Source organism: Microbacterium sp. JC 701, from assembly GCF_021026215.1.
In the GTDB taxonomy this organism is placed as follows: Bacteria; Actinomycetota; Actinomycetes; order Actinomycetales; family Microbacteriaceae; genus Microbacterium; species Microbacterium algihabitans.
In genome coordinates, this window is the sequence record NZ_JAJNCV010000001.1 from 282,686 (window position 1) to 339,023 (window position 56,338).

55 protein-coding genes and 3 tRNA genes (2 of these 58 cut by a window edge) are annotated in these 56,338 nt (G+C 68.6%); 26 read left to right on the forward strand and 32 right to left on the reverse strand.

What is annotated here, in order from left to right:
• From murJ to trxA, 3 genes are all read left to right on the forward strand, one after another.
• Window positions 1-595, forward strand: the 3' portion of a protein-coding gene (murJ, locus tag LPW41_RS01360) for a murein biosynthesis integral membrane protein MurJ (protein WP_230703932.1). 1,028 nt of this gene lie to the left of the window's left edge; only the last 595 of its 1,623 coding nucleotides appear in the window; its start codon lies off the left edge, out of view; its stop codon occupies window positions 593-595.
• Between the two features lie 86 nt (window positions 596-681).
• Window positions 682-1,668 (forward strand): thioredoxin-disulfide reductase, encoded by a 987-nt coding sequence (gene trxB, locus LPW41_RS01365; protein WP_144830993.1) that lies wholly within the window; start codon window positions 682-684, stop codon window positions 1,666-1,668.
• Between the two features lie 61 nt (window positions 1,669-1,729).
• A complete protein-coding gene (gene trxA, locus LPW41_RS01370) occupies window positions 1,730-2,053 on the forward strand; it encodes a thioredoxin (RefSeq protein ID WP_144830990.1) in 324 nt (107 codons plus the stop codon).
• A 122-nt stretch (window positions 2,054-2,175) separates the two neighbouring features.
• Here trxA and LPW41_RS01375 read toward each other — a convergent pair whose 3' ends face one another.
• From LPW41_RS01375 to LPW41_RS01385, 3 genes are all read right to left on the reverse strand, one after another.
• Window positions 2,176-2,523, reverse strand: a complete 348-nt coding sequence (locus LPW41_RS01375; RefSeq protein WP_144830986.1) for a tryptophan synthase subunit alpha — start codon at window positions 2,521-2,523, stop codon at window positions 2,176-2,178.
• 82 nt (window positions 2,524-2,605) lie between these two features.
• The gene (locus tag LPW41_RS01380) at window positions 2,606-3,577 is read right to left on the reverse strand and encodes a ParB/RepB/Spo0J family partition protein (RefSeq protein WP_144830983.1); all 972 of its coding nucleotides are present in this window, start codon (window positions 3,575-3,577) and stop codon (window positions 2,606-2,608) included.
• On the reverse strand, window positions 3,577-4,500 hold the full coding sequence (locus tag LPW41_RS01385; protein WP_144830980.1) for a ParA family protein: 924 nt from the start codon (window positions 4,498-4,500) through the stop codon (window positions 3,577-3,579). The genes LPW41_RS01380 and LPW41_RS01385 overlap by 1 nt, the downstream gene beginning before the upstream one ends.
• A 3,863-nt stretch (window positions 4,501-8,363) precedes the next feature.
• On the opposite strand from LPW41_RS01385, the gene LPW41_RS01390 reads away from it, so the two are divergent.
• Window positions 8,364-8,963 (forward strand): TetR/AcrR family transcriptional regulator, encoded by a 600-nt coding sequence (locus LPW41_RS01390; RefSeq protein WP_230703933.1) that lies wholly within the window; start codon window positions 8,364-8,366, stop codon window positions 8,961-8,963.
• Here LPW41_RS01390 and rsmG read toward each other — a convergent pair.
• The 6 genes from rsmG to rpmH are packed head-to-tail and all read right to left on the reverse strand — an operon-like array spanning window position 8,955 to window position 12,011.
• On the reverse strand, window positions 8,955-9,584 hold the full coding sequence (gene rsmG, locus LPW41_RS01395; RefSeq protein WP_144830975.1) for a 16S rRNA (guanine(527)-N(7))-methyltransferase RsmG: 630 nt from the start codon (window positions 9,582-9,584) through the stop codon (window positions 8,955-8,957). The genes LPW41_RS01390 and rsmG overlap by 9 nt on opposite strands.
• A gap of 6 nt (window positions 9,585-9,590) precedes the next feature.
• Window positions 9,591-10,094: a R3H domain-containing nucleic acid-binding protein gene (locus tag LPW41_RS01400; RefSeq protein ID WP_230703934.1), complete on the reverse strand. Its 504-nt coding sequence runs from the start codon at window positions 10,092-10,094 to the stop codon at window positions 9,591-9,593.
• A 15-nt stretch (window positions 10,095-10,109) separates the two neighbouring features.
• A complete protein-coding gene (gene yidC / locus LPW41_RS01405) occupies window positions 10,110-11,171 on the reverse strand; it encodes a membrane protein insertase YidC (RefSeq protein WP_144830970.1) in 1,062 nt (353 codons plus the stop codon).
• Window positions 11,172-11,173: 2 nt separating this feature from the next.
• Window positions 11,174-11,530 carry a membrane protein insertion efficiency factor YidD gene (gene yidD / locus LPW41_RS01410; RefSeq protein WP_144830967.1) on the reverse strand — a complete coding sequence of 119 codons (357 nt, stop codon included), beginning with the start codon at window positions 11,528-11,530 and terminating at the stop codon, window positions 11,174-11,176.
• On the reverse strand, window positions 11,527-11,865 hold the full coding sequence (gene rnpA / locus LPW41_RS01415; RefSeq protein ID WP_144830964.1) for a ribonuclease P protein component: 339 nt from the start codon (window positions 11,863-11,865) through the stop codon (window positions 11,527-11,529). The genes yidD and rnpA overlap by 4 nt, the downstream gene beginning before the upstream one ends.
• 8 nt (window positions 11,866-11,873) lie before the next feature.
• On the reverse strand, window positions 11,874-12,011 hold the full coding sequence (rpmH, locus tag LPW41_RS01420) for a 50S ribosomal protein L34 (RefSeq protein WP_013584598.1): 138 nt from the start codon (window positions 12,009-12,011) through the stop codon (window positions 11,874-11,876).
• 294 nt (window positions 12,012-12,305) lie between these two features.
• On the opposite strand from rpmH, the gene dnaA reads away from it, so the two are divergent.
• From dnaA to LPW41_RS01470, 10 genes are all read left to right on the forward strand, one after another.
• Window positions 12,306-13,742: a chromosomal replication initiator protein DnaA gene (dnaA, locus tag LPW41_RS01425; protein ID WP_144830933.1), complete on the forward strand. Its 1,437-nt coding sequence runs from the start codon at window positions 12,306-12,308 to the stop codon at window positions 13,740-13,742.
• A 449-nt stretch (window positions 13,743-14,191) separates the two neighbouring features.
• Window positions 14,192-15,343, forward strand: a complete 1,152-nt coding sequence (gene dnaN, locus LPW41_RS01430; RefSeq protein WP_144830931.1) for a DNA polymerase III subunit beta — start codon at window positions 14,192-14,194, stop codon at window positions 15,341-15,343.
• 53 nt (window positions 15,344-15,396) lie between these two features.
• Window positions 15,397-16,551: a DNA replication/repair protein RecF gene (gene recF, locus LPW41_RS01435; protein ID WP_144830928.1), complete on the forward strand. Its 1,155-nt coding sequence runs from the start codon at window positions 15,397-15,399 to the stop codon at window positions 16,549-16,551.
• Window positions 16,544-17,032, forward strand: a complete 489-nt coding sequence (locus LPW41_RS01440) for a DUF721 domain-containing protein (protein ID WP_144830925.1) — start codon at window positions 16,544-16,546, stop codon at window positions 17,030-17,032. The genes recF and LPW41_RS01440 overlap by 8 nt, the downstream gene beginning before the upstream one ends.
• A 119-nt stretch (window positions 17,033-17,151) precedes the next feature.
• Window positions 17,152-19,185: a DNA topoisomerase (ATP-hydrolyzing) subunit B gene (gyrB, locus tag LPW41_RS01445; protein ID WP_144830923.1), complete on the forward strand. Its 2,034-nt coding sequence runs from the start codon at window positions 17,152-17,154 to the stop codon at window positions 19,183-19,185.
• Window positions 19,186-19,232: 47 nt separating this feature from the next.
• Entirely contained in the window at window positions 19,233-21,863 is a 2,631-nt protein-coding gene (gene gyrA, locus LPW41_RS01450) for a DNA gyrase subunit A (protein ID WP_144830920.1), read from the forward strand.
• Window positions 21,860-22,261, forward strand: coding sequence for a DUF3566 domain-containing protein (locus LPW41_RS01455; protein WP_144830917.1), 402 nt, complete (start codon window positions 21,860-21,862; stop codon window positions 22,259-22,261). The genes gyrA and LPW41_RS01455 overlap by 4 nt, the downstream gene beginning before the upstream one ends.
• Window positions 22,262-22,326: 65 nt before the next feature.
• A tRNA-Ile gene (locus LPW41_RS01460) sits at window positions 22,327-22,400 on the forward strand.
• Between the two features lie 13 nt (window positions 22,401-22,413).
• A tRNA-Ala gene (locus tag LPW41_RS01465) sits at window positions 22,414-22,486 on the forward strand.
• Between the two features lie 86 nt (window positions 22,487-22,572).
• Window positions 22,573-23,004 (forward strand): NUDIX hydrolase, encoded by a 432-nt coding sequence (locus LPW41_RS01470; RefSeq protein ID WP_144830914.1) that lies wholly within the window; start codon window positions 22,573-22,575, stop codon window positions 23,002-23,004.
• A 3-nt stretch (window positions 23,005-23,007) separates the two neighbouring features.
• Here LPW41_RS01470 and LPW41_RS01475 read toward each other — a convergent pair whose 3' ends face one another.
• Both LPW41_RS01475 and LPW41_RS01480 read right to left on the reverse strand, forming a co-directional pair.
• The gene (locus tag LPW41_RS01475) at window positions 23,008-23,481 is read right to left on the reverse strand and encodes an aminoacyl-tRNA deacylase (RefSeq protein WP_144830911.1); all 474 of its coding nucleotides are present in this window, start codon (window positions 23,479-23,481) and stop codon (window positions 23,008-23,010) included.
• Window positions 23,478-24,050, reverse strand: a complete 573-nt coding sequence (locus tag LPW41_RS01480; protein ID WP_144830908.1) for a DNA helicase — start codon at window positions 24,048-24,050, stop codon at window positions 23,478-23,480. Before LPW41_RS01480 ends, LPW41_RS01475 begins: the two co-directional genes overlap by 4 nt.
• A 100-nt stretch (window positions 24,051-24,150) precedes the next feature.
• Between LPW41_RS01480 and LPW41_RS01485 the strand changes: the two genes are divergently transcribed.
• Both LPW41_RS01485 and LPW41_RS01490 read left to right on the forward strand, forming a co-directional pair.
• Window positions 24,151-24,708 carry a peptidylprolyl isomerase gene (locus LPW41_RS01485; RefSeq protein WP_144830905.1) on the forward strand — a complete coding sequence of 186 codons (558 nt, stop codon included), beginning with the start codon at window positions 24,151-24,153 and terminating at the stop codon, window positions 24,706-24,708.
• A gap of 17 nt (window positions 24,709-24,725) precedes the next feature.
• On the forward strand, window positions 24,726-25,652 hold the full coding sequence (locus LPW41_RS01490; RefSeq protein WP_230703935.1) for a rhomboid family intramembrane serine protease: 927 nt from the start codon (window positions 24,726-24,728) through the stop codon (window positions 25,650-25,652).
• A 51-nt stretch (window positions 25,653-25,703) separates the two neighbouring features.
• Here the strand turns inward: LPW41_RS01490 and LPW41_RS01495 are convergent, their stop codons facing one another.
• The gene (locus LPW41_RS01495) at window positions 25,704-25,943 is read right to left on the reverse strand and encodes a cell division protein CrgA (protein WP_144830902.1); all 240 of its coding nucleotides are present in this window, start codon (window positions 25,941-25,943) and stop codon (window positions 25,704-25,706) included.
• Window positions 25,944-25,997: 54 nt separating this feature from the next.
• On the opposite strand from LPW41_RS01495, the gene LPW41_RS01500 reads away from it, so the two are divergent.
• Genes LPW41_RS01500 through LPW41_RS01510 form a run of 3 tightly spaced genes read left to right on the forward strand, consistent with a single transcriptional unit; the run spans window position 25,998 to window position 27,597 of the window.
• Window positions 25,998-26,792, forward strand: coding sequence for a class E sortase (locus tag LPW41_RS01500; protein ID WP_144830899.1), 795 nt, complete (start codon window positions 25,998-26,000; stop codon window positions 26,790-26,792).
• Window positions 26,792-26,947 (forward strand): hypothetical protein, encoded by a 156-nt coding sequence (locus LPW41_RS01505; protein WP_186325439.1) that lies wholly within the window; start codon window positions 26,792-26,794, stop codon window positions 26,945-26,947. The genes LPW41_RS01500 and LPW41_RS01505 overlap by 1 nt, the downstream gene beginning before the upstream one ends.
• The gene (locus tag LPW41_RS01510; RefSeq protein ID WP_144830896.1) at window positions 26,944-27,597 is read left to right on the forward strand and encodes an aminodeoxychorismate/anthranilate synthase component II; all 654 of its coding nucleotides are present in this window, start codon (window positions 26,944-26,946) and stop codon (window positions 27,595-27,597) included. The genes LPW41_RS01505 and LPW41_RS01510 overlap by 4 nt, the downstream gene beginning before the upstream one ends.
• Here LPW41_RS01510 and pknB read toward each other — a convergent pair.
• Genes pknB through LPW41_RS16965 form a run of 7 tightly spaced genes read right to left on the reverse strand, consistent with a single transcriptional unit; the run spans window position 27,569 to window position 36,514 of the window.
• Window positions 27,569-29,269 carry a Stk1 family PASTA domain-containing Ser/Thr kinase gene (gene pknB / locus LPW41_RS01515; RefSeq protein WP_230703936.1) on the reverse strand — a complete coding sequence of 567 codons (1,701 nt, stop codon included), beginning with the start codon at window positions 29,267-29,269 and terminating at the stop codon, window positions 27,569-27,571. The two genes, LPW41_RS01510 and pknB, sit on opposite strands and share 29 nt — an antisense overlap.
• Window positions 29,270-29,304: 35 nt before the next feature.
• Entirely contained in the window at window positions 29,305-31,095 is a 1,791-nt protein-coding gene (locus tag LPW41_RS01520; protein WP_144830891.1) for a serine/threonine-protein kinase, read from the reverse strand.
• On the reverse strand, window positions 31,092-32,546 hold the full coding sequence (locus LPW41_RS01525; RefSeq protein WP_154097003.1) for a penicillin-binding protein 2: 1,455 nt from the start codon (window positions 32,544-32,546) through the stop codon (window positions 31,092-31,094). The genes LPW41_RS01520 and LPW41_RS01525 overlap by 4 nt, the downstream gene beginning before the upstream one ends.
• Before the next feature lie 49 nt (window positions 32,547-32,595).
• Window positions 32,596-33,999 carry an FtsW/RodA/SpoVE family cell cycle protein gene (locus LPW41_RS01530; RefSeq protein WP_144830886.1) on the reverse strand — a complete coding sequence of 468 codons (1,404 nt, stop codon included), beginning with the start codon at window positions 33,997-33,999 and terminating at the stop codon, window positions 32,596-32,598.
• Window positions 33,996-35,234 (reverse strand): PP2C family serine/threonine-protein phosphatase, encoded by a 1,239-nt coding sequence (locus LPW41_RS01535; RefSeq protein ID WP_144830883.1) that lies wholly within the window; start codon window positions 35,232-35,234, stop codon window positions 33,996-33,998. The genes LPW41_RS01530 and LPW41_RS01535 overlap by 4 nt, the downstream gene beginning before the upstream one ends.
• A gap of 9 nt (window positions 35,235-35,243) precedes the next feature.
• The gene (locus tag LPW41_RS01540) at window positions 35,244-35,780 is read right to left on the reverse strand and encodes an FHA domain-containing protein (RefSeq protein WP_144830879.1); all 537 of its coding nucleotides are present in this window, start codon (window positions 35,778-35,780) and stop codon (window positions 35,244-35,246) included.
• Window positions 35,777-36,514, reverse strand: coding sequence for a DUF3662 and FHA domain-containing protein (locus tag LPW41_RS16965; protein WP_144830875.1), 738 nt, complete (start codon window positions 36,512-36,514; stop codon window positions 35,777-35,779). Before LPW41_RS16965 ends, LPW41_RS01540 begins: the two co-directional genes overlap by 4 nt.
• 152 nt (window positions 36,515-36,666) lie before the next feature.
• On the opposite strand from LPW41_RS16965, the gene LPW41_RS01550 reads away from it, so the two are divergent.
• Window positions 36,667-36,750 (forward strand) — tRNA-Leu (locus LPW41_RS01550).
• A gap of 250 nt (window positions 36,751-37,000) precedes the next feature.
• Here LPW41_RS01550 and LPW41_RS01555 read toward each other — a convergent pair.
• From LPW41_RS01555 to LPW41_RS01565, 3 genes are all read right to left on the reverse strand, one after another.
• Window positions 37,001-37,534 carry a hypothetical protein gene (locus LPW41_RS01555; protein WP_154097001.1) on the reverse strand — a complete coding sequence of 178 codons (534 nt, stop codon included), beginning with the start codon at window positions 37,532-37,534 and terminating at the stop codon, window positions 37,001-37,003.
• Between the two features lie 127 nt (window positions 37,535-37,661).
• Entirely contained in the window at window positions 37,662-39,125 is a 1,464-nt protein-coding gene (locus tag LPW41_RS01560; RefSeq protein ID WP_144830869.1) for a glycoside hydrolase family 43 protein, read from the reverse strand.
• Between the two features lie 42 nt (window positions 39,126-39,167).
• Complete coding sequence (locus LPW41_RS01565) at window positions 39,168-39,677, reverse strand: DUF6611 family protein (RefSeq protein ID WP_230703937.1); 510 nt, start codon at window positions 39,675-39,677, stop codon at window positions 39,168-39,170.
• Between the two features lie 182 nt (window positions 39,678-39,859).
• On the opposite strand from LPW41_RS01565, the gene LPW41_RS01570 reads away from it, so the two are divergent.
• Entirely contained in the window at window positions 39,860-40,369 is a 510-nt protein-coding gene (locus tag LPW41_RS01570; RefSeq protein ID WP_230703938.1) for a hypothetical protein, read from the forward strand.
• A gap of 31 nt (window positions 40,370-40,400) precedes the next feature.
• On the opposite strand, the gene LPW41_RS01575 is transcribed toward LPW41_RS01570, so the two are convergent.
• A complete protein-coding gene (locus LPW41_RS01575) occupies window positions 40,401-41,279 on the reverse strand; it encodes an SMP-30/gluconolactonase/LRE family protein (protein WP_230703939.1) in 879 nt (292 codons plus the stop codon).
• Window positions 41,280-41,571: 292 nt separating this feature from the next.
• On the opposite strand from LPW41_RS01575, the gene LPW41_RS01580 reads away from it, so the two are divergent.
• Window positions 41,572-41,838: a GlsB/YeaQ/YmgE family stress response membrane protein gene (locus LPW41_RS01580; protein WP_136586355.1), complete on the forward strand. Its 267-nt coding sequence runs from the start codon at window positions 41,572-41,574 to the stop codon at window positions 41,836-41,838.
• A 244-nt stretch (window positions 41,839-42,082) separates the two neighbouring features.
• Here LPW41_RS01580 and LPW41_RS01585 read toward each other — a convergent pair whose 3' ends face one another.
• From LPW41_RS01585 to LPW41_RS01600, 4 genes are read right to left on the reverse strand one after another with little or no spacing between them, the layout of a single operon-like run.
• Window positions 42,083-42,754, reverse strand: a complete 672-nt coding sequence (locus LPW41_RS01585) for a response regulator transcription factor (protein WP_230703940.1) — start codon at window positions 42,752-42,754, stop codon at window positions 42,083-42,085.
• Complete coding sequence (locus LPW41_RS16970; RefSeq protein WP_230703941.1) at window positions 42,751-44,067, reverse strand: sensor histidine kinase; 1,317 nt, start codon at window positions 44,065-44,067, stop codon at window positions 42,751-42,753. The genes LPW41_RS01585 and LPW41_RS16970 overlap by 4 nt, the downstream gene beginning before the upstream one ends.
• 4 nt (window positions 44,068-44,071) lie before the next feature.
• Complete coding sequence (locus tag LPW41_RS01595; protein ID WP_144830850.1) at window positions 44,072-44,500, reverse strand: hypothetical protein; 429 nt, start codon at window positions 44,498-44,500, stop codon at window positions 44,072-44,074.
• A 50-nt stretch (window positions 44,501-44,550) separates the two neighbouring features.
• Window positions 44,551-45,156, reverse strand: coding sequence for a GntR family transcriptional regulator (locus LPW41_RS01600; RefSeq protein WP_144830847.1), 606 nt, complete (start codon window positions 45,154-45,156; stop codon window positions 44,551-44,553).
• A 331-nt stretch (window positions 45,157-45,487) separates the two neighbouring features.
• On the opposite strand from LPW41_RS01600, the gene LPW41_RS01605 reads away from it, so the two are divergent.
• Window positions 45,488-45,694: a cold-shock protein gene (locus LPW41_RS01605; RefSeq protein WP_144830844.1), complete on the forward strand. Its 207-nt coding sequence runs from the start codon at window positions 45,488-45,490 to the stop codon at window positions 45,692-45,694.
• A 95-nt stretch (window positions 45,695-45,789) separates the two neighbouring features.
• Here the strand turns inward: LPW41_RS01605 and LPW41_RS01610 are convergent, their stop codons facing one another.
• From LPW41_RS01610 to LPW41_RS01630, 5 genes are read right to left on the reverse strand one after another with little or no spacing between them, the layout of a single operon-like run.
• Window positions 45,790-47,853 carry a bifunctional lysylphosphatidylglycerol flippase/synthetase MprF gene (locus LPW41_RS01610; RefSeq protein WP_230703942.1) on the reverse strand — a complete coding sequence of 688 codons (2,064 nt, stop codon included), beginning with the start codon at window positions 47,851-47,853 and terminating at the stop codon, window positions 45,790-45,792.
• Between the two features lie 39 nt (window positions 47,854-47,892).
• The gene (locus tag LPW41_RS01615) at window positions 47,893-49,080 is read right to left on the reverse strand and encodes a hypothetical protein (protein ID WP_230703943.1); all 1,188 of its coding nucleotides are present in this window, start codon (window positions 49,078-49,080) and stop codon (window positions 47,893-47,895) included.
• Window positions 49,073-49,759: an HAD hydrolase-like protein gene (locus LPW41_RS01620; protein WP_144830835.1), complete on the reverse strand. Its 687-nt coding sequence runs from the start codon at window positions 49,757-49,759 to the stop codon at window positions 49,073-49,075. Before LPW41_RS01620 ends, LPW41_RS01615 begins: the two co-directional genes overlap by 8 nt.
• 47 nt (window positions 49,760-49,806) lie before the next feature.
• Complete coding sequence (gene nucS, locus LPW41_RS01625; protein WP_144783567.1) at window positions 49,807-50,505, reverse strand: endonuclease NucS; 699 nt, start codon at window positions 50,503-50,505, stop codon at window positions 49,807-49,809.
• 9 nt (window positions 50,506-50,514) lie between these two features.
• Complete coding sequence (locus tag LPW41_RS01630) at window positions 50,515-51,756, reverse strand: sugar MFS transporter (protein WP_144830832.1); 1,242 nt, start codon at window positions 51,754-51,756, stop codon at window positions 50,515-50,517.
• Between the two features lie 58 nt (window positions 51,757-51,814).
• On the opposite strand from LPW41_RS01630, the gene LPW41_RS01635 reads away from it, so the two are divergent.
• The 3 genes from LPW41_RS01635 to LPW41_RS01645 all read left to right on the forward strand — a co-directional run.
• Window positions 51,815-52,864 carry a LacI family DNA-binding transcriptional regulator gene (locus LPW41_RS01635; RefSeq protein ID WP_144830829.1) on the forward strand — a complete coding sequence of 350 codons (1,050 nt, stop codon included), beginning with the start codon at window positions 51,815-51,817 and terminating at the stop codon, window positions 52,862-52,864.
• Between the two features lie 96 nt (window positions 52,865-52,960).
• Window positions 52,961-55,888 (forward strand): Na+/H+ antiporter subunit A, encoded by a 2,928-nt coding sequence (locus LPW41_RS01640; RefSeq protein WP_230703944.1) that lies wholly within the window; start codon window positions 52,961-52,963, stop codon window positions 55,886-55,888.
• On the forward strand, window positions 55,885-56,338 hold the 5' portion of the coding sequence (locus LPW41_RS01645; protein WP_144830823.1) for a sodium:proton antiporter. The gene runs 176 nt beyond the window's last position; the window shows 454 of its 630 coding nt (coding positions 1-454); it begins with the start codon at window positions 55,885-55,887; its stop codon lies off the right edge, out of view. The genes LPW41_RS01640 and LPW41_RS01645 overlap by 4 nt, the downstream gene beginning before the upstream one ends.

The window sequence follows — 56,338 nt, forward strand, 5'->3', positions numbered from 1 at the left end:
CGTCCCCGCCACGCGGATCTTCACCAACAGTTCGGCCGAAGCCCTCGCCGCCGCTCCCGTGCTGCTGTGCTTCTTGGTCTGTCTGCTGCCGCTGGCGGTGCTGTTCGTCGTCCAGCGCACGTTCTACGCCTACAACGACACGCGGACGCCGTTCTTCTTCACGCTCGTGCAGGGGGGCCTGGTCGCCCTCAGCGCCCTCGCCGCGGGCGGGGCCGTGTCGGCGGGCCTCGTGCCCCTGTCGCAGCTCGCGGCCACCGTCGCGCTCGGTCAGGCGCTGTCGAGCCTCGTCCAGGTGGTCATCGCGACGATCATCCTGCACCGTCGTCTCGGAGGGATCAGGATCGGCGAATGGATGCCACCCCTCCTGCGCTTCATCGGTGCGGCGATCCCCGCCGCGGGCGCCGGCTGGGGAGTGCTGCTGCTGTGCGGCGGTCCCACCGGCTGGGTGTCGGACTCGATCTACACGGGCGCGCTGGGAGCGGCGCTCGTAGGCTCGGTCGTGCTGGCCGTGTACATCGGCATCCTGGCGATCTTCCGCACCCCCGAACTCGCACCGGCGCTCGCTCTCGGTCGGCGCTTCCTGCCCAAGCGCTGAGCCTTCCGCGCCACCCCGAGGACGCGGAATACCACGGGGCTAGCATGGGTTTCATCGGGCGGAATCAACGAAGGGAACGCGCTACCGTGCGTCACGTCATCATCATCGGATCCGGCCCCGCCGGCTACACGGCCGCCATCTACGCGGCCCGAGCCAACCTCGAGCCCCTCGTGGTCGCGAGCTCCGTCGAGGCCGGCGGCGACCTCATGAACACCACCGAGGTCGAGAACTTCCCCGGCTTCCCCGACGGCATCCAGGGCCCTGACCTCATGGCCAAGATGCAGGCCCAGGCCGAACGCTTCGGTGCCCAGGTGCTCTACGACGACGTCGTCTCGCTCGAGCTCGACGGCCCCGTCAAGAAGATCACGCTCGGCAGCGGAAAGGTGGAAGAGGCCGTCTCGGTCATCTACGCGACCGGCTCCGCCTACCGCAAGCTCGGTCTCGAGGGTGAAGAGCGCCTCTCGGGCCGCGGTGTGTCGTGGTGCGCCACCTGCGACGGATTCTTCTTCCGCGACCGCACGATCGCCGTGGTCGGCGGCGGCGACTCCGCGATGGAAGAGGCCAACTTCCTCACGAAGTTCGCGTCGAAGGTCTACATCATCCACCGCAAGGATTCGCTGCGCGCCTCGAAGATCATGCAGGAGCGTGCCTTCGCGAACCCCAAAATCGAGTTCATCTGGAACAGCGCCGTCGACGAGATCCTCGGCGACGAGGCCGTCAACGGCGTGCGCCTGCGTTCGACCGTCGACGACACCACGCGCGAGCTGCCCCTCGACGGGCTGTTCGTCGCGATCGGCAACGACCCGCGCACGCACCTCGTGCACGACAAGCTGCAGCTGACCGACCAGGGCACGATCTGGGTCGACGGCCGCTCGTCGCGCACGTCGGTCGAGGGTGTCTTCGCCGCCGGTGACGTGATCGACCCCACCTACCGCCAGGCCATCACGGCCGCCGGCAGCGGCACGGTCGCGGCTCTCGATGTGGAGCACTTCCTCGCCGCGCGCGGTGAGGCCGGTGAGCCCGCCGTCGCCGAGAGCCCGATCGAGGGCCTCCCCGACGCCGCCGTGGTCTGAGGAACAAAAACGCGTTCACCTGCGTTTTCACACACTGACATCTCATTTAAGGAGAAATCACATGACCGCCAAGGCGACGACCTCCGCGACCTTCGAGCAGGACGTCCTGCAGGCCGACGGACCCGTTCTCGTGGACTTCTGGGCTGAGTGGTGCGGACCGTGTCGCATGGTCGCACCCGTGCTCGACGAAATCCAGAGCGAGAACTCGGGCAAGATCACCGTCCTCAAGCTCAACGTCGACGAGAACCCCGATCTCGCCATGAAGTACCAGATCACCTCCATCCCCGCGATGAAGGTCTTCCAGGGCGGTGAGGTCAAGACGACCATCATCGGCGCCAAGCCGAAGTACGCCCTCGAGCAGGACCTCGCAGCCTTCCTCGGCTGACCTGCTTTCCTCGAATCCCCCGGTGCCTTTCGGTGCCGGGGGATTCGTCGTTTCAGCCGCCTGCGGGAGAGGTTCCGGATGCCGGGAACCCCGCGCATCGCGCGGCGCGGCGCTGTGGGCCTCTACGACGCGTCGAGGCGCACGCTGGCGTCCCAACGCCGGTGCGGCTCTTCGTCGCCCAGAATGCGCCACACAGCGCGTGTGAGGGGTGGATAGTCGAGGGAGATCTGCCGGAGCACACGATAGTTGCGCGAGCGATTGGGGCGGACCCCGCCGTTCTCGGCGATGTTCTCGGCGCGGAGGGTCAGAACGACGAGTTCGTCGACGCTCGGCAGGTCTTCCATGAAATCCCACGGATCTTCGCCGCCGCGAAGACGCTCGTGGATCAGTACGGCCAGCTCGTCCGACGCTTCCGCGCGCAGAAGTTCGAGGCTGGCGCGACGGCGCAGGTTGTCATCGTTCGCTGTCACTCATCCAGCGTACGTCGACCCACCGACATCGCGGGCCGGGGTGCGTTCACCCGCCGCGTGACGCCGGGCTGCGATGAGGCCCTCAGCCCGTGTATCCCTCTTCGCCGAGCACGCCGAGGATGCGGTTCAGATCCTGGATGCTCGCGAAATCGATGCTGATCTGGCCTTTTTTGGCGTTCAGTGACACTCGGACTTTGGTGTCGAACCGGTCGCCGAGTCGCTCGGCGACCTGATCGAGGCCGGCGCGACGCGTTCCTGCCTGCGGCTTCTGACGAACGGGGGCGACACCCGGCATCTTCGCCGCCGCCTCCGCGGCCCGCACCGACAGATCTTCGTTGACGATCTTGTCGGCGAGCTTCTGCATCTCTTTGGCGTCGTCGAGCGAGAGGATGGCACGCGCGTGCCCGGCGCTCAGGACGCCGGCGGCCACACGCTGCTGCACGGGGACGGGCAGCTTCAGCAAGCGGATCGTGTTGCTGATCTGAGGGCGCGATCGGCCGATGCGCGTCGCGAGCTCCTCCTGGGTGATCCCGAAGTCTTCGAGCAGCTGCTGGTACGCCGACGCCTCTTCGAGAGGGTTCAGCTGCGACCGGTGGAGGTTCTCGAGCAGCGCGTCACGGAGGAGGTACTCGTCGTCGGTGTCTCGGACGACCGCGGGGATCGTCTCGAGACCCGCCTCCCTCGACGCTCGCGTACGACGCTCACCCATGATGAGCTCGTAGGTCCCGTCCTTCTTGTCGCGCACGACGACGGGCTGGAGCACACCGAATTCGCGAACGGAGTGCACCAGTTCCGCGAGATCATCGGCATCGAAGTGGGTGCGCGGCTGTCGTGGGTTGGGGACGATCGTCTTGGGATCGATGTGCACCAGACGCGCACCGGGAACCGTGACGAGATCGTCGGCCGGGGAGTCACCTGCGGGGGAGGCCTCTGACGATTCCTTCGTCGTCGTGCTCGCTCCGGGGAAGAACACGTCGACGGGTCGGGACTCCGACGGTTCCGCCGTGGGGATGAGAGCGCCGATACCGCGGCCCAGTCCGGTCCTCTTCGCCATCAGGAATCCTTCTTTTCAGTGTCGCGGGCGACGATCTCGACCGCCGCTTCGCGGTAGGCAATGGCGCCCGCTGACTGGCCATCGTACGCGATGACCGTCTGCCCGAAGCTCGGCGCCTCAGAGACGCGTACAGAACGGGGGATGACGGTGTTGAGAACCTCGTGGCTGAAGTGCGATCGCACCTCTTCTGCCACCTGCTGCGCGAGTCGGGTGCGTCCGTCGTACATCGTGAGCAGGATCGTCGACACGTGCAGACCCGGGTTCAGGTGCTTCTGGATCATCTGGACACTACCGAGCAGCTGGCTCAAGCCCTCGAGCGCGTAGTACTCGCACTGGATCGGGATCATAACCTCATCAGCAGCGGTGAAGGCGTTGATCGTCAGAAGACCCAGGGACGGCGGGCAGTCGATGATGACGAAGTCGAGGTGATTGTCTTCGATCGCCAGGTAGTCGCGGAGCGCGCCGCGCAGACGATGCTCGCGCGCGACCTGCGACACCAGCTCGATCTCGGCCCCGGCGAGGTGGATCGTGCTGGGGGCGCACAGCAGGTTCGGCGACTCGGGGCTCACCTGCACGATGTCAGCGAGCGGGAACTCGTCGATCAACACGTCGTAGACGCTCGGCGTCTCGGCGTTGTGGGCGACCCCAAGGGCAGTGGACGCGTTTCCCTGCGGGTCGAGGTCGATCACCAGAACGCGAGCGCCGACCGAGACGAGAGCCGCCGCGATGTTAACAGCGGTGGTCGTCTTGCCGACGCCACCCTTCTGATTCGACACCGTGAACACACGGGTCCGACCCGACAGCTCGACCTTGGACGTTGCCTCTTCGAGTGCCCGACGTCGCGCAGAGAGATTCGCAATCTCGCGGGCGATAGGGGAGTCCTCGAAAGATGACGGCGTGGCTGCCTCATCGGACTGTTTCACGTGAAACACACCTTCCCATCGCCAACTTGGTCAGTCTACCCGCGGGCGCCGACATTGCCGTGGTTGCGGTGGCATTGACGGCCGAACCTCGGGCTTCGGGCGGTTTGCGGCGCCGGGGTGGTGCGTCCACGAGGACCCTCAATCGGAGAACGTCGTTGATGTTTCACGTGAAACGTAGCTCCGATCTGCTTCGTCCTCAGCATCAGAGCTACCTGAGTATCCCCACCTGACTCCAAGTCAGTTCATCAGGGGTGGTGGGTACCAGCCTTTCGGATTCCGGTGTAGCGCAGCCCACTGTCGACGCGTTGTCTCAGAAGTACGTTGCCCGCGGAGATGGCAGGGCACATCAAGAGAGGACGCAATCCGCACCTCCGGCCGGCGGGTGCTCCGTCGTGTACGACCGACATTAGGTGCAAGGAGCGCTCACGGGCCTGGGCGATCTCGGGCGATCTATCGGGCTCGGGCGCCATGCCCCCAGCGTCGCTTGCGCATAGCTCGGAAGCTGGCCGTCCATGCTACCGCGGCTACGGCTCGTTGCCCTTACGCTGACACCGGCTGTACGTGTCGACCGGTCGGTTGCGAGCCGCTGCCAGAGCCACCGTGGGGGAGAGACTGATTTGAGTTTGCCCGGTGCAATTCCTTCGAACTGTCAGACGAGCCCGACTGACCCGTCCACACCAAGGGGATCGGAAGCAACGACGCCACCTTGCAGGGATCGTCGCGTACCGATCATCCGAGCACCGATGGGCGCCTGGTGTTTCACGTGAAACATCCGCACTCGGGGATGTCGCGAACCTGCGCTGACACAGCGCACGAGGCAATGTGCCCCACACGTCCGGACGCCACGTCCGCACGCACTGACGGCGATCCGCGATCTCGGGTTTGTCTGGTCAGTACGCGCGTGTGACGAGCTTCTTCGCAAAGCACCGAATGCGGAGTGCCGCTCGGAGAGAACCATGTCCCCGACGCTCGGCTTCGTGGACCGTGGGGGAGAGACCATTAGACATCACACTCAGTGCGCGTGAGTGTCGTCGCGCGGGATGTTCGTAGGCGGACGTGTCCGATCTTCATCTCTCGGGTTGACCGGGCCTACGCGTGCTCGTCACGCACCCGACACGAGTGCGGAATGCCTGGCGCACCCAATGCGCCACCCTTCCCGGTGCCGGATGCCCATCACCCGCCAGACACTCCCGGCCCGTGCGAGCTGCGCATTCTGACGCCCGCCGCTGTACGAGCCTGCGTCACAGCCATCCAAAGCGGACTCTACGGCCAGGCGAGGTGAGTACGCGCCTCGTGGAGCACCCCACCGAAGTCCCACACCAATTGTCCGACCGCTGACTGGACGGACCGAGGTCGAGGTTCCTAGTTGAGGCGTGATGCGACACACCGGTCCTGGATGTTTCACGTGGAACGCCCTCATCCGGTCTGCACTAGGATCGCGGTCGATTGATGGCAACGTGCTGCCGTCGCGACGCGCGAAACTGGCACCGACGCTCCCCAGCGAGCGGGGCCTCACCCCGCGGAACCGCTGACGAGGGGAGTGGTTTCCGGTACCAGCAGCAGGCTGCTGACTCCCTTCGTCTGTTCAGTTCCCTGCGCTGACGTTTCACGTGAAACACGTCTCCGATGTCTCCCGCGGCACGGCGCACGTGAGGCGGAAGTCGACTGATCACGAATCCCTGCCACGAGTCTTCGAACCCGCTCCAGCGGGACGCGGATTCCGGCGCAGCGGTGGGGGTGGCTTTAGCGCGATGCCGCTCACAACATCGCCGCGCGCGACCGCTCCGGTGCTGGACGACTGCTGACTGTCGCAGACGGATGTTTCACGTGAAACAGGCTGATCGAGGCGCCGGCTTCGATACCCCCCACGCGACGGCAAACTGTGTGCCTCGTGGCGGGATATCGTCCGCGCGACCGGCTGGCGTTCTAACGACCTCACCGGACTGGGGCACGCCGTGCGGAAGGCCACGGGGTGCATCCTTCGAAAGGGGCGTGTGAACTGTTTCACGCGTTGTCATTCAGGCGGGTATGCGGTCCGACCAATTCGAGTGCCCCTCGTTCGGACGCGTTTCTCCTCGGCGATCAGGACAGGGGAACTGCCCCAACTGACGGATCCACGGACTGGCGCGCGCCCGGCTTGGCGTGTATCGATCTAAGACCATGCCGGATCGGCGACCCGCGGCTCGAGACCGTTCGAGTGCCTCCCAGCCCGCTCGAAACGGCCCATCCACGAGGCGAGCTTGTCAGGTCGCGCCATGCAACCCTGCTGTGATGAGACCTCACCCAAGACTCGATCTGCGAGGTGTGGCCGACACCGTGCCTCAAGCCAACGGCCTCCAGACCTCAGGTCCGCGCTGTCCCACGTCACCAGGGAATGGCGTTCACGTGATCGCCGAATCAGCACCCGCGCGTCAATCCTGCCGCTGCCACCGCCGCGGGGCGCGGTAACGAGTGTTTCACGTGAAACAGATGGACTCACCAGGTCGACGCATTAGGCAGCGTTCTAAACAGCGCAGCACCCGTCGACGCTCCCACCCATCTGCGAAACGCACGCACCTCATCCATGCCATGCTCATCCCGGCTCGGGCAGGGATGCTGCTGAGCAGAGCGGGGGAGGACCTCGCAGCCCTGCTCACTATGGGCGACCAGGGCGGCGACCTCGAGCGAGGCGACGATGAGGTGTCTCGACAAGCCCCCCCCCGTCGCCGGAGGCCCCCGGTAGTGGCACATCGAGTGGCCACGACCATGGGCTGCGACCGGCCATCAGAAGCGGCACCCGGCAGGTGCCTGAATAGCGACGCAGACCATCCACGTTGGGGGAGGAGCGGCGCCGACGTCGGATGAGCGCGGATCGCACGCACGCATCACGGACAGACTCTGCAAACCTGGCGTAGGGACGGACGCACTCCGTCGGCATCCCCAGCGCGCACAGGTCAATCAGTCGGATTCACGGGCAAGACTGCCTCGGCGTAGGTGGTCTCGATCGGGAGGTCTCAAACCTCTTACGCGCTTCGTGGGGCACGAGGTTTCACGTGAAACGGAGCTGCTCCGGCGCAGCCCGAGACACGGGGCCTTTGGAAAGCGCCTCACGCTCGTCACGTCCTCCTTGCGGCTCGCCGCGGGCCTGTTTCGACGTGGCCTCCCCATCGAGCGATTGTCGCGTCGGAACGCGGCGCGTCCCGCCGGTACCGCCCCGAGGGGTGAGCGGATCGGTCAGACCTCTCCGCAGGACCTGGCTACATACCTGGATGCGTTCCGGCCCCGCCACAGACGAATGCCGGGGAGCCCACGCCGCACCATCCCGCGCGCGTCGCCCCGTCGTTGGAAGGCAGCGGACTGCGAGGAGAATCGACTCGACGCACCCGCCAGCACCTCGAGTAACACGTCGTGCCCCGTGTACTCCATAAGCGACTGATCTTCGCACCTGTCGAGTGCCCTTGCCTCACCTGCCACCGTGCCCCTGGCAGAGTCCGTCGCGCGACGCTCGCCGATCCCCATTCGCGAAGAAGTGAACACCTCCACCACAGCACGAATCGTGGAGATGACTCCCGGCCTCCGCGCATGACGGGCCCACCTGAAGAGCTTCCGACGACCTGTTCGTCGTCGAGCCGGTAACGCCGTGAACGAAGAGTGTGGGCGCTCACCGTCAGCGCATCGATCGGTCCGCGCTGGTTCGCCACACAACTCCAAGCGGTCGCGTCCGTTGTGACTCTGCGCGCTCCTGCACGGGAACGGGGTTCGATCGCCGCCGCCCTTCTCCACCGCATCCCAGCGCTCGGCAATACACACAACGCGAATCACACCCGCGTGCACCCTCGCGCGCTGGAATAGACGTACTGACCATTACATGAAACTATCGACACGTGGGACGACCGAAGCAACCCGACATCTCGGAACACCTTCTCGACAGGTGCACCGACCACGCCCTGGAGCACGGCCTGCCGGACCGTCTGCAGCCATTCGTCGACGCGACGGGAACATCGGCGCGGATGTTGCTGTACCACTTCAGCACCCGCGACGAGCTCCTGCGTGCCGTTCTTCGCCGGGCACGTCAACGCCACCTCGAGTACTTCGCAGCGTTGTTCAGCGTTGTTCCGGGGGAGTCGTACGCCTCCACGCTCGCGCGCGCGTGGGTGGCCATGACCGGCCCCCGGGCGCAGCCGTTTCTGCGGATGTTCGGCCAACTGACCGAGCAGCACGACACCTCGCTGTGGCCGGGCTTTCGCGCCAAGGCCACGACCGACTGGCTGCCGCCGCTCGAAGCCGGCCTCGCCACAATCGATCGAGCCGAGTCGGCGACGCTCGTGCTCGCCGTCATCCGGGGTTTGATCCTCGACATCGACGCCACGGCAGACGTGGACCGCGCAGACGAGGCGTTCGGTCTGCTCCTCAAGAGCCTCGATCCGAGCGCTCCGCCCATCTCACGCGGCGAGAGGACGGTGAGTCGCCCCGCGTCAGCGTGAGACCGTGGCCAGGAACACGCGCGTGGGCTCGTCGAGCAGACCTTCGCCCACGATCTCGACCGTCACGTCCTGCAGGCCGAATTTGCGCACCTGCTTGGCCGCAGCCTCGACCTCGGCACCGACGTTGGCGCCCTTCAGGAAGACGAGCCGACCGCCCGGGCGTACGAGGGGAGCGGTGAACGGCAGGAGCGTCCGCAGAGCGCTCACGGCGCGCGCCGTCGCGACATCGAAGACCCGGCCCTCCGCCCACTCCTCGCCCCGCATGCGGGCGACAGAAACGTTCGACAGTCCCAACTCCGACACCTGCTCCGTCAGCCACGCCGTGCGACGCTCCATCGGCTCGATGAGCGTCCACTCGACGTCGGGTCGTGCGATGGCCAGAACGAGCCCGGGCAAGCCGGCGCCTGAACCCACATCGACCGCGCGACCCGAGAAGAACGGAGCCGCGATCGCACTGTTCAGAATGTGGCGCGTCCACAGCCGAGGAACCTCGAGCGGACCGATGAGGCCACGCTCCTCACCATGGACGGCAAGGTTCTCGGCGAACCGCCGCGCGAGGTCGATCCGGTCGCCGAACAGCGTCGCCGCGGCATCCGGCTCCGTCTCGAGTTGCTCCGCCATCCCCGCTCAGCCGCGTCGCAGCACAGTGTGCCGGTCGGCACCCTCGCCGAACGACTCGGAGGAGTACCCCCGGTCGGCCGCGATGTCGTGCACCAGCTTGCGCTCGTAGCTCGACATCGCCGGCAGCGATGCCTGGGAGGCTCCCTCTTCGAGGCGCGTGATCGCCCGCTCGACGAGCGTCTCGAGCTGACGCTGGCGTGCGTCGCGGGAGCCGCCGATGTCGAGGATCAAGCGCGAGAAGCGTCCGGTCGAGCTCTGCACCGCGAGGCGCGTCAGCTCCTGCAACGCCTGCACGGTGTCGGGGTGCGAGAGCGCCGAGAGCGCCGACACGTCGTCGGCTTCGACCGACACGTAGGCACGGCCGGCGCGCACGTCGAGCGCCAGGTCGCCGTCGATGTCGGCGATGTCGAGCAGGCCCTCGAGGTAGTCGGCGGCGATGTCGCCTTCCTGCTCGAGCTGCTCCTCGGTGGCGGCGGTCTGGTCGGGGGCGATCTGATCGGACGTCGTCATCGTGATCTCCGTGGGTCAGGCGGGGGAGGAGGAGCCCGACGCACCACCGGTGCCGGGATTCTTGGCGGACTGCTGCTTCTTGGCGCGCTGCTTGCCCACCGGCTGCTGGCGCTTCGGCTGGGTGGCGCGGGCCTTCTCGGCCTCTTCGAACAGACGCTGCTGCTCGGCCTCGTACTTCTCGATCGGCACGACCTTGCCCGACGAGTCGATCGCCTTGCCCTTGCGTGCGAGACGCTCCTCGCGGGCCTTGGCGGCGTCGGAGCCGGGAGTGGGCATCTCGCGGATGACGACGAACTGCTGCACCATCGTCCACAGGTTGCTGACGAACCAGTAGATGACGACTCCGAGCGGGAAGAAGACACCCGAGAAGATGAAGGCCAGCGGCAGGATGTAGAGCATGATCTTCTGCATCTGGTACGCCTGACCGGTCTTGGCCTCGGGCGACAGGTTCTTCGAAATGATCTGCAGCTGCGTGAAGAACTGCGACGCGATCATGAGCACGACGAGCGTCAGCAGGATCGCCACGGTGACTTGTCCATCGGACTGACCCCACGCGGTGACGAGGTTCACGTGCATGGATGCCACGTCGAACAGGCGGGCGTCGTAGAATTCCGTCGTCAGCTCGGGCGTGAGCAGACCCACACCACCCTGACCGACGGCGGCGTGCTTGGAGACGTCGTTCAGCACGCTGAACAGCGCGAAGAAGATGGGCATCTGCACGAGCAGCGGGAGGCAGCTCGAGACGGGCGTCGTGCCGTGCTTCTTGTACAGGGCCATCGTCTCGCGGCTCATCGCCTCGCGAGAGAGCTGGTCGCGCTTGCCCTTGTACTTCTCCTGCACCTTGCGCAGCTCAGGAGCGATCTCCATCATTTTGCGCTGGCTCTTGATCTGCTTCACGAAGAGCGGGATGAGGGCGGCACGCACGATGAGCACGAGTCCGACGATGGACAGCACCCACGTGAGGCCGGCGGCGGGAGCGAGCCCGACCGCGGTGAAGAGCGCGTGCCAGCCCACCAGCACGAGCTCGACCATCCATTTCAGTGGCCAGAGGATGGTCCCAATGAGATCGAATTGCACGATCAGTCCTTTCGGGCGGGCACGACGAAACCGTGCCGAGTGAGTTCGTGGCGGAAGGCCCGATGAGGACGGACGTCGTCGATGCCACCCTGAGCCCAGGGATGACAGCGTGCGAGACGGGCCGCGGTGAACGCGATGCCCTTCACGAGTCCGTGCTGCTGCACGGCGCCCACCGAATAGGCGGAGCAGGACGGGTAGTACTTGCACACATCGCCGTAGACGTGCGAGATCGTCGCTCGATATGCATGGAGCAGGGCGAGCCCTGCGTTACGGGGGAGGAGGGGGATGGATGCCACGACCCCGTCACCGGTCAGGTGGGCCGCCCCGGTCGCCGAGGTCGGCAGTGTCGAAGCGCTCATGCCGATGCTTTTCGTTCGAGACACCGCACCACGTCGGCTCGGAGCGTCGCATAATCAGCGGTCGCGGCCGACGGAAGTGCTCGGATGACGATCGAGGCGCCCCCGCGGATGGACGGGAGCGCCTCGGCGCACACCGCTTTGAGGCGGCGGCGAATGGTGTTGCGGGTGACCGCGGAGCCGACCTGTCGGCTCACGATGAAGCCGAAGCGGGGCGAATCGGTCTCAGCCGACGTTCCGACGTAGGTCACGGTGTGCGCTCCGGCACACCGAGAGCCCCGTCGGACTGTGGCTTTGTAGTCCGATCCGCGGGTGAGTCGGTTCGGCTTCGCGAGCACCGGGTCTATCAGGCCGAGAGCTCGGTACGGCCCTTGGCGCGGCGGGCCGCGAGGATGCCGCGGCCGGCACGCGTACGCATGCGGGCACGGAAGCCGTGCTTCTTGGCGCGGCGGCGGTTGTTGGGCTGGAAGGTGCGCTTGCTCATGGGTCACTCCGGAGGTGGTGTCGCCCGATGCTCTTCTGCCGGGGACGGGGTCGGGACTGCCGTATAGGCATAAGTCAACCGACTAAGGCTACGTCGCGCGCGGTGTTAACTCAAACCGGGAAGCCGACCGCTCATTATCCCCAAGCGTTGTCCACAACCGTGGCAAAGACACGCGACCGGCCTCTACAGTGGATTTTGCTCCGCGAGAGCCGCGAACTAGCGTGGCCCCGGAAGTTATCCACAGGTTCGACGCGACACGTCGATCACCCGTCGCGTCAAGATCCCGGAGGGGACATGTCTCTGCACGAGCTCCCGGATGTACCTGTCTGGTCGACCGTGCTGGACCATCTTCTCACCGACGACCGCGTCACCCCGCAGCTCCACGGCTTCCTCAATCTGGCCGTACCGCAGGGAGTGATGGGCGGCACCCTGTACCTGGACGTCCCGAACGATCTCACCGCGGCGCAGTTCAACAAGCGCATGCGCGCGCCGATCCTCGAAGCCCTCGCGCAGGTGCAGGGGACCGATCCCGAGGTCAGCACCTTCCGCGTCGTGGTGAACCCCGACATCGGAGACTCGCACCACAGTTCCCCCTCGTCGCCCGCGCCGGCCGAGACACGGGCGTCCGCGACGGCCCCCACCGCCGGGCATTCCCCCGTGATCGATCAGGCGCCCGAGCCGATCGTCCCGGCCTCGCGCAACGACACCCGGCTCAACCCGAAATACACCTTCGACAACTTCGTGATCGGTCAGTCCAACCGTTTTGCGCATGCGGCAGCCGTCGCCGTGGCCGAGGCGCCGGCGAAGGCGTACAACCCGCTCTTCATCTACGGCGACTCGGGCCTGGGCAAAACCCACCTGCTTCACGCCATCGGCGACTACGCCGCGAGTATGTACGCCGGCATTCGGGTCCGATACGTCTCGAGCGAAGAGTTCACGAACGACTTCATCAACTCGATCGCGAACAACCGCGGCTCGGCGTTCCAGGCGCGATACCGCGACGTCGACATCCTGCTGATCGACGACATCCAGTTCCTCCAGGGTCGCGCCGAGACGCAGGAAGCCTTCTTCCATACGTTCAACACGCTGCACGATCACGACAAGCAGGTCGTCATCACGAGCGATCTGCCGCCGAAGCAGCTGACGGGCTTCGAAGACCGCATGCGCAGCCGCTTCGAGTGGGGTCTGATCACCGACGTGCAGGCGCCCGACCTCGAGACGCGCATCGCGATCCTCCGCAAGAAGGCGCAGAGCGAACGGCTGCTCATCCCCGACGACGTCCTCGAGTACATCGCCACCGTGGTGTCGTCGAACATCCGCGAGCTCGAGGGCGCACTGATCCGCGTCTCGGCGTTCGCGAGCCTGAACCGCTCGACCCTCGACATGTCGCTCGCCCAGACCGTGCTGCGCGACATCATCGACCAGGACGACGCCAACGTCATCTCGCCGACCGACATCATCACGGCCACGGCGCAGTACTTCAAACTGTCGGTCGACGACCTGTACGGCTCGAGTCGTTCGCAGGCCGTGGCGACGGCTCGACAGATCGCCATGTACCTGTGCCGCGAACGCACGAGCCTGTCGCTGCCCAAGATCGGCCAGCTCTTCGGCAACCGCGATCACACCACCGTGATGTACGCCTACAAGAAGATCAGCGACCTCATGAAGGAGCGTCGATCGATCTTCAACCAGGTCTCGGAGATCACAAGCCAGCTCGGCCGTATGCGCTGAGCGCCTCTCTCCCGTGAAGGGTCCGTCCGCATCCGCGGCGGACCCTTTTCGCGTTTTCCCGCGTGATTCCGGGGCTGAACGCCCCTCGGCGGCACTTTTCGACACGGTTCTACACAGTGTGGAAAACCTGTGGATAACTCCCGATTGCTGCGGATGAGATGTGTAGGACGCGCCGAGAGGCTGTGGACGGGCGTCAGGAGCCGGCATCCGGGATCGTGTTAACAACACAGGCGGTCCGCAGCGAGTCCACAGTTAACAACCGCCGCGATCCCTGCTGTTAACAAGCGTGTCGGAAGTTATCCACACTCTCCACAGCCGTTAACAAGATGAAGACTCCATCTCTTCGTTAAGGGTCATTCGATGACCTCGTGGTGCGGTCGGGCCTCGATGGCTCGATGCGAGTGGGGCACTAGCATGGGTAAGCCATACCCGCCGTCAAGGGAGCGTCCGTGAAGTTCCACGTCAATCGCGATGTGTTCAGCGAAGCCGTCTCGTTCGTGGTCAAGCTCCTGCCTCAGCGCAATCCGCAGCCGATCCTGGCCGGTGTGCTCATCGAGGCCGGCGAGCAGGGGCTCACCCTCGCGGCCTTCGACTACGAAGCATCCGCACGCACGACGATCGAGGCCACGGTCGACGAGCCGGGCACGATCCTCGTTCACGGCCGCCTCCTCAGCGACATCGCGAGCCGTCTGCCGAACGCCCCGATCCAGATCGCGGTCGACGACGACGGCGGCATCCTGCTGACGTGCGGTTCCGCGCGGTTCACGCTCGCGTCGATGCCCGTGCAGGAGTACCCGGCCATCCCCGAGGTCTCCGGCGAGTCCGGCCTCGTGCCGGCCGACGAGTTCGCCACGGCCATCGCGCAGGTCGCGTTCGCCGCGTCGCGCGACGACGTCACCCCGGTCCTCACCGGCGTGCAGCTCGAGGTCACCGGCACGCGTCTGAGCCTGGTCGCCACCGACCGCTACCGCGTCGCGCTGCGCGAGATCCCCTGGGACGGCGGCGCCACGGCATCCGACGAGCCCACCTCCGCCCTCGTGCCGGCCCGCACCCTGCAGGAGGTCGGCAAGACCTTCGCGCACGGCGGCGACATCTCCATCGCGTTCTCGGGCTCGGGCGACCGCGAGATCATCGCGTTCTCGTCGGGCAACAAGACGGTGACCTCGCTGCTGATCAAGGGCAACTTCCCGCCCGTGCGTCGCCTGTTCCCCGCGCAGACCGAACACCACAGCGTCGTCAACACCGCTGAGCTCCAAGAGGCCGTGCGTCGCGTCGCCCTCGTGCTCGACCGGTCGGCGCCGCTGCGCTTCACCTTCGGACCCGACGGAGTGTCGATGGACGCCTCGGGCACCGAGCAGGCGCGTGCGACCGAGTCGGTCGACGCCACGCTCGTCGGCGACGAGGTGACCCTCGGACTCAACCCGCAGTACCTGCTCGAGTCGCTCGGAGCGGTGCGCAGCGAGTTCACGCGCATCACGTTCACCTCGAGCGACAACGCGAACAAGCTCAGCCCCGTGCTGGTCACCCCGCAGACCTCGGTCGACAAGGGCGGCGAGGGCTCGTTCAAGTACCTGCTGCAGCCGAACCTGCTGCTGCGCTGAGCCGCGAACGCCACGACCCCGGCGGTGTCGGAGGTGACGGGTAGTCTGACTCGGTGATCGTGGAGCAGCTCGGACTGAAGGACTTCCGCAATTACGCGGAAGCCGATGTCTCGCTCTCGCCCGGCGCGAACGTCTTCATCGGGCGCAACGGTCAAGGAAAGACGAACCTCGTCGAGGCCGTGGCCTATCTCGCCACGCTGGGTTCGCACCGCGTATCGAACGACGCCCCGATGGTGCGTGACGGGGCGGATGCCGCGATCGTGCGCGCCCGACTCGCCCACGGTGAGCGCAGCGTGCTGCTCGAGCTCCAGCTCAACCGCCAAGGGGCGAACAAGGCCCGCGTCAACGGGGTCAACGTGCGCACCACCGAACTGCCGCGCTACGCCCAGGTCGTGCTCTTCGCCCCCGAAGACCTGCAGATCGTGCGCGGCGACCCGTCTGCCCGACGCCGTTTCGCCGATCAGCTGATCGTGCAGCGGTCTCCTCGCATGTCGGCCGTGCTCGCCGACTACGACCGCGTGCTCCGCCAGCGCAGCGCTCTGTTGAAGTCGGCCAGGGCCCGTGGCATCCGCGGCGACGCCCTCAGCACGCTCGACGTGTGGGACGACAAGCTCGTCTCGCTCGGCACCGAGGTGATCGAGGCGCGGCTGGCGCTGGCATCCGATCTCTCCGCCCCTCTGGCCCGCGCCTACGCGGCGATCGCCGGCGCCGATCACGACCCCCGTCTGTCGTGGGCGCTGTCGGTGGGCGGCGGCGACCCCGAAGAAGGCGACGCCGTCGACGCGGGCGGATCATCGGCTCCTCTCGCCGACCAGTTCCGCGCCGCCCTCGCCGCCCGTCGCTCCGCCGAGCTCGAGCGCGGTCTCACGCTCGTCGGTCCCCACCGCGACGACCTCGTGCTGCAGGTGCGGGGTCTGCCGGTGAAGGGGTACGCCTCGCACGGAGAGTCGTGGTCGGTCGCGCTGTCGCTGCGACTGGCCTCCGCCGAACTCCTGCGCGCCGAGTCGCGCCTGGGCGACCCCGTGCTGATCCTCGACGACGTCTTCGCCGAACTCGACGCGGGCCGGCGCACGCGCCTGGCCGAGCTGGCCGGCGGCTACGAGCAGGTCATCGTCACCTCCGCGGTCGAAGAAGACGTGCCCGATGCGCTGCGTGCGCACGTCGTGCGCGTCGAGGCCGGCGAGATCCAGGAGCAGGATCATGTCTGACGAGGCGGAGCTCCCCGAGACGATGGCGACCTATCTTCGCTTGCGTGGTCTCGAGCCGTCTCCGTATCGCAAGAAGAAGAAGCGCCGTCGTTCCGACGACGGGGAGAACGCTCCTTTCACTCCCGGGCGCGACCCCCGCGGCCTCGGCGATGTGCTCTCGGCGCTGACGCAGTCCGCCGGCTGGGAGCCGCAGCTCTCGCGCGAAGACCTCGTGCGCACCTGGGACGAGGTCGCCGGTGCCGACACTGCCGCGCACACCCGCCCGGTCGCGCTCGACAACGGCACCCTCACGGTCCAGGCCGACTCCACCGCATGGGCGAAACAGCTCCAGCTCATGCGCGCGCACATCCTGTCGGAGATCATTCGGCGCTACCCCGAGGCGGGTGTCGAGGCGATCCGCTTCGTAGGGCCCGACGTCCCCTCGTGGAAATGGGGGCCCAGAGCCGTTCCAGGCCGCGGTCCGCGCGATACCTACGGTTGAGCCATGGTCGATCCCGGCTCGGCGCGATTTATCGCCGCGTAGGGGCGTACAAGCCATTTCGAGGGCCCTTCCGCGATAGGATGGAGATTCCGACGAATCGATCTGGAGCGCGCGTACCCATGACGTCCGAAAACCCCGACAGCGTTTCCGAGGAACCCGAAGCGACCAGCAAGAAGGTTCCCAACGAGTACGGGGCAGACGCCATCCAGGTGCTCGAAGGTCTCGAGGCGGTCCGCAAGCGTCCCGGCATGTACATCGGTTCCACCGGTGAGCGCGGCCTGCACCACCTCGTGCAGGAGATCGTCGACAACTCGGTCGATGAGGCCCTCGCCGGGTACTGCGACACGATCGATGTGACGATCCTCGCCGACGGCGCCGTCCGCGTGGTCGACAACGGCCGCGGCATCCCGGTCGACATGCACCGCACCGAGGGCAAGTCGACCGTCGAGGTCGTGCTCACCGTCCTCCACGCCGGCGGCAAGTTCGGCGGCGGCGGCTACGCGGTCTCGGGCGGTCTGCACGGCGTCGGCTCGTCGGTCGTCAACGCGCTCTCGACGCGCCTCGAGGTCGAGGTCAAGCGTCAGGGTCACGTCTGGCGTCAGTCGTTCCGCGACGGCGGTGTGCCCCTCGCCCCCCTCGCGCAGGGAGAAGAGAGCGACGCGACCGGCACGACGATCACGTTCTGGCCGGATGCCACGATCTTCGACACCGTCGACTTCGACTATGACACGCTGCGTACGCGCTTCCAGCAGATGGCGTTCCTCAACAAGGGGCTGCGCATCAGCCTGCGCGACGAGCGTCCGCAGTCGGTGATCACCGAGGGCGAACCCGGTGAAGAGGTCACCGGCGCGCGCTACGACTCGTTCCTCTACGAGCGCGGTCTCGTCGACTACGTCGAGCACCTCAACCGCGTGCGCAAGGCCGACGTGGTCAACGACGAGATCATCGAGGTCGAGTCCGAGGACACCGAGCGCAAGATTGCGCTCGAGCTGGCGATGCAGTGGACGACGGCGTACACCGAGAACGTCTTCACCTACGCGAACACCATCAACACGCACGAGGGTGGCACGCACGAAGAGGGCTTCCGCGCGGCGCTGACGACGCTCGTCAACCGCTACGCGCGCGCGAACAACCTGCTCAAGGAGAAGGACGACAACCTCACCGGCGACGACATCCGCGAGGGTCTCACCGCCGTCATCTCGGTCAAGCTGTCGGAGCCGCAGTTCGAGGGTCAGACCAAGACCAAGCTCGGCAACACCGAGGCCCGCGCCTACGTGCAGAAGGTCGTCGGCGACAAGCTCGGCGACTGGTTCGACCGCAACCCCGCGCAGGCGAAGAACATCATCCGCAAGGCGATCGACGCCGCGACCGCTCGTCTGGCCGCCCGCAAGGCGCGCGAGACCGCGCGTCGCAAGAGCGTCTTCGAGTCGGCCGCGATGCCCGACAAGCTCAAGGACTGCACCTCGAAAGACCCCTCGATCAGCGAGATCTTCCTCGTCGAGGGTGACTCCGCCGGCGGCTCGGCCGTGCAGGGGCGCGACCCGCACACGCAGGCGATCCTGGCGCTGCGCGGCAAGATCCTCAACGTCGAACGCGCGCGCCTCGACCGCGCCCTGGGCAACAAAGAGGTCCAGGCGATGATCCAGGCCTTCGGCACGGGCATCGGCGAAGACTTCGACATGGCCAAGGCGCGGTACCACAAGATCGTGCTGATGGCCGATGCCGACGTCGACGGCCAGCACATCACCACGCTCCTGCTGACCCTGCTCTTCCGCTACATGCGCGGTCTCATCGAGGCGGGCTTCGTCTATCTCGCGCAGCCCCCGCTGTACCGCCTGAAGTGGTCGAACCACCCGCACGAGTACGCCTACAGCGACCGCGAGCGCGACGCGATGCTCGTCGACGGTCAGGCCTCCGGACGCCGCATCCCCAAAGACAACGGCATCCAGCGTTACAAGGGTCTCGGCGAGATGAACGACCACGAGCTGTGGGAGACCACGATGGACCCCGAGACCCGCACGCTGAAGCAGGTGACCATCGACGACGCCGCCTCGGCGGACGAGATCTTCTCGGTGCTCATGGGAGAAGACGTCGAGTCGCGACGCAGCTTCATCCAGCGCAACGCCAAAGACGTCCGCTTCCTCGACATCTGATCCGCACGACAGATCTCGCTCCGACGTATTCACGAAACTGAGAAGACATGGCTGACGACACCACTCCCGAGCCCGCCGAAGCGCGCGAAGAAGGCGCCCACAACCACGGCAAGATCGACCAGGTCGACCTGCAGCTCGAGATGCAGCGGAGTTACCTCGACTACGCGATGAGCGTCATCGTCGGGCGCGCCCTGCCCGACGTGCGCGACGGCCTCAAGCCCGTGCACCGCCGTGTGATCTACGGCATGTACGACGGCGGCTTCCGCCCCGACAAGTCGTTCTCGAAGTGCGCCCGTGTCGTGGGCGAGGTCATGGGGCACTACCACCCGCACGGTGACGCCCCGATCTACGACGCCCTCGTGCGTCTCGTGCAGCCCTGGTCGCTGCGCTACCCGCTGGCCCTCGGTCAGGGCAACTTCGGCTCTCCCGGAAACCAGGGCGCCGCCGCCCCGCGTTACACCGAGACCAAGATGGCCCCGCTCGCGCTCGAGATGGTGCGCGACATCGAAGAAGAGACCGTCGACTTCGAGGACAACTACGACGGCCAGACGCAGGAGCCCACGGTCCTGCCGGCGCGCTTCCCGAACCTGCTGGTCAACGGTTCGGTGGGCATCGCCGTCGGTATGGCGACGAACATCCCGCCGCACAACCTGCGTGAGGTCTCGAGCGGTGCCCTGTGGGCTCTCGAGAACCCGGATGCCACGCGCGAAGAGCTGCTCGAGGCGCTCATGGAGCGCATCCCCGGCCCCGACTTCCCCACGCGCGCCCAGATCCTGGGCACGCGCGGCATCAAGGACGCGTACCGCACCGGTCGCGGCTCGATCACGATGCGCGCGGTGGTCAACATCGAGGAGATCCAGGGCCGCACGTGCCTCGTGATCACCGAGCTGCCGTACCAGGTCAACCCCGACAACGTCGCGGTCAAGATCGGCGACCTCGCCCGCGAGGGCAAGATCACCGGTGTCGCCGACATTCGCGACGAGAGCTCGGGCCGTACCGGTCAGCGCCTGGTCGTCGTGCTCAAGCGCGATGCGGTCGCCAAGGTCGTGCTGAACAACCTCTACAAGCACACGCAGCTGCAGGAGAACTTCGGCGCCAACATGCTGGCGATCGTCGACGGCGTGCCGCGCACGCTCTCGCTCGACGGCTTCATCAGCCTGTGGATCGACCACCAGGTCGAGGTCATCGTCCGGCGCACGCGCTACCGCCTTCGCAAGGCCGAAGAGCGCATGCACATCCTGCGCGGCTACCTGAAGGCGCTCGACGCGCTCGACGAGGTCATCGCGCTCATCCGTCGCTCGCCGACGGCTCAGGATGCCAACGAGGGTCTGCAGAAGCTCCTCGATATCGACGACATCCAGGCGCAGGCGATCCTCGACATGCAGCTGCGTCGTCTCGCTGCCCTCGAGCGCCAGAAGATCGTCGACGAGGCCACCGAGCTCGAGGCCCGCATCGCGGACTACAACGACATCCTCGCCACCCCCGCCCGCCAGCGCACGATCATCCGCGACGAGCTCACGGCGATCGTCGACCGCTTCGGCGACGACCGTCGCACCGAGATCCTGCACGGGTTCGACGGCGACGTCTCGATCGAAGACCTCATCGCCGAAGAGGAGATGGTCGTCACCGTCACCCGCGACGGCTACATCAAGCGCACGCGCAGCGACAACTACCGCTCGCAGCACCGCGGCGGCAAGGGCGTGAAGGGTGCGCAGCTGCGCGCCGACGACGTGGTCGAGCACTTCTTCGTCACCACGACGCACCACTGGCTGCTGTTCTTCACGAACAAGGGGCGCGTGTACCGCTCCAAGGCGTACGAGGTGCCCGAGGCCGGGCGCGACGCCAAGGGTCAGCACGTCGCCAACCTGCTGGCGCTCCAGCCCGACGAGGAGATCGCGCAGATCCTCGACATCCGCGACTACCAGGTCGCGACCTACCTCGTGCTCGCGACGCGGGGCGGTCTGGTCAAGAAGACCCGCCTCGAGGAGTACGACACCAACCGTCAGGGCGGCGTCATCGCCATCAAGCTGCGAGGTCAGACCTCCGACGAGGGCGACGACGCCGAGCAGGGCGGCGCCGACGAGCTCGTCAGCGCCATGCTCGTCGACGAGGGCGACGACATCCTCCTCATCAGCCGCCTCGGCATGTCGCTGCGATTCTCCGCCACCGACAACGCGCTGCGCCCCATGGGTCGGTCGACCTCGGGCGTGAAGGGGATGGACTTCCGCGAGGGCGACAGCCTGCTCTCGGCATCCGTCGCCAAGGACGACGAATTCGTCTTCGTGGTGACCGAAGGCGGCTACGCCAAGCGCACCGCGGTCACCGAATACCGCATGCAGAACCGCGGTGGTCTGGGCATCAAGGTGGCCCGTCTGACCGACGATCGCGGGGTGCTCGCGGGCGGAATGATGGTGTCCGAGGGCGACGAGGTCCTTGTGGTTCTTGCCAGCGGCAAGGTGGTACGCTCCAGCGTGGCCGAGGTGCCCGCCAAGGGACGCGACACCATGGGTGTCGTCTTCGCTCGCGCCGGAGGCGATGACAAGATCATCGCGATCGCGCGCAACGCCGAGCGGAACCTCGCCGAGACGACGGAGACGACCACTGAGCCCGCCGCTTCACCCGCGGACGAGGCCAGCGCCTCCCCTTCCGACACCCCCGAGGAAAGTACTGACGCATGAGCACGGTAGCCGACAAGCTCGCCAAAAAGTCGACTCACAAGACCCCTGCGAAGCAGGTGCGTCTGCGCCTGGTCTACATCGACTTCTGGTCGGCGGTGAAGCTGTCGTTCCTGGTGGCGGTCGCCCTGGCCATCGTCACGGTGGTCTCGTACTTCCTCATCTACCTGGTCGTCTCGGCGACGCTGCTGTCGAAGCTCGATGAGTTCTTCACCAGCTTCACCGACGGTGGGGCGACGCTCTCGCAGTACATCGGTCTGCCCCAGGTCATGGCGTTCGCCGCGATCGTGGCGATCCTCAACCTGGTCGTGGTGACGGTGCTCGGCGCCGTCATGGCAGGCATCTACAACCTCGCGGTGAAGGTGACCGGCGGCCTGCTCGTCGGCTTCACCTCCAACTGACGTCGATTCGTCAAAACCTCGCGAATCCGGTAAAGTCTTCGAGGTTGACATCACGTCAGCGAGACGGGGCTATAGCTCAGGCGGTTAGAGCGCTTCACTGATAATGAAGAGGTCCCAGGTTCAAGTCCTGGTAGCCCCACCCCTTCCCTCGCGGGGCCTTAGCTCAGCTGGTAGAGCGCCTGCTTTGCAAGCAGGATGTCAGGAGTTCGAATCTCCTAGGCTCCACAACCGCGAAACGAAAGCCGGCCTTCGGGCCGGCTTTCGTCTTTGCCCCGCGACATTCGTGCCCCGGCGCTCGCTAGAGTCACGTCATGGACATGCGGGTCGCCGCGTACGCCGTCGTGACCGACGCCGACGGCCGTGTACTGCTCGCGCACTGGATCGACGGTAGACGGCCCGCGTGGACGCTCCCCGGAGGCGGTCTCGAGCCCGGCGAGGATCCCGCCCGGGCCGTTCGCCGGGAGGTCCGCGAAGAGACGGGGTTCCGCGTCGCGATCGACGAGCTGCTCGGCATTCATTCCCGGGTCATCCCGGCCGAGGCACGGTTGGCCCACGATTCCGAGGGGCCGCTGCACGCCTTGCGGATCGTCTATCGAACGCACGTCGTCGGTGGTCGCCTGAGGGACGAGACCGACGGCTCGACCGATCGCGCGGAGTGGTTCACCCTCGCGGAGGCCCGCAAGCTCCGTCGCGTTCAGCTGGTCGACGTGGCGCTGCGCATGGCGGGGCTTCTGCCCACCTGATCGTCAGGCGCGGTCGACCGTGATGTCGGCGACGGTCGCGCCGTAGGCGGCGATGAGGTCGTCGGCGTCGACGAACAGGCTGTAGCCGTGCGCGCCGGCACCCATGGCGATGCGGGTGCCGACGATGCGCTCATCGGCGTAGACGGGCCATGCCGTGGTGCTGCCGATGGGCACGATCGTGCCGCGCTCGTAGCCGGTCGCCGCCAGGGCGAGCTCGGGTTCGGGCAGGCGGAGTTTGTTGACCCCCACCACGGCGCGGAGCTTCGCCCACGAGATCGCCCGGTCACCGGGCACCAGGGCGAACAGGTACGTGTCGTCGGAGCGCTTCACCACGAGCGTCTTGACGATCGATGCCGAAGGGATGCCGAGGAGCTCGGCGGCCTCGTCGAGGCTCGAGGCGGCGGGGCGCTCGCGCACATCGACAGAGAGGCCGCGCGCGAGCGCGGCCTCTCTGACTCTGATGGTGGGGTCGCTCACGCGTCCGGCGCGCGCAGCGGGTCGTCGGCAACCCACAGCTCGTCGTCGGCGCGCAGCGTCTGCCACGCGGCGTACGCGACGCCCGCGGCGGCGACGAGACCGAGGATGATGGCGATCACGCCACCGGCACCGATGCCGTCGTGCTGCGAGGGAAGCTTCTTCGACAGGCGCTTGGACGCCTGCTTGCCGTACTTCTCGGCACGCTTGGCGTACTTGTGGGTGTCGAGCTCGAAGCCCTTGCCCTTGGCGATGCGGTCACGGGTGTCGCCCGCGGCGTCCCACACCGACATCGCTCCGCCGACCACAGCACCGGCCGCGGGAACGACCTTGTGGCTGAGGAAGCGGTTCGTGCCCTTGACGGTCTTGTCCACGTACGGAGCGGCGTACTTGCCGTAGCCGTCCTGCACGGCGGGGACGAGGTCTTCACGGCTGAAGCGACCGAGCTGGTGGCCGGCTTCGCGAGCGACCTTCCCACTCTCGCCCAGCAGCACCTGCTGCGACTCCCACACCTTGGCGGCGTGCTTCTGGAGCTTGCGCAGTTCCTTCTTGCTCTTGCGGCTGAGGCCCACGGCTCATCCTCCCTGTCGATGGGATGTACGTTCGTTCATCTTGCCAGAACGGGCCGCCGGCACCGCCGACCCTTGCAGATAACTCTGAGAGAATGTACCCATGGCCAACCACACCGCCGTCGCGACCCTGCACACCAACCACGGCGACATCGTCGTCAACCTGTTCGGCGACCACGCGCCGCGCACCGTCCGCAACTTCATCGGGCTCTCCGATGGTTCGCAGGAGTGGACGAACCCGGCGACCGGGGCGAAGGGCGAAGGTCCCCTCTACAAGGACGTCGTCTTCCACCGCATCATCCCCAACTTCATGATCCAGGGCGGCGACCCGCTCGGTCAGGGCATCGGCGGCCCGGGATACAACTTCAACGACGAGATCCACCCCGAGCTCGACTTCACGCAGCCCTACAAGCTGGCCATGGCCAACGCCGGTCTGCGCCGCAACGCCATCACCGGTCAGGCCGAGGGCACCAACGGCTCGCAGTTCTTCATCACGACCGACCCCACTCCGTGGCTGCAGGGCAAGCACACCATCTTCGGCGAGGTCGCCGACGAGGCTTCCAAGGCCGTCGTCGACGAGATCGCCGCAGTTCCCACCGGCGCGCAGGACCGGCCGAAGGCAGACGTCGTGCTGCACTCGGTCGACGTCGTCGCCGTCTGACGCTCGGACGACGGCGGGTGTCCACGACCGACGAGTTCCGTCGCAACAGCGACAACTTCTGTTACCGGCATCCGGACCGGCAGAGCTTCGTGCTGTGCCAGCGGTGCATGCGCACCGTGTGCTCGGAATGTCGGACACCCGCCGCCGTCGGCGTCATCTGCCCGGAGTGCATGGCCGAGCAGCGCGCTCAGCAGACCCCCGCGCAGAAGAAAGCGCAGCGTCGATGGGCGTCTCGCCCCGCGATGGCGCTCTCGACCGATCGCCCCCGTATGACGCTCGGGATCATCGCGATCACGGGATTGACCTACATCATCGGGTTGATCCCCGGGGTGGGCTCGATCCTCACGCAGTTCCTCGCGTTCAACAGCGTCTTCCTCATTCCCGAGCTGGGCGTCATCCAGCCGTGGCGACTGCTCACGGTCTCTCTCGTGCACAGCGGCTTCTTCCACATCGCCCTCAACATGCTCGCGCTGTGGTTCATCGGCCGCAGCCTCGAGCCGATGCTCGGACGCGCCCGGTTCCTGGCCCTCTACCTGATCGGCACGATCGGCGGATCCGTCGCCGTGGCGCTGCTCGCGCCCGGCGTGTGGACGGTCGGAGCGTCGGGTGCGATCTTCGCCCTGTTCGGGGCGCTGCTGGTGATCGGGCGCCACATCGGCGCCGACATCCGCGTGATCGCGATCCTCATCGCGATCAACTTCGCCTGGCCGTTCGTGGTGGCGGGGATCGACGCGATCGGCTCGGGCAGCTTCCCGGCGTCGCTGGCTGCCGTGGGCATCTCGTGGCAGGCGCACCTGGGTGGTCTCATCGCCGGGGCCCTGGTCGGCCTCATCTACTCGCGCACGCGCGCACCGCGTCAGCGCGGGGTGCAGATCGGTCTGCTGGTGACGCTCAGCGTCGTTCTTCTCGCCCTGCTGGTGATCCCGGCCCTGGCGTACGTCTGAGAGTTATCCACAGTCCCATCCACAGGTGGGGATGAATTACACGCGTGTAAGTCAGCGCCACTTCGTGGTCATGAGGAAGCCGACGAAGGCGATTCCGAAACCGATGACCAGGTTCCACGGGCCGATGCCCGGGATGGGGAACTGCGAGTTGCTGAGGTAGAACACCAGCACCCACACGAGGCCGATGAGCATGAGGCCGATCATGATGGGCAGGAACCACACGGGGTTCGGTGCCGATCCACCGTCGTTGCGCTCAGCGATCGGGTCTTCGCCTTTGCCAGTTCGAGCCATGCCGGACAGTCTAACGGTCAGGAATGCGCGAATTCATGGAACTAGACTCGCCTCGTGCAGACCGTGCAGGAGCCGCAGACCCGTCGTACGCGACGGCGCGGCCGCGCTCCTCAGCGCGGCGTCTCGGTCGTCGGAGTCATCGGCGACCTGCTCGTGACGGCGGGTGTGGTCGTGCTGCTGTTCGTGGTCTGGCAGCTGTGGATCGGCGACGCGATCATCGGAGCGCAGTTCAAGGACCAAGGTCAGGAGCTCAGCGACTCGTGGGCCCTCGAGCCCTCGGCCCCCGCGCCCGCCGCATCTTCGCCGGCAACCTCGGCGCCCACCGGTCCGCCGACGGCTGATCCTCCCGCCCTCCCGCAGCCGGGCGATGCCGAGCGCTTCGCCGTCGTGCGCATCCCGCGGCTCGGGCCCGACTACTCGTTCCCGCTCGCCGGCGGGGTCAGCTCGTCGCGCACGCTCGACCCGATCGGCCTCGGGCACTATCCCGATACGGCCATGCCGGGTCAAGTCGGCAACTTCGCCATCGCCGGCCACCGCGGCAGCCACGGCGCCCCGTTCGCCGACCTCCCCTCGCTGCACATCGGCGACGCGGTCGTCGTCGAGACGGAGCAGGGCTGGTACACCTACCGCTTCCGCAACATCGAGTACGTGCGCCCGAACGGCGTCGACGTGCTGCTCCCGCTGCCGCAGCAGCCGCAGGTGGAGGCCACCGACCGCATCATCACGATGACGACCTGCAGCCCGCGGTACGGGTTCTCCGAGCGCGCCATCGCGTACGGCGTCTTCGAGTCGTACACCCCGCGCACCGAAGCGGGCCCTCCCACGTCCCTGACCTCTGGAGCCGCGTGATGTACGGAGCTCTCTGGCGCGTTCTGCCCGGTCCCTGGTGGGTCCGCCTGCTCATCCTCTTGGTGCTTCTGGCGGCCGTGCTCTACGGCCTGTTCTTCTACGTCTTCCCCTGGGTGAGCGACCTGGTGTACCCCTCGGAGGTCACGGTCGAGTGACCGGTCTGCGGGTCGTCGTCGTCGACAACCGCGACAGCTTCGTCCACACCCTCGCCGGGTATCTCCGCGACATCGGTGCGGAGACGACGATGGTCGACGCCCATGATCCCGCCGTCGTCGACACCGTGCGTCGTCACGACGCCGTGCTCGTGTCTCCGGGGCCCGGTCATCCCGTCGACGCGGGACGATCGGTCGAGGTGGTCCGCGCGGCCGCGGACGCCGGCATCCCGTTGCTCGGGGTCTGTCTCGGCCACCAGGCGCTGGCGACAGCCTTCGATGCACGGGTGACGCAGGCTCCCGAACTGCTGCACGGCATCACGAGCGTCATCCGCCACCACGGCGACGGGGTGTTCGCCGGTCTCGACGACGGGTTCGTCGCGACCCGCTATCACTCCCTCGCCGTCGACGAGTCGAGCCTGCCGGCGGAGCTCGAGGTCACGGCGCGCACCGACGGGGGCGTCGTCATGGGGCTCCGCCACCGCTCCGCGCCGCTGGAGGGCGTGCAGTTCCACCCCGAGAGCGTGCTGACCGAGGGCGGCCATCGGCTGCTCGGCCGGTGGCTCGAGAACGCCGGTCTGGCCGGCGCCGTGGAGCGCGCGAGCGCGCTTCATCCCCGACGGGTCAGGACCCCGAGCACACCGTCAGCGTGATCTCGCTGTGCACGGGCACTTCACCCGGGGCCAGCGACTGCGTCGTGACCGTCGCGGGAGTGGTTGCCTTGCAGCCGGGGTCGTCCTTGGTCAGAACGGTGAGCTGCTTGTCGTCGGACTCGAGCTCGCGCTTCGCCCCGTCGAGGGTGTAACCGGCGTAGTCGTTGATGACGACCTTGCCGCTGGCGACCACGAGGTTGACCGTCGTCCCCTTCGCGACCTCGGTGCCCGCCTCGGCCGTCGCGGAGATCACGGTGCCGGCGGCGAGGGCGGCGTCGTTCTGCCGACGGATGGATCCCACGACCAGGCCGGCGTTGGTGAGTGCCGTGCGCGCCTCGGTCTCGTTGATGCCGTCGAGAGTCGGCACCATCGCGGTGTCGGGGCCCGTCGAGACGTAAAGGGTCACCTGCTGGCCGGCCGTGACGTTTGTGCCGGCCGAGGGAGTGGAGCTGATGACGTTGCCCGCGGCGATCTGCTCGTCGGGCTGGTTCACGCGACTCGCGGTGAGCTGCTCGGCCTGAAGTGCCTCGACGGCGCGGTCGTACGACATGTCGACCACGTTGGGAACGGTCAGGGCGTTGGTGGGCACGTTCGAGGCGGGCTGGATCTGCATGACCCACACCAGCACGGCGACGAGCAGAACGGCGAGCACCGTCACGCCGGCCCAGATCCAAGCGACCGGGGGTCCGGGCTGCGTGCGGCGCATCGTCGTGTCGGTGCTGAGCTGGCGGAGCGAGCGCGCGGTCTCGGCGGCCTGACGCGGGTTCGGCCCGTACAGCTCGTTCGACAGGGCGGACATCTGCCGCTTGCTCGGAGCTTTGCCGTCGGCCGTCTCGTCGAGCGCTTCGCGGAAGCTCGCGGCGTCCTGCGGGCGCTGGAAGGGATCCTTCGCCAGCGCGCGCAGAACGATCGCGTCGAGTGCCCGCGGGATCGACTCGTCGATCTCGCTCGGCGGGACCGGCGCCTCACTGACGTGCTGGTAGGCGACGGCCACGGGGGTCTCGCCGCGGAACGGAGGGCGTCCGGTGAGCAGCTCGTACAGCACGACGCCCGTGGAGTACAGGTCGGCGCGCGCGTCGACCGACTCGCCCTTGGCCTGCTCGGGGGAGAAGTAGGCGGCGGTTCCCACGATGGCCGTCGTCTCGGCGACGGTGGAGGAGGAGTCCGACACGGCGCGGGCGATGCCGAAGTCCATGACCTTCACGCGACCGGAGTCGGTGATCATGACGTTGCCCGGCTTGATGTCGCGGTGGACCACGCCGGCGCGGTGCGAGTACTCGAGGGCTTCCAGGATGCCGTCGACGTAGCGCAGCGCCTCGTCGGTGGGCACCTTGCCTTCGGCGATGATCTCCTTCAGCAAACGCCCGTGGACGAGCTCCATCACGATGTAGGGCACGGGGCGCTCGACCCCGTCGACGCCGGTCTCGGCGTCTTCGCCCGCGTCGAACACGCGCACGATCGTCGCGTGCGCCATGCGCGACGCCGCCTGCGCCTCGAGGCGGAACCGCGTGCGGAACGCCGCGTCTCCGGCGAGGTCGGAGCGCAGGATCTTGATCGCCACCGTGCGCCCGAGAGTCTGGTCGTACCCGCGGTACACGCTCGCCATCCCGCCGCGACCGATGAGGTCGTCGACGCGATAGCGCCCGGACAGGACGCGCGTCTCAGTGGTCACGAAGGAACTCCTGGCGTGGGGGGATCGAGGGTGAGTCAGTTCTTCTTGCCGGGGGTGGCGCTCGCTCCCGCGCCGTTGCCTGTCGTGCTCGGGCTCGGCGTGTTGCCACCGGTGATGGTGGCGGACGCCTCGCCCGAGGGGCCGGCGGTGCGGTCGGTGCCCGAGCAGCTAACCGTGTACGTGATGCGGAGCGAGTCACCCACGGCGTTGCTCACCTTGAGCTGCGCGTTGCGCGAGTCGGGCGGGAACGACGACGACGACTGACCGTTGTTGTCGAACGTGCCGTTGGTGGCGGTCAGGTTGTACGACACCACGTTGCCGGTACCGGAGGGGCAGGTGTACTGACCCCACGACACGCGCACGTCGCTGCCCGCGGCCACGGAGGTGCCGGGGAGCGTCGGAGCGGCCGGCTCGGTGAGGGGCGTCTCTTCGCCGAACACGCGGAGCACGATGATCGTGCCCTCGGGCACGCTGCCGGTCGGGTTCACCGAGTCGACGATGCCCACCTGATCGGGAGTGGAGGCGGGGTTTCCCGTCTCGCACTGCGCGCCCAGCTTGTTGTCGCTGAGGATCTGGCTCGCCTCGTCGCAGGTCTTGCCCGGCAGGTCGAGAGCGTTCACGTTGATGAGCGACGATGTCGCGGTCGGCGAGGACGACGGGGTCGGCGCGCTCGGAGTCGGCGCGGACTGCGTGGGCGCGGACTCGGTGGGCGCGGCATCCGGTTCGTTCTGGTTCGACAGCAGGCCGAACAGCGTCACTCCGAGGATCAGGGCCAGCAGTGCGATGAGGGCGACCAGAGGCCACGTCCAGCGACTGCGCTTCTTCTTCTCGGGGACCGGGGTCTCTTCGACGTGCTCTTCGGTCAGAAGCGACGTCGCGGCACCCGCGGCCGGCATGAGCCGCGTGGTCGCGGAGGTCTGTCCGGCGGGCGTCAGCAGCTGCGTCATCTCGTCGGCGATCGCCGCACCGGCGGCGACGGCGGGCACGGCGGCCGCAGCTGCCGTGAGGTCGCCGCGGCGCAGGGCGGTGGCCGCACGCGAGACCGCCGCCGAGGAGGCGGGACGCTCTTCGGGCTTTTTGGCGATCATCGCCATGACGAGGTTCTGCACCGGCTGCGCCACGGTGGGCGGCAGGGGGGCGGGCTGCTCGTTGATCTGCGCCATGGCGATCGCCACCTGCGACTCGCCCGTGAAGGGGCGCTTGCCCGCCAGGGACTCGTACGCGACGATGCCCAGCGAGTAGGTGTCGGTCGCGGGCGACGCCGGGTGACCCGACGCCTGCTCGGGCGAAAGGTACTGCACCGTTCCCATGACCTGACCGGTCGCGGTCAGCGGAACCTGGTCGGCGATGCGGGCGATGCCGAAGTCGGTGATCTTCACGCGCCCGTCGGGCGTGATCAGCAGGTTGCCGGGCTTGATGTCGCGGTGCACGAGACCCGCGGCGTGCGCGGCCTGCAGTGCCGCCGCGGTCTGCGCGACGATGTCGAGGGTCTTGTCGGTCGACAGCGAGCCCTCGCGCTCGAGGATCGTCGACAGCGCCTCACCGGGCACCAGCTCCATGACGAGGAAGGCACTGCCGTCTTCTTCGCCGTAGTCGAACACGCTGGCGATGCCCTCGTGATTCACGAGCGCGGCGTGGCGGGCCTCGGCGCGGAAGCGCTCGAGGAAGCCCGGGTCGCCCATGTACTCGTCTTTGAGGATCTTGATGGCGACGGTTCGTCCGATGACGTGATCCGTCGCCTCCCAGACCTCGCCCATACCGCCGATCGCTATGCGCGATTCGAGCTCGTAGCGTCCTCCGAAGGTCACACCCTGCGTCGGTCTCATTTACCCAGCACCGCCTCCATGACCTTCTTCGCTATCGGGGCGGCGATCTCGTTGCCGCTCCCGCTCTGCCCTCGGCCACCACCGTTTTCGACCACCACGGCGACGGCGACCTGAGGGTCGTCCGCCGGTGCGAAACCGGTGAACCAGAGCGTGTAGGGACGGGAGTCGTTCTCCGCAGTGCCGGTCTTACCCGCCACCTGAACCCCGTCTATTCTTGCATTCGATGCCGCGCCGTCCTGGACGTTCGCCGTCATCATCGAAACCATCTGCGCGTTGACGTCGGGCTCGAGCGCCCGACCGAACTCGCTGTCGGAGCCCTGGTCGCTCACCGACAGGTCGGTGTTGATCACCCGATCGATCATGCGCGGGTTCATCACGACGCCGTCGTTCGCGATGCCCGCCGACACCATCGCCATCTGCAGGGGCGTGGCGCGCACGTCGCCCTGTCCGAAGCCGCTCAGGGCGGTCTGCGGGGCGTTGGGGTTCGAGGGGTACGTCGAGGCCGTGGACTCCAGCGGCATCGAGAAGGTCGAGTTGAAGCCGTACTTCTCGGCCTCGGCGCGGATCGCGTCGGCGCCGAGCTCCACGGCGAGTTCGGCCATCGGAATGTTGCAGCTCAACCGCAGGGCCGTGGCGATGGTGACCGTGTCGCCCTCGCCGCACGCGCCGCCACCGGCGTTGCTGACCACGTTCGTGGAGTCGGGGAGCGTGTACGCCGCCACGTTGGGGAACGCCGAGTCGGGCGTGTACTTTCCGGATGCCAAGGCAGCCGACGCCACGACGAGCTTGAAGGTCGATCCCGGAGGGTTGAGGTCGCCCGCGATCGCGCGGTTGTCGAGCGGCTTCGACGGGTCGGCCACGAGCTGGTCGTAGGCCGCGTTCACGGCATCCGTGTCATGCGAGGCCAGAGTGTTCGTGTCGAAGCTGGGCTTGGAGACCATCGCGAGGATGCGCCCGGTCGACGGCTCGATCGCGACGACGGCTCCCTGCAGATCGCCCATGGCGTCCCACGCGGCCTTCTGCACGGTGGCGTCGACCGAGACCTCGACATTGGAGCCGCGGGGCGCCTTGCCGGTGATCGCGCGATCGATGCGCGAGAAGAACTGGTTCGAGTCCTGCCCGCTCAGCACGCTGTTCTCGGCCTGCTCGAGACCGGTGCGGGCATCGAGCACCGGGTTCACGTACCCGGTCACGGGGGCCCACATCGCGGCATCCGGATACTCCCGCTGCCAGCTGTAGACGTCGTCCGACGGTACGGAGGAGGCGATGGCGGCGCCGCTGGCGACGATCGACCCGCGCTGCACTTCGTAGGAGTCGTAGAGCGCACGGGTGTTGCCCGAGGTGTTGGTGAGGGCGTTGGCCTGCACCACCTGGATGATGCTCGTCGAGGCGAACAGCGCGAGGAACATCGCCAGCATGACGATGCTGAGGCGTCGGAGTTCTTTCGTCACGGTGCCTCCTCCGGGATCGGGGCGTGGGCGGGGATGGACGAAGGGGTCATCAGCCGATCACCACCCGGGGACGGGAGCGCACCGCGTCGGAGATGCGCAGCAGGAACGCCACGATGATCCAGTTCGCGATGAGCGACGAGCCACCGGCCGCCAGGAAGGGCGTGGTCAGACCGGTGAGGGGGATCACCCGCGTGACACCGCCGACCATGATGAACACCTGCAGCGCGATCGTGAACGAGAAGCCGGTCGCGAGGAGCTTGCCGAAGTCGTCCTGACCGGCGAGGCCGATCCGGATGCCGCGGCTGGCGAACACCATGTAGAGCGCGAGGATCGCGAACAGGCCCACCAGACCCAGCTCTTCGCCGAGGCTGGGAATGATGTAGTCGCTCTGCGCGAGCGGAGTGATCGACGGGCGCCCCTGGCCGAGGCCGGTGCCGAAGAGACCGCCGTGCGCGAGGCCGAAGATGCCCTGCACGAGCTGGTAGCTGCCGCCCTCGCGGTTGACGACGTCGGGGTCGAAGGCGTTGAGCCAGTTGGCGAAGCGACCGTTGACGTAGGGCAGCACCTGCGAGGCGAGGAACGCCCCGCTCGCGACGAGCACCAGACCGATGAGCACCCAGCTGGTCTTGCCGGTGGCGACGTAGAGCATCGCGACGAACATGCCGAAGATCAGCAGGCCGGTGCCGAGGTCGCGCTGCAGCACGATGATGCCCAGTGAGACGAGCCAGATGACGAGCACCGGACCGAGCTCGCGGGCACGGGGCCACGTCATGAAGAGGAAGCGCGTGCCCGTGGAGGTGAGGCTCTCGCGCGTGCGCACCAGGTAGCCGGCGAAGAAGATCGCGAGGCAGATCTTTGCCAGCTCGCCCGGCTGGAACGACACGAAGCCGAGCGAGACCCACACGTCGGCGTTCTGATCGGTGCCCAGGCCCGGGACGAAGGGCAGGAGCAGCAGCAGGATGCCGGCGAGGCCGAACAGGTAGGTGTAGCGGAACAGCACGCGGTAGTTGCTCACGAAGATGAGCACCACCAGCGCCAGCACCATCGCGATCGCGGCCCATGCGATCTGGCGGTGGCCGGTGGCATCCCAGCCGGAGGCGCCGTCGGCGAGGTCGATGCGATAGATCATCGCGATGCCGAGGCCCGTGAGCACGGTCGCGATGGGCAGCACGAAGGGGTCGGCGTCGCGGGCGCGCAGGCGCAGCGCCACGTGCGTGATCAGGGCGAGCACCGCGGGGATCGCCGCGAGAGTGAGGAACCCGGGGTCGACGGTGCCGTTCACGCCGAGTTGCACGAGGGTGACGGCTCCGCCGTACACGGCGATGGCGAACAGCAGCAGGCCGAGCTCGCGGTTGCGCTGCTTGGCGGGGGTGCGGATCTTCTTCAGGGCCCGCATCACGGCGGTGTCGGTGGACACGGCATCCGGGGTGCGGGTCAGCTTCTGGTCGGTCATCCGCTTCCCTCCTCTGCGGGGCGCAGGCGATCGACGATGAGCTCGGCGTCGGAGAGAGATCGGGCCGAGATCGTGGCCTCGACGGTCTCGCGGTCGAACTCAGAGAGGTCGGCGAGCACGATGTTGGTGTCTTCGTAGACGGTCGACAGCGAGATCGGTCCGATGGACTGCTGGATGCCGCGGTAGATCACGACCGAGTTGTCGTCGGCGCCGACGTAGTACCGCGTCTGCGTCCAGTTGTATCCCGCCCACAGGCCCAGGCCGATCGCGGCGAGCACCACGAGCAGGGCGGCGAGCCAGCCGAGGCGACGACGACGTGCGCGACGACGGTCTTCTTCGATGAGCTCCTCGAGGAACTCGGCGGCGGGCTCGAAGTGCGTGGGCTCGTTGGCGACCTGGCGCGCGTGGTGCAGCCAGTTCGAGCGGCCCGGACGTGCGGCGGGCACCACCACACCGCTGGGGTTCGAGGCCGAGCCGACGATGGTCGGCGTGCCGATGAACACGGGGTGCTGTCCGCCCACGTCGACCAGCACGACCGTGACGTTGTCGGGGGCGCCGCCGTCGAGCGCCTGCTTGAGCAGGGCGTCGGCGGTGCGCGCCGGGGGCATGCCGAGCGCGAGCGTCTTGGCGGTGTGCGTGTCGTCGACGACGCCCGAGAGGCCGTCGGAGCACAGCAGCCAGCGGTCGCCGTCCTGCGTCGGCATGATGAAGCTGTCGACCTCGGGGTCGGGATCCATGTCGCCGAGCACGCGCATGAGCACCGAGCGCCGCGGGTGGTACCGCGCCTCTTCGGGGGTGATGCGACCGGAGTCGACCAGGCGCTGCACGAAGGTGTGGTCGGCCGTGATCTGGGTGAGGGTGTCGTCGCGGTAGAGGTAGATGCGCGAGTCGCCGATGTGGCCGATCACCGCGTAGTCGTCGACCATGACGAGAGCGCTGACGGTCGTGCCCATGCCCGCGAGCTCGGGACGGCGGGCGACGGTGTCGATCAGCTCCGCCGCGGTGTCGGCGAGGGCGTCGCGGATGGCGTGCTCGGCTTCGGACGGCGTGCGGAACGGCTGGTCGAGCTCGGTGAGTCGACCGATGGCGATGCTCGACGCGACGTCACCGCCCGCGTGGCCGCCCATGCCGTCGGCGACCACGAAGAGATTGGACCCGGCGTAACCGGAATCCTGGTTGTTGGAGCGCACCTTTCCCGTGTGGGAGATGGCGGCGCTCGAGCCCTGGAAGACCATGGGGGAGGGTTACTTCCTCAACTCGAACGTCGTCGCGCCGACCTTGATGGGCGCTCCCACCTTCACCTGCACGGGTGAGGCGACGCGCACGCCGTCGTGGGACGTGCCGTTCGTGGAGTCGAGGTCTTGCAGCATCCACTGGTCTCCCCACAGCACGAGACGGGCGTGGTGGCTGGAGGTGTAGTCGTCGCGGATGACCAGGCCCGACTCGCTCGAGCGACCGATCGTGAGCGGCTCGGTGCCCAGCGGCAGCTCGAGGCCGGCCTTGGGGCCGCTCGTGATGACGATGCGCGACACCGCCGAGGTGGTGGCCAGGCCGCCGACCGGCGCCGGGGCGGGAGCCGCCGGGCGCTTGACCTGCGTGGTGACCGCGTCGGGCGCCGCCGTGGGAGCGGGGGCTGCGGGGGCGGATGCCACGGGCTCGGGGAGCTTGCGCACCTTGACCCCGAACAGGTCGGCGCGCAACGAATAGACCACGCCGAACACGAAGAACCACAGCAGGACGAGGAAGCCGCCCTGCAGAAGAAGAAGAGTCAACGGACTCATGACAGGGGTCCTCGTTCCCGGACGTCGAAGATGCGCGTGGCGTCGGAGGCCGACGCGCGTCGCGGCGGCTGCGCCTGAGCGACCACACGGAACACGATATTGGTACGGCCGATCGAGATCGTGGAATCGGGGGGCAAGGCCGCCTCCGACACCTTGCGGCCGTTGAGAGTGGTGCCGTTGGTCGAGCCGAGGTCGCGGACCATGGCCCGCTCGCCGTCCCAGAGGATTTCGACGTGCTTGCGGCTGGTGCCGGCGTCGGGGATCGTGATGTCGGCGTCGCTTCCGCGGCCGATCACCGTGCGGGCGCCGGTGAGCGGATGCCGCTTGCCGTCGATGTCGACGACGCCGCGCCACGCGACCTGGCCCTCGGTGGTCTGCGAGTCGACCCGCAGCGTTCCGGTGGACAGGCTGGAGTCGCGCTCGATCGTGATGGCGACCGGGCCGGCGAACGAGTACCCCTGGGTGCGCGCGTGCTTCTTCACCAGGGTGTCGAGCTCGTGCACGAGGGTCGAACCGAGGGCGCTCATCTTCTCGTCATCGGCCGGCGACAGGCGCACCGAGAACGTGTTGGGCGCGAGGATGCGATCACGCGTGACGACCACAGCCTTCTTGTCGAGCTCGCTGCGCAGAGCGGATGCGATCTCCACCGGCTGGATGCCGCTGCGGAAGGTCTTCGCGAACGCACCGTTGACGGCGCGTTCGAGACCCTTCTCGAAACTGTCGAGTAGCCCCACGAGACTCCTTCAGGCAGGCAGACCAGTAGGCACATCGTAGTCAGCACGGCTGGGCAGGTCATGGAAGCGGTCATCGGGGCCCGCGATTCGTGACGGAGTCGGGGCCGTGATATTCTCGGGAAGTTGAGTTCGCGGCATCCGTGCCGCATCTCGCGCGAGTGGCGGAATAGGTAGACGCGCTGGCTTCAGGTGCCAGTGCCCGCAAGGGCGTGGGGGTTCAAGTCCCCCCTCGCGCACAGAACGAAGAAGGCCCCGGGTTCATCCCGGGGCCTTCTTCGTTTCGTGCGCGAGGGGGAGGGCTATGGACCCGTGAGGGTTGGGCCCCTGGCGCCCGAGAGGCTCCGCGCGCCGCGTAGCGGCGGGTGGAGGGGCACCAGGGAAAGTCCCCCCTCGCGCACAGATGAGAAAAGACCCCCGGGTAGGTCCCGGGGGTCTTTTCTCATTTCTGCGACAGGGACGAGATTGGGGCCACGCGGGAAGGGCCTCTCATCTTTCTGAAACGGGGCCGGTGACGAAGCACCCGCTGGTGGATTCGACACTTAGAACATGCGCGAATGTGTCGACACCGACCGTCACCTTGGTTTCGGGATCCCCGCGCCTAGGCGTGAGGAAGCGATGGGTTCCGTCACCGGGAAGGACTTCGTCCGCATCGTCACCGAAGACGGCCCAGTCGCCGCGTGACGTGAAGGCGTCGTCGATGGCGTCCAGGATCGACTGCTCCGTTCCTGGAGCCACCGGGGTCTCGACGCTCATCCGCCACGTGTCCCAGGTGTTCCACGAGTAATCGACCGACGAGCAGCCGGAGGGCGCAACCTCGATGGGGCCAGGTGTCGCGAGAGATGCAGCGCTGAGAACATCGTTCAGATTGGTGAGAGCAGTCGCCTTGGCGTGTTCGGAATCAGCGTCCACTTCGGCCTGGGTGACGTTTGATGGCAAGCACCCCGTCAGCGCAACAGCCAAAGCGAGGCACATTGCGACGGCGGCGGGTCCCCGAGACCTCGCGCGGGCTGCTGCAGTCATCGGAGACAGCGAAGCACACGCGCATTCGTCACCGGAAGGCCCGGTGACCGCCGATGTCCCGTAACCGCGTTCAGGATCTGGTGCCGGCACCGACGATGCCGAGGATCGAGCCGGGGTGATGCGCCGCTCAGCCCGCGATGCCCTCGTACGAGAACGACCGCAGCACCGCCGGTCGACCCGTGCCGGGCATGGGCTCGATGCCGACGACCCGGCCCGTGAAGCCGCCGGCGACCTCCGTCGAGACGTATCGACCGTCCATGCGGGCGATCTCGACGAACCCGTCGTCGGTGACGATGCCGAACTGCAGGTCGTCGGCGACGGGCGTACCGCCGTGTGGTCCGGGGGTGGGCAGAGTGGAGCGCAGCGCGAGCGTCGCGGGCCTCGTCGCCGGGAGCGGGATCGCGCCGAGGTCTTGCGTGAAGGGTCCGACGGTGGCGTGGGCGACCGCGTGGCCGTCCCGACACTCGACGGCGACCCAGTGGTCCTCGTCCATGCGCAGAACGAGGCGCGCGTCGCCGGGTTCGACGTCTGCTCGCGCTTCCCACTGCTGATCGCGCACTCGCGTCGCGAGAAGGGAGCGATACCGATCGTCGGACGGTTGATCGATGACGACTCCGCGCGGTGACGCGCTCGTGAAGTCGCCGGGGTGGCGTCCGGGGGCGATCCAGCGCAGGTCCAGACGATCGGCGGAGAAGTCGTCGGTGAACGAGGTCGACACCGGGGCGATGTCGAGGTTCTCGTCGACGACGGGCCAGTCGTCCTCCCACGACACCTTCGCGAGGAAGGTCTCGCGGCCGTTGAGGTGGAAGCCCGGGCCGGGTCCGACGGGTCGCACTCCGAGGTAGACGATGTTCCATCCATCCGCCGTCTCGACGAGGTCGGCGTGGCCGGTGTTCTGCACGGGGTCGGTCGAGCTGCGGTGGCTGAGGATCGGATCGCCCGGATGGAACACGAATGGTCCGGTCGCGGCGCGGGAGCGAGCGACGGTCACCGCGTGCCCCCGCTCCGTTCCGCCTTCGGCGAGGAGCAGGTAGTACCAGTCGCCGCGGCGCAGGAGGTGCGGTCCCTCGGGGTGCGCGAGGCCGCTCCCGGTGGAGAGGAGAGCGGGCTCGGAGAGCAGATCGCCGGTCTCGAGGTCGACCGACGCCTGCATGATCGGCGCGTCGGCACGGCCCGTGGCCCAGGTGACGTAGCAGGTGCCGTCGGCATCCCAGAAGAGGTCGGGGTCGATGCCGATGGCGCCGGGCACGCGAAGCGGTGGACCCCAGGGCCCCTCGGGGGAAGCGGCGGAGGTCAGCAGCTGCCCGTCGCCGACGGTGTTGATGTCGGTCGTGATCACCCAGAATCGGCCGTCGTGGTGGCGGATCGTCGGGGCGAAGATGCCGGCGCTCCCCGCCGACGAGGGAAAGGAGAGGTGGTCGCGGTCGGCGAAGACGTGCCCGATCACGCTCCACGACGCCAGGTCACGGCTGTGGTGGACCGGAACACCCGGGAGGTACTCGAAGGTCGAGGTGATCAGGTAGAAGTCGTCGCCGACGCGGCAGATCGAGGGGTCTGGATGGAAGCCGGGGAGGATCGGCGTGGCGCTGATGACGGTCTCCTTCGACGTCGCGGTTCGATCGGTGGGGGCGACCTACCGAAAAGAGTTCATATGCAAGGTTTTCGTGTCGCGCGCGCTCGCATCAAGTGACGCGTCGTACTCCTCGCACCATACGAGCTTCAGCGTGGCAGAAGAGGCCGTGCCGGCGGCATCCAATCTGCGCGCGGAATCACGCAGAGCCGACGGCTCGATGAGCCAGGTCGAGGCGTCGTGCAGGCGCCACTGGTCGCGCACGCGGCGGGCGTAGGGGCGGGCGCGCCAGGTCATCCACACCCAGGGCGCGAGCCACACGATCGCACCGATGGCCGTGCTCACCTCGACGGATGCGACGTGATGGGCGGCGACGGCGGCCGCGATGCCGAGGAAGAAGCCGACGTACGGCCAGATGCCCGACAGGTGCCACGCGAGGCGCGAGCGATCATCGCCGTCCGGAGGAAGGATGCGGAGGTGCTCGGCGACCAGTCCGTGGCCGCTGAACCGCCGCTCGTAGGAGCCCCACGGTCCGTTCACGCGCAGCGGGAAGTCCCGATCGTTGAAACGCATGCGCTCATCGTCTGTCGCCGGGATCACGCGCGCGTCGATCCTCGCGAGAGCCATACGCGCGGCTGCCCGGCCCGGTGGATCACAGGGTCTCGCCGTCAGCAGACCGTCAGCGAACCGGGGTCGACCGTAGGGATTCCGTGAGGACGCGAGCGTTCCGTCCCGGGCTCGCGTAGGACAGGAGGATGAGCGCACTGACCCTCATCACCCGTTTCACCTCCGGAGTGCGCGTCGAAGGCGACCGTGGCGGTCTCGCGTGGGACGGAATCGACGCGGGCATCGGGACGGCGCCGTCGACCCTGCTGTACGGGATCGATCTGCGTTCCACTCATCGCGGGCGCCATCTGCGGCACGCGGCGCACGGGCGGCTTGCTCTTCTCGACGAGCGGCTCAGTTCGGGTCCGGACTACCGCCGGGTGCTGGTCGTGGTGTCGGTGGCGTGCGCGCGCGACGCGGAGTACGCACGCCCCCGACTCGAAGCGGCTGCCGAGACGGTGCTGCAGAGTGCGGAGCGCCGGCGAGGGCACTCGATCGCGCTCGCCGTGGTCGTCTGCCCCGTCTCTCTCGACGCCGCGACCGTCCGATCCCACCTGTGCGACGCCGCGACGGGCATTCCGGATGGAGCGTGCGCGGCCCTATGGGACGACGTGCGCGCCGAAGGGTTGCGCCGTGCCCTGGTGCGTCAGCACCTGTGACGAGCCGATTGTCGGGCGAGATGCCCTGTCCTCAGATGGCCGCGCGGGTCGTCGTGCGCACGCGATACAGGCTCGTCGTCGCCGTGATGAAGAGGTCGGTGCCGTCGTCGCCCCCGAAGCAGAGGTTGGCGACGGGTTCGGGGACAGGCAGGAACAGCAGCTCCGCGGCATCCGGATCGAAGACGTGCACTCCGTCGCCCGCAGACGACCAGACCCGGCCCCGTTCGTCGACCGCGATGCCGTCGGGCATGCCGTCATCGATGGTGGCGAAATGTCGGCCGTTCTCGGCCCCCGCTCCGGCGTCGACCACGTCGTAGGCGCGGATCCAGTGCCCCGGCCCGTCGTCGAGGCCGATGGCGGTGTCAGTGACGTACACGGTCGATCCGTCGGGTGAGAACGCCAGACCGTTCGGCTGCACGATGTCGGTGATGACGGGGCGGATGCCGTCGGCCGCAGACCACCGGAAGACAAAGCGACCGTCGTACTCGCGCTCGCCGAGGTGGCCCTCGTGCGCCTGACGGATGCCGTAGTCGGGGTCGCTGAACCAGTACGAGCCGTCGGGGGCGATCGCGACGTCGTTGGGGGAGTTGAGCCTCTTGCCCTCCCACTGCGCGACGATCTCTTCGAGAGAGCCATCGGGGAGCTCGCGTTCGAGGCGGCGGCGCCCGTGCGAGCACTGCACGACGGTGCCGTCGGCGTCGAGGACGCGTCCGTTGGTGAACTCGACGCCCTCGCGGTGGACGATCGTGGTGTCACTCGCGGAGTCCCACTCGAGGATGCGGTCACCCGGGATGTCGCTCCACCGAAGGCGGCGGGTGGTCGGGATCCACAGCGGTCCCTCGCTCCAGGTCGCGCTGGTCCACAGTCTGTCGACGCGGCCGTCGTCCTGCACCAGGTCGGCACGGGTCATGGGATCGGTCCCTTCTCTGAGGTGGTGGGGAGCCCGGACGGGCATCGTATCCGGCGGGATTCCGCAGCCGCCGTGGGGAGGTCCGTGGGCGCGGGGTGGGGGAGTCGGCATCCAGTCCCGCCTCCGGAAGAAGAAGCCCGTCGCAGGCCGCGCCGCGCACCCGTAAGGCATGAATCACGGATTGCGGCGAGAGGCAACCCACCCTGCTTACGGTGTATCTGGGAGGAAGCTGAGTACTACGAGAGCTTCGCCTTGAGCGGGCATCGGTTCACACTCGCGAAAGGAACACATCATGGGATTCTTCGGATTTCTTCTCCTCGGCCTCATCGCCGGCGCCATCGCCAAGCTCATCCTGCCCGGCAAGCAGGGCGGCGGCTGGCTCATCACGCTCCTGCTCGGCGTCGTCGGCGCTCTGCTGGGCGGGTTCCTGGGTGGCCTGCTCTTCAACGCCCCGCTGCAGGACTTCTTCTCGATCCAGACGTGGCTCCTCGCGATCGGTGGGTCGATCATCGTCCTGCTCATCTACGGCCTCATCGTGGGACGCCGCACCGCGCGCTGACCAACACGCGAAAGGCCCGGGGCGGTGGACCGTGCCCCGGGCCTTTCCGCGTCCGCGGGGTGACCCGCGCAGGACGGCGGCCGTGCGGGGCCGCCCCCGATCCCAGCCCCGCACGGACGAGACGGCGAAACGAGCCAGTCGCCGTGGCAGCAGTCTCGTCCGCGTCACGACCCCGGTCATCGGGGGAGTGCGCGGGATCACGGCCGGCCCGCCGACTCGAAGCGGGCGTTTTCGTCCGATCGGACTACTTCTCGCGCCGGATCAGGCCGTTTCGCGCCCCCCAGAGCGCCAACTGCGTGCGGTCGTCGAGATCGAGCTTCCGGAGCGCGGAAGCCGTCTGGCTGCGAACCGTGTTCACCGACACGGTGAGATGCCGGGCGATCTCGTCGTTCGAGGTGAGCCCGCTGCTCAGCAGCGATACGACCCGCAGTTCGGCGGCCGTCAACAGAGCCACCTGCTCGGGCTCGGCCGGCTGTGGCTTGGCCGCGCGCAGCTCACGGATGAGGCGCGGCGCCACCCGGGGTGAGATGGTTGCCGTTCCCGCGGCCGCGCCACGGATGACGGGCAGCAGCTGATCGCTGTCGTGGCCCTTGAGCAGGTAGCCGCTCGCGCCCGCCTCCAGCGCCTCGACGACGAAGGCGTCGGACACCTCGCTCGTCAGGAGCACCACGCGGCAGGTCTCGTTCGCCTCGCTCGTGATGAGGCGCGTGGCCTCGATGCCGCTCATCCCCGGCATGTGCAGATCCATGAGCACGACGTCGGCCCGCTCCGCCCGCGCGAGAACGGCGGCGTCGCGCCCGTTCGAGGCCTCTCCGGCCACGCGGATGCCGGCGGCGTTCTCGAGCCGCAGACGGATGCCGCGACGGACGGTGCGGTTGTCGTCGACGATCAAGACGCGGATGTCGGTGTCGCTCACGGCGTCGGCACCGGGGTCTGAGTGGCGTGCACGCTCAGCGGGGCCTCCGTGACGACCGCCCATCCGCCGGAGGCGACGGGGCCCGCGGCGAAGGTGCCGTGCAGCAGGTCGACGCGTTCGGCCATTCCCGCCACACCCCATCCGAGTCCGTCGGGCGTCGCGTCCGCCTCGGAAGCCGGGGCCTCGGCATTGGCCACCACCACTCGGATCGAGGAGTCGGTGACGCGGACCTCGACGGTGACGGCGGCGCCGGCCGCGTGCTTGCAGGCGTTCGTGAGGGCCTCCTGCACCACTCGGTACGCGGTCGTCGACACCATCGCGGGCAGGTCGTCGACCGCTCCGTCGACCTCGCGCGTGACATCCATGCCGCGCGACGCCCAGTACTGCACGAGCTCGTCGAGCGAGCGCAGGTCGAGGGTCGGTTCGGCGCGGGCGTCGTTCTCGGCGCGCAGGTCGCGCAGGGCGGCGTAGAGGCTGGCCGAGGCGAAGCGCCCCTCGGCGCGCATCTCGGCGATGAGGGCCGACGCCTGCTCGGCGTCGAGGACCTCGATGTCGACGGCGGCATCGGCCAGCGACAGCAGCCCCGCGAGGTGCTGGCCGGCGACGTCGTGCAGTTCTTGCGCGATGCGCGCGCGCTCGAGGGTCTTCGCGTGCTCGAGCTCGGTCTCGTGGCGGGCCGCGGCGGCGGAGACCGCGGCGCGGGCGCGATGCAGACCGCGCATGCGTCGAGCCCACCAGACGCCGAGCGCGGCGGCGCCGACCACGGGGGCGGCGAAGGCGAGTCCGGTGCTGAGTACGAAGCTGCCGGTCACCCCGAGGGGAGCACCCGTCGACAGCGACCACAGCGAGAGGACGCCGACCGTCGCGCCGATCGTGACCGCGCTCCAGGCCGTGGCGACCGCCGGACGCCGGCTCGCGGCGAGGAAGAACACCGCCACAGCGACGACGGGGGGAAGCCCTCCGAGCCAGCGCGGAACCTCGAGCCCGACGACGAGTACGAGGTAGCAGGCTGTGGTGCCGACGACCGCGACCAGGGGGAGGCGGGTCGCGAGGAGCAGGAAGCCGCTCTGCACGGCGCAGCCGAGCACGACGAGAGCCGTCACGACGCCGAGGGGGATCGGGTAATCCCACACGACGTCGCCCTGCATCGCCCCCGCGAGCGGATCGGAGATCGACTGCAGCGTGGTGACGACGAAGACGATGAAGGCGAAGACGACCATTGCCCGAGGGCGACTCAGGATGCTGGTGAACCCCGCGGTGTCGGCCGCGGTCTCGACCGCCCCCCGGTCGTGATGGTCGTCTGTCGTCCCCACCGCGTCACTCTAACGTCGGCGGAAGGACGTACACCACGTCGGCCCCGTCGCGCCCGTGCTCGACGAACCCGAGCCGTGCGAGCACGTCGTGGCTCGGTTCGTCGTCGGCCGCGACGCACGCGTAGAGCGGTCGCTCGGCCTCGTGCACCGTGACCATGCGCAGCGCTTCGGTCGGCGCCTCGGGGTCGGCGTCCGGACGGACGGCGAGCAGGACCTCGCGATCGCCGTCGACGTCCATGGCGGCGGCGACGCCCACCACACTGTCGTCCTGCACGATGGCGTGCGCGGACACGGCGTCATCGGCCAGCCAGGCGTCGAACGCCGCACGGTCGTCGAACCGCGCGCGCGACCACGCCGACGAGCTCGAGCGGACGGCCTGGAAAGCCGCGTCGGTGGTGTCGGGGGCGAGGTCGCGCAACTCGATGTGGGGCATGCGCGTCACGCTATCGCGAGGGTCCGGCGGGTCCGAGGCGTCTTGCGTGCTCAGGCGAATCCGTGCAGAGACAGGAAGGTCCACGTCGCGCCGTTGGTGTCGCGGCGCGCGACCTGATCGCGCAGGTGTTCGAACAGGACCGACCGCGTCTCGGTCGAGGTGTACCAGCCCTCGAGGTTGCGGCGGAGCACCAGATCGGTCTGCTCGAGCTGCTTGCGGAAGACGACGTTGCGCGAAACGGCTACGAGGTGGGTGTGCAGGGCGAGCGCGGCCAGGACGTACGAGGGGGAGTCCTCCGCGTCGCGCAGCCCGTCGACGTGCGAGACGATGCTCTGCACCTCTTCGTCGCTGCAGCGGGGGAGCGCGATGTGCATGACGGCCGCGATCGTGTGCGCGGCGTACTCGCGCATGTCTCCGCGCGCTCGCTCGCTCACCTCCGACACCCGGGTGTACCGGTTGGCGGCGACCTCGACCATGCCGATGCGCTCGAGTTTCTGCAGGGCCTCGCGCACGGGGGTGCGGGAGATCCCCATCAATGCGGCCAGTTCGACGTCGCGCAGACGGTCTCCCGGCTGGAGGCGACCGTCGACGATCGCCTCGCCGAGGGCTCGGTAAGCCTCGTCGACGAGGGCGGAAGCACGCCGACGATCGTCCATCAGGCGAATTTTACGACCCTCGGTTATCACAGAACACGGCAATAACTCGCTGATTCTTCGTTTTCGTGTCGCGAACGGGCTCCGGCGCCGGTATTGTCATCACCGTCACGCCTCGCGTGACATATCCGGGGGGATCCGTCGACGCCCGGGCTTCGAGCTCTGCTCAGCCCGGGCGTCGTATGGGCTCAGGGCTCTTTCGGCCCGCCGGGGTCTCCCGGAGACGTCCCGCAACGTTTATGTCACGGACCTGTGCGCCGATGCGGCCCGGCCGTTACTTTGGGCTCACTGACCGGCGCGCTCGGCGCCGGCTGAAGCGGAAAACGGCAACACGATGAGCACGCAGGGCACGGTCAAGTGGTTCAACTCGGAGAAGGGCTTCGGTTTCATCGCTCCCGATGACGGGGGTCAGGATGTCTTCGCGCACTACAGCGCGATCCAGTCGGGCGGTTACCGCTCGCTCGAAGAGAACCAGCGCGTCGAGTTCGAGGTCGCGCAGGGCCCCAAGGGTCTGCAGGCGGAGAACATCCGCCCCCTCTGATCCGTGTCCGGCCCTCGGCCGGATCCGCCCCGACCGTGCGCCTCGCGCCGGTCGGGGCATCTCACGGTTCCGGATGCCATGGCATCCGGGATTCGTCAGTGCTCCTGTCGCACGAGGTCGACGCCGGCGGCCGCGAACTGTCGCAGCGTCGCGTGCGGCAGGAACGCGCGCGTGAGGGCGGCGCCGATGCGCGTGAGATCGGCCTCGTCGCGGTAGAGCAGGTACATCGTCTCGTAGCGCGGGTGGAACTTCTGCTTGAAGCGGTGCAGTGACGCGAAGCCGTAGACGGGCTCGAGCATCGCAGCCATGCGCTCCTGCAGGTCGGCGATGACGCCGGCATCCGCGGGGTACTCGTGCGCGAGCGGAGCCCCGGACAGCGACATGACGGCCGCGCCCTCGTTCGAGAACTGCTGCGCCGACGCGCCGATCAGGTACTCCATCACGGGGCCGAAGCCGCCCTCGCGGCGACGCATGAGATCGAGCGTCCAGCCCCTGATCGCGCCCTCGCCGTAGACCGGCAGCCACGAGAGGAACCCGTCGACGTCGCCCGCCGGTGAGACCGCGAGGGCGAGGCGCACCTCGGGATCGGCGGCCTCGTGCAGGGTTCCGAGCGTGAAGCCCATCTCGGGCAGGCCCTTCTCGCCGACCCAGCTGTCGGAGATCGCGCTCAGCTGCTGCCGGACGCCCCAGCTCTCGTCGGACAGGCGCGACAGGCGGAACGTCATGCCTTCGCGCTGCGCACGGTTGAGCGAGGTGCGCACCGCCGACCACGCCTTGCCGGTGAACTGCAGCCCGGGGAGGTCGACCACGGTGTCGTCGGCGACGACGATGCTGCGCCACCCGTCGGGGACGGCGGCGTGCGTGGCCTCTCCGGCGCTGAAGAAGCAGGGGGCGAGTCCCGCGGCCTCGGCGGCCTCGATGAACGCCCGCACGGTCTGCGCGCGCTCCGCTTCGGGGCCGATCGGGTCGGCCAGGGCCAGGGCGACGCCGGAGCGGCGTTGGTAGGCGACGATCCCGCTGCCGAACCGGGCGTACGACATGCCCTCCCACGTCGTCATCCACGACAGGGTGCCGCCCCCGTCGGCGTGCAGCGCGGTCTTCACCTCTTGCGCCGTGGGCGCAGGAGAGGCGCCGAGCTGGGCCCGCGGCCGGGCGCGGAACGCGCCCCGCACGAGCACGAAGTACGCCCCCGCCACGATCCACAGCGCCGACGAGGCCAGCACGCTCGTGACGTCGGCGCCGAGGTCGGCCTCGACGCCCGGGAGCCCCGCCAGCAGCAGCACCATGATCAGCAGCAGCACCAGCACGGCGTTCAGCGCCACGTAGACGATCACGATGATCCACGCCCACCGACGACCGCGCCGCAGCGCGGTGGCCACGACGAGCACGATCACGGTGTTGACGGCCACGTCGATCCACGACCCCGACGTCGCGGCCGAGAAGCCGAAGGGGCCGGTCATCGGGGCGAGGTAGCCGAGGATCTCGATCGCGCCGAGCGCGCACAGCACGACGAAGGCGAGAAGCCGCTGCTCGCGCACGTTCACCCGCTGCGGGCGCAGCGACCTCGTCACCGCGAGCACGAGCCCCACCGCGAGCAGTCGCTCGAGGTCGGGGAGCGAGCCGTAGTAGAAGAGAGCGACCGCGAGACAGGCGAGCAGCACCGTCCACGCGCGCAGGCGCCAGGGCGAGGGCAGCAGGGCGACGGCGGCGGCGATGCACGCGAAGAGTCCGGCCGACGGGCCGACCGAGAGCACATCCGCCTGCTGCTGCGCCCACGTCCACGGCAGCAGAGAGCCGCCCCACAGCAGCAGCGCCGCCGCGAGCACGGCGAAGAGCTGCCCCACGGCGAAGGTCGCGGCGGCGACGCGGCTGCCGCGGCGGTACTCGAGGAAGCCGATCCCGGCGAGGGCGGGGAAGCCGGCGAGGAACAGCCAGGGCGAGCCGACGAAGAACGTGCCCGTGACCGGAGTCCACCAGCGCCCGGCCCCGAGCGCCGGCAGTCCGTAGGCGACGGAGGGGAAGAGATCGGATGCCGTGAACGGCTGCCAGAGGCTCCCGGTGAGAAGGCCGATGACCAGCACAGCGGCGGCGAACCCCAGGGTCACCGGGATGCGCCTCGCTGCTCCCAGAGCACGGCTCGGCGTCGTGTTCTTCCCCATGCCGCTCACGATAGGGCACTCGTGAGCGGCGGTCGGGGATCAGTTCTGCGGGGGCGGGACCGCATGCCAGGCGGCTCGAGCGTCGGCCAGAGCCCGACCCGCATCGGTGGCCGCGCGCGAGGCGGCGAGCTCGCGGCGCGCGCGTTCGAGCCGCAGACGATCGGCGATCGGACGCACCTCGTCGCGGGTGTCGGCCTGAGCCAGGGCGGCCCGCGCGCACGCGAGGGTGCCCGGCAGGGCGGCACGCGCCGCCTCGAGCCGCAGACGCGGGCTGACCGCGTCGCCGATCATCTCATCGCGCAGTTCGCGCGCGCGAGCGACGGCGACGATCGCCTCGCGCGGCCGGCCACCAGCCTCGGCGGCCGCGCGCTCGAGGTCTTGCCGCGCCGCACGGAGGCGATCGAGCGCATCGGGCGCGCACTGCCCGCCGCGGGTCGTGGCGATCTGCACGGCGTCGTCGAGCTCCGCGCGCGCCGCGGCCAGCTCGGCCTCGGCGTTCTCGGCAGCCTGGAAGGCGATGCGATGGGCGTCTTCGACCGCCCGCAGGTGACGCGCCGCCCGGCGGATCTCCCGCGCCGCGCGTAGTAGCGCCTCGTCGTCGGGCGCTGCGGAGAGGGCCTCGTCCGCCTCGGAAAGCGCTGCCGATGCCGCCGCGGCCGACGCCTCGGCCTCGGCCCAGTCGGAGCGATCGAAGCGGTGCCGGAGCGCATCGAGCAGCGGTTCGGGGTCGCCCGCCGCCGCCACGACCGCTTCGCGACGCTCGCGCGCCGCCGCCGCCAACCGGTCGGTCGAACGGTGTGCGCGGACCCACTCCGCGAGCCGCGCGCGCGTGTCGGACGTGCGGGCGAGCTGTCCCTCGAGACCGGTCCGGGTGCGACGGGCGAGATCGCGCCGCGTCGCGGGGATCAGGGACGCATCGTCGAGATCCGAGACGTCGACGAAACCGCGGTCACGGGCGCGGTGCGCCGACGTACGCGCGCGGCGCAGTTCGGTGGGCGCATCGCCGGAGTCATCGGCATCCGCCGCCTCGAAGGCCGCGTCGAGTTCGACGACGGCGTCATCGAGACGCAGCAAGGCGTCGGCGGCCTCGGCGACCGCCGCATCGGCCGCCGCGCGGGTCTTCGCCGACCCACGGATCGTCCGCACGACGAAGACGACGATCGCCACGGCCACGGCCGCGAGGATCAGCGCGACGAGCGCGGGCACCGCCCCGTCGATGTCAGACACCGGCGTCGTCGTCGACGAGGAGCAGGGCGCGCAGCTGGTCGACGTCGTCGACGGCCGCCTGAGCACCGTCGGCCTCGTGGGGCCAGCTGAAGCCCCACCGCACGAAGATGACCGGCACCCCGGCATCCGCCCCGCCCTCGACGTCGTGATGCCGATCGCCGATGAGCACGGGACGCGAGATGTCGGCACCGGCGGCCTCGAGGCGGCGCAACGCCTCGCGCACGATGTCGGACTTGGCGCTCAAGGCGCGCTCGTCGAGACTCGCACCCACCATGGCCTCGAGGTCGGGGGCGAGGCCGAAGTGGTCCATCAGGGCGACCACCTGCACCTCGGGTTTCGAGCTCGCCGTCGACTGCGGAACCCCCGCCGCATGCACGTCGTGCACGAGCTCGGCGACACCGGGATACAGCTGGGCGCTGCCCGTGTAGCCCTCGCTCTTGTTGAGCGCGCGGTAGAACACCACGGCCTCATCCGCCTGCTCAAGGGTCATGCCGGTGTTGACCTGGAACGACTCCCGCATGGGCGGACCGATCCACTTCGACAGCTCGCCGCGCGTCGGCGGCGTGCGACCGAAGTGATCGAGCGTGGTGGTCAATCGGCGGAGGATGCCCTCCGAAGCGTCGACGAGCGTGCCGTCGACGTCCCACAGGACGCAGGAGAAGGGAGAGCGTGCAGACATGCGTCCACGCTACCGGCGCGGCATCCGCCCGGCTCGATGCGGCGCGGTCAGAACAGACGCGGGGCGCCCGACTGCACACCCTTCATCTCGTCGTAGTCGAGGGTGAGGCACCGGATGCCGCGATCGGTGGCGAGCACGCGCGCTTGCGGCTTGATCTCCTGAGCCGCGAACACCCCGGTCACCGGAGCCAGGAGCGGGTCGCGGTTGAGCAGCTCGAGGTAGCGGGTGAGCTGCTCGACGCCGTCGATGTCGCCGCGGCGCTTGACCTCGATCGCGACGGTGCCCGTGCCGTCGTCGTTGCGCAGCAGCAGGTCGACGGGGCCGATCGCGGTCGGGTACTCCCGGCGGACGAGCGTGAGGTTCTCGCCCACGACCGACACCTGCTCGGCCAGGAGCCGCTGCAGGTCGGCCTCGACACCGTCCTTGATGAGCCCGGGATCGACACCCAGCTCGTGGGCGGTGTCGTGGATGATCTCGTGGATGCGCACGAGCAGGGCGTCACCGGTTTTGGCGTGCAGGACGCGCCAGCGCTCGATCACCCCGTCTTCGACGTCGACCTCGTCGGGCTGCTCGAGGGTCAGGCTGCACGGCGGGCTCATCCAGTTGAGCGGCTTGTACGAGCCGCCGTCGGAGTGCACCAGCAGGCTGCCGTCGTTCTTGTGCACGAGCAGCCGGGTGGCGAGGGGGAGATGCGCGTTGAGGCGGCCGGTGTAGTCGACGGAGCAACGGGCGATGACGAGACGCACCCGACGAGCCTAATCGCGTCGCGCGGGCTCGGCCTCCGCCTTCTCGGCGACGACGAGCGGCTTCGCGGCGCCGGAGAAGAGACCGGATGCCACGATCAGGCCGACGACGATGAGCAGTGTGTTGAGCAGGCCGATGTGGTCGCCGATCCAGCCGAGGATCGGAGGGCCGCACAGGAACGCGACGTACCCGATCGTGGCGGCGGCGGCAACGCGCGATGCGGCCTTGGCGGGGTCGTCGGCGGCCGCCGACATGCCGATCGGGAAGCCGAGCGAGGCGCCGAGGCCCCACAGTGCCGCACCGATGAAGACGAGGGGTCCGTAGGGCGCCAGGATGAACAGCAGCAGTCCCGCGGCGGCGGTGCCGGCGAGCACCCGCAGCACGAGCACGCGACCGAGGCGGTCGACGACGGGACCGCCCGCGATGCGGCCGACCGTCATCGCCACGGAGAACACCGCGAGCACTGCCGGGCCGGCCTCCTCAGGAGCACCGTGGCCGTAGACCACCGCGGACGGCAGCCAGTCGTTCGCGCTGCCCTCGGCGAAGGCCATGCCCAGCATGATCACGCCGAGCGTGTAGGTGCGCGGCTCGCGCCAGGCTTGCAGCGACACCGCGAGGCGCTCGCGCCAGTGCGCGCGCTCCTCGTCGGCCGGGGCGTCCATCGCGACTTCAGCGCGCGGCACGTTGGCCACCGCGACGAACGCGACGACGATGATCACCACGCCCATCGCCACGCTGTGCGCGATGACGGGGATGCCGAGGCTCACCGCGACGAAGCCGAGACCGGCGCCGATGACGGTGCCGAAGCTGAAGAAGGCGTGCAGCAGCGGCATGATCGTGCGGCCGGTGGCCTTCTCGAGAGCTGCGCCCTCGACGTTCATCATCACGTCGACGGCGCCGTTGCCGAAGCCGAACAACGCCAGGCCCACCAGGGCGACGCCGAAGAGCTGGAGGGAGTCGGCGCCGAAGCCGATGATCATCAGGCCGACGCCGACGAGGAGCAGGGCCACGAGCATGCCGCTGCGGGCGCCGATGCGGGCCATGACGGCCGGAGCGATCGACAGGCCGATGATGGATGCCACTCCCATCCCCAGCAGCAGCAGCCCGACGCCGGAGTTCTCGATGCCGAGGGATTCTCGGATGGCCGGCACCCGCGAAGCCCAGGTCGAGATGCTCAACCCGCTCGCGAGGAAGATGGCGCAGATCGCGATGTGCCAGCGGACGAGCTGGGACCGGGTGAGCGTCGAGTGCATGGGAGAACCCTATCGAATCGATTCGGCGCCGCGGGATCGCGCAGGTTACGATCGGGCGGTGAGCACCAGACGCGCGACGATCAGCGATGTCGCCCGCGAGGCGGGAGTCTCCGCATCGACGGCGTCCGTCGTGTTCAGCGGGAAGACCCCCACCTCCGAGGCGACGAGGGCCCGCGTGATCGCCGCCGCCGAGTCGCTCGGATACACCGGCCCCGACCCGCGAGCGGCCTCGCTGCGACGCGGGCGCTCCGGGATCGTCGGCGTGGTCTTCGACCAGCACCTCGGCACTGCGTTCCTCGACCCGGTCACCACGCACATGATGGACGGGCTCGCCGACGGGGTCTCGCGCCTCGGAGCGGCCCTCCTGCTGCTGCGCGACGACGGGGTCACGGTGAGCGAGCCGTCGCTGCACACCGCGCCCATCGACGCCGCCGTGCTGATCGGCTGCAGCCCGCGCATGCGCGACTCGCTCGAGATCGTCCGAGGCCGAGGCATCCCGGTCGTGGTCGTCGAGGGAGATGCGGGCGAGGGGATCCCCCAGGTTCTGCTCGACAACGCCGAGGCCCAGCGCGAAGCGGCTCTGCACGTCTCCGCCCTCGGCCACCGCGACGTCGTGATCGTCACCCTCCCCACCGACACCGCCCGCCGACGCGGGTGGATCGCCGACGGCGCCGAGGTGCGCGTCGACGTCACCGCCGACCGCCTGGCGGGAGCGCGGCAGGTCTTCCCCGACGCCCCGGCGCTCGCCGCGGCGACCAGCTCGATCGACGAGGGGGCGATCGCGGGGCGCACGATCTTCGCCGATCCCGCCCGACGACCGACCGCCGTCATCGCGCAGAGCGACCTGCTGGCCGCCGGCGTCATCCGGGCGGCCGAGGAGGCCGGGTTGCGGGTGCCGCACGACGTCAGCGTCACCGGCTTCGACGGCGTCGTGGTCGACGGTCTCGCGCCGCACGTGCTCACGACCCTCGTGCAGCCCGCGACCGCGAAAGGTCGGGCCGCCGGGGAGGCGGTCGCAGCGATGCTCGAAGACGCCGAGCCCTCGGGACTCGCCCTATCGTGCACGTTCCGCGAGGGCACGACGACCGCCCCGCCGCCTACCAGATGATCGCCGGCGGCGCGGAAAGTCTCATGCGCCGCATAGAATAGGTCCGACACCCCGAGAGCCCGGGCACCCGCCCGTCGAACCCGAGGAGGCCCGACCATGCTGATCTTCCTCGGCGCCTTCGCGGCCGTCCCCCTGCTCCTGCCGTGGCTCGTCTCGCGCATCGGCGCTCGCGCGTTCTACGTCGCCGCCGCTCTCCCCGCTCTGGCGTTCGCCCACGCCATCGTCGCCGCTCCTTCTGTTTTCGGTGGTGACATTCCGTTCGAGGAATACCGCTGGATCCCGGCGATCAACGTGTCGCTGTCGATGCGCATGGACGTGCTCGGATGGCTCCTCACGCTCGTCGTGACGGGTGTCGGTGCCCTGGTGATGCTCTACTGCCGCTGGTACTTCCGGGGCAAGACCGCGGGCGTCGGGCAGTTCTCCGCCGTGCTGCTGGGCTTCGCCGGTGCCATGTACGGGCTCGTGCTCACCGATGACATCGTGGTGCTCGTCATGCTGTGGGAAGTCACGAGCGTGCTGTCGTACCTGCTCATCGGGTACTACCACGGTCGTGCCTCGAGTCGCCGCGCCGCCCTGCAGGCCCTGCTGGTGACGACCCTGGGCGGGCTGGTCATGCTGATCGGCGTCGTGCTCATGGTCGTGCAGGCGGGCACCTCGAGCCTGTCGGCGATCCTCGCCGACCCGCCGGTGGGAACCGTCGTCGACATCGCCGTGCTGCTGCTGCTCATCGGCGCGCTGAGCAAGTCGGCGATCTTCCCCTTCCACTTCTGGCTCCCCGGTGCCATGGCGGCCCCCACTCCGGTCAGCGCGTATCTGCACGCGGCCGCGATGGTGAAGGCGGGCATCTACCTCATCGCGCGCCTCGCCCCCGGGTTCGCCGAGACGCCGTTCTGGCGCCCCACGCTCATCGCCCTCGGCGTCTTCACGATGCTGCTGGGCGGGTTCCAGGCTCTGCGCGAGCGCGACCTCAAGCGCATCCTCGCCTTCGGCACGGTGAGCCAGCTCGGCTTCCTCACCGTGATGCTCGGCTACGGCACTCGCGACGCCGCCCTGGCCGGGGTCGCCCTGCTGCTGAGTCACGCCCTGTTCAAGTCGTGCCTCTTCCTCGTCGTCGGCGTGATCGACCGCCAGCTCAACACCCGTGACATCGGCCAGCTCTCGGGCCTCGGCCGACAGGCGCCGGTCATGGCGACGGCATCGTTCATCGCGATCTTCTCGATGGCGGGCGTCATCCCCACCCTCGGGTTCGTCGCGAAAGAGACGGCGCTGACGCCCCTGCTGCACGAGGCCGAGGCCGGTGCTCCGTGGGGTCTCGTCGCGCTCTTCGGCGTGGTGCTGGGCTCCGCGCTCACGGCGGCGTACGGCATCCGCTTCCTCTGGGGTGCCTACTGGACCAAGCGCGATGTCGAGACCACCGACTGGCCCGACCCGCCCATCGGCTTCCTGTCGGCTCCCGTGCTGCTCGCGGCGGCCTCGCTCACCCTCGGCTTCCTCGCGCCGATCGTCGACCACTGGCTTGCGCCCTATGCCGACGGTCTGCCCGAGGCGACGGCGGGGGTCGAGGCTCCCGAATACCCGTACCACCTCGCGCTCTGGCACGGTCTCGAGCCGGCGCTGTTCATCTCCCTCGGCACGCTGGCCCTCGGCGCCGGGATCTTCTGGCTGGTGCGCAAGACGCAGCTGCACAAGCGCCCCCGCGTGCTGCCGTTCACCGCGAACGACGTCTACAACGCCACACTGCGCGGCGTGGACTTCACCTCCGAGTGGGTCACCGCCCGCTTCCAGCGCGGCTCGCTGCCCTTCTACGTCGGCACGATCTTCATCGTGCTGGTCGTCGCCGAGGGCACGGCCCTCTTCGCCTCTGCGGAATGGCGTGCGCAGCTCGACGCCTGGCACACCCCGACGCAGCTGATCGCCGCCCCCCTGATGATCGCGGCAGGAATCCTGGCGGTGCGCGCCCGCAAGCGCTACACCGGCGTCGCTCTCGTCTCGGTCACCGGCCTCGGTCTCGTCGTGCTCTTCGCCACCAGCGGGGCCCCCGACCTGGCGCTCACGCAGATCCTGGTCGAGACGGTCACCCTCGTGGTGTTCGCCCTCGTGCTGCGACGACTGCCGGCGCGCATGGGCGAGCAGAACGCCTCCGTGGCCCCGCTCGCCCGGGCCGTGCTCGGCGCGGGTGTCGGTCTCACGATGGCCCTGGTGGCGATCGTGGCCACCGGTGCCCGCCAGGACGCCCCCATCTCGCTCGAGTGGCCGCCCCTCGCCTACGCGATCGGCCACGGTCGCAACGTGGTGAACGTCGCGCTTGTCGACCTGCGCGGCTGGGACACGATGGGCGAGCTGTCGGTGCTCGTCCTGGCGGCCACGGGCGTGGCATCCCTCGTCTTCATCACCGACCGCAGTGACAACCTCGCGCGCCGCTCGGGCACCGCTCGCGCGCGCGTGGGCCTCGGCCGGCGTCGCCCCCTGGTCGAGACCGACAGCGGCGTACGCGCGCAGCGCGTGGGTGAGACCGACGCCCCGCGCGCCTGGCTGGTGTCGGGCGCGAAGGTGCAGCCCGAGAACCGGTCGATCCTTCTCGAGATCATCATCCGGGTGCTCTTCCACTCGGTGATGGTCGTGTCGCTCTACCTCCTGTTCGCCGGCCACAACCTGCCCGGCGGTGGATTCGCGGGCGGCCTGGTCGCCGGTCTCGGCCTCGTCATGCGCTACATCGCGGGCGGCCGCTGGGAGCTGGGCGCCGCCGCACCGACCGACGCCGGCCGTCTGCTCGGGGCGGGCATGGCGATCGCGGTGTTGTGCGCCATGGTGCCGATGTTCTTCGGGTTCGCGCCCCTGCAGAGCTTCACCTTCGAGGGCGAGCTGCCCCTCATCGGTCACTGGGAGTTCGTCACCAGCACGATCTTCGACGTCGGGGTCTACCTCGTCGTGATCGGCCTGGTGCTCGACGTGCTCCGCAGCCTCGGCGCCGAGGTCGACCGCCAGTCGCAGCTCCCCGAGGACGCGGAGGTGAAGACGCCGTGAGCATCTCCCTCGTCCTCGTCATCGTCATGGCCGTGCTCTTCGCGTGCGGCGTCTACGCCATGCTCGAGCGCAGCCTCACCCGCGTGCTGATCGGCTTCCTGCTGCTGGGCAACGCCGCCAACCTGCTGCTGCTGATCGTCATGGGCCGCCCGGCCCTCGCTCCCTTCTACGACGGTGAGACGGATGCCGCGGACATGTCCGACGCGCTCCCTCAGGCCCTCATGCTCACGGCGATCGTCATCACGTTCGCCATCTCCGCGTTCCTGCTCGCGCTGATCTACCGCTCGTGGCAGCTCGGCCAGGCCGACACCCTCGTCGACGACGCCGACGACATCGCGCTGCGCACGCGCGTCGCGAACGAGCCGGAAGACGCGATGGACGAAGAGTCGCGGTCCGACGACGACGACGTCACCACCGACTTCGTCGGCGACGTCGCCTCGCCCATCCGCG

Excerpts from the sequence above, each read along its gene's own strand:
- LPW41_RS01580 (WP_136586355.1), top strand. The coding sequence starts at position 41,572 with ATGGGATTCTTCGGATTTCTTCTCCTCGGCCTCATCGCCGGCGCCATC.
- gyrA (WP_144830920.1), top strand. The coding sequence starts at position 19,233 with ATGGCTGACGACACCACTCCCGAGCCCGCCGAAGCGCGCGAAGAAGGC.
- LPW41_RS01440 (WP_144830925.1), top strand. The coding sequence starts at position 16,544 with ATGTCTGACGAGGCGGAGCTCCCCGAGACGATGGCGACCTATCTTCGC.
- LPW41_RS01600 (WP_144830847.1), bottom strand. The coding sequence starts at position 45,156 with ATGGACGATCGTCGGCGTGCTTCCGCCCTCGTCGACGAGGCTTACCGA.
- LPW41_RS01595 (WP_144830850.1), bottom strand. The coding sequence starts at position 44,500 with ATGCCCCACATCGAGTTGCGCGACCTCGCCCCCGACACCACCGACGCG.
- gyrB (WP_144830923.1), top strand. The coding sequence starts at position 17,152 with ATGACGTCCGAAAACCCCGACAGCGTTTCCGAGGAACCCGAAGCGACC.
- LPW41_RS01520 (WP_144830891.1), bottom strand. The coding sequence starts at position 31,095 with ATGAGACCGACGCAGGGTGTGACCTTCGGAGGACGCTACGAGCTCGAA.
- LPW41_RS01605 (WP_144830844.1), top strand. The coding sequence starts at position 45,488 with ATGAGCACGCAGGGCACGGTCAAGTGGTTCAACTCGGAGAAGGGCTTC.
- LPW41_RS01620 (WP_144830835.1), bottom strand. The coding sequence starts at position 49,759 with ATGTCTGCACGCTCTCCCTTCTCCTGCGTCCTGTGGGACGTCGACGGC.
- LPW41_RS01630 (WP_144830832.1), bottom strand. The coding sequence starts at position 51,756 with ATGCACTCGACGCTCACCCGGTCCCAGCTCGTCCGCTGGCACATCGCG.
- rsmG (WP_144830975.1), bottom strand. The coding sequence starts at position 9,584 with ATGGCGGAGCAACTCGAGACGGAGCCGGATGCCGCGGCGACGCTGTTC.
- LPW41_RS01540 (WP_144830879.1), bottom strand. The coding sequence starts at position 35,780 with ATGAGTCCGTTGACTCTTCTTCTTCTGCAGGGCGGCTTCCTCGTCCTG.
- LPW41_RS01530 (WP_144830886.1), bottom strand. The coding sequence starts at position 33,999 with ATGACCGACCAGAAGCTGACCCGCACCCCGGATGCCGTGTCCACCGAC.
- rpmH (WP_013584598.1), bottom strand. The coding sequence starts at position 12,011 with ATGAGCAAGCGCACCTTCCAGCCCAACAACCGCCGCCGCGCCAAGAAG.
- LPW41_RS01640 (WP_230703944.1), top strand. The coding sequence starts at position 52,961 with ATGCTGATCTTCCTCGGCGCCTTCGCGGCCGTCCCCCTGCTCCTGCCG.
- LPW41_RS01555 (WP_154097001.1), bottom strand. The coding sequence starts at position 37,534 with ATGACTGCAGCAGCCCGCGCGAGGTCTCGGGGACCCGCCGCCGTCGCA.
- LPW41_RS01470 (WP_144830914.1), top strand. The coding sequence starts at position 22,573 with ATGGACATGCGGGTCGCCGCGTACGCCGTCGTGACCGACGCCGACGGC.
- LPW41_RS01400 (WP_230703934.1), bottom strand. The coding sequence starts at position 10,094 with ATGACGACGTCCGATCAGATCGCCCCCGACCAGACCGCCGCCACCGAG.
- LPW41_RS01380 (WP_144830983.1), bottom strand. The coding sequence starts at position 3,577 with ATGGCGAAGAGGACCGGACTGGGCCGCGGTATCGGCGCTCTCATCCCC.
- LPW41_RS01455 (WP_144830917.1), top strand. The coding sequence starts at position 21,860 with ATGAGCACGGTAGCCGACAAGCTCGCCAAAAAGTCGACTCACAAGACC.
- LPW41_RS01575 (WP_230703939.1), bottom strand. The coding sequence starts at position 41,279 with ATGACCCGTGCCGACCTGGTGCAGGACGACGGCCGCGTCGACAGACTG.
- LPW41_RS01505 (WP_186325439.1), top strand. The coding sequence starts at position 26,792 with ATGTACGGAGCTCTCTGGCGCGTTCTGCCCGGTCCCTGGTGGGTCCGC.
- LPW41_RS01570 (WP_230703938.1), top strand. The coding sequence starts at position 39,860 with ATGAGCGCACTGACCCTCATCACCCGTTTCACCTCCGGAGTGCGCGTC.
- trxA (WP_144830990.1), top strand. The coding sequence starts at position 1,730 with ATGACCGCCAAGGCGACGACCTCCGCGACCTTCGAGCAGGACGTCCTG.
- LPW41_RS01610 (WP_230703942.1), bottom strand. The coding sequence starts at position 47,853 with ATGGGGAAGAACACGACGCCGAGCCGTGCTCTGGGAGCAGCGAGGCGC.
- LPW41_RS01495 (WP_144830902.1), bottom strand. The coding sequence starts at position 25,943 with ATGGCTCGAACTGGCAAAGGCGAAGACCCGATCGCTGAGCGCAACGAC.
- LPW41_RS01485 (WP_144830905.1), top strand. The coding sequence starts at position 24,151 with ATGGCCAACCACACCGCCGTCGCGACCCTGCACACCAACCACGGCGAC.
- yidD (WP_144830967.1), bottom strand. The coding sequence starts at position 11,530 with ATGAGCGCTTCGACACTGCCGACCTCGGCGACCGGGGCGGCCCACCTG.
- LPW41_RS01565 (WP_230703937.1), bottom strand. The coding sequence starts at position 39,677 with ATGCGTTTCAACGATCGGGACTTCCCGCTGCGCGTGAACGGACCGTGG.
- dnaA (WP_144830933.1), top strand. The coding sequence starts at position 12,306 with ATGTCTCTGCACGAGCTCCCGGATGTACCTGTCTGGTCGACCGTGCTG.
- LPW41_RS01535 (WP_144830883.1), bottom strand. The coding sequence starts at position 35,234 with ATGGTCTTCCAGGGCTCGAGCGCCGCCATCTCCCACACGGGAAAGGTG.